We start from the raw sequence: 57671 nt of genomic DNA on the forward strand, positions 1-57671 counted from the left end.
AAATAAACACCGCTTGTCAAGGCTGTAGTCGAAGCTATGCTGTTTCCTCCTGTTAAGGCATCATACCAAACGATATTTGCTTGGTTAAATTGAACGCTTGCAAATGTTGGTGCATTCACTAAACAGAAGTTTTGAGTTCCAGCATTTACCAATGTTGGCGTACCTGGATCTGTTACACTAATCGTAACTTGTAATCTTGCCGCGCTTTCACAATTTGTGCTAGGATCTTTTATAGCAGCAAAATAAACACCGCTGGTCAAGGCTGTAGTTGAAGCTATGCTGTTTCCTCCTGTTAAGGCATCATACCAAACGATATTTGCCTGGTTAAATTGAACACTTGCAAATGTTGGTGCATTCACTAAACAGAAGTTTTGAGTTCCAGCATTTACCAATGTTGGCGTACCTGGATCTGTTACACTAATTGTTACTTGTAATCTTGCAGCACTTTCACAAGTTGTTGCTGGATCTTTTATTGCAGCAAAATAAACACCGCTTGTCAAGGCTGTAGTTGATGCAATGCTGTTTCCTCCTGTTAAAGCATCATACCAAACGATATTTGCTTGGTTAAATTGAACACTCGCAAATGTTGGTGCATTCACTAAACAGAAGTTTTGAGTTCCAGCATTTACTAATGTTGGCGTACCTGGATCAGTAATCGTTACTGTAACTAATAAACGAACTGAACTCTCACAACCCGTTAAAGCATCTTTTAATGCTGCAAAATACTGGCCGTTTGTCAATGATGTTGTTGGATTTAACGCAGTTCCACCTGCAGATAAAGTATACCAAACTACATTGGTTTCATTCGTTTGAAGATTAGCCACTGTCGGATTATTTACCAGACAGAATTCTTGTGTATTATCAATTGTTGTTGGCGTTAAAGGGTCTGTAATAGTTACTGTTACAGCTAATCTTACGGAACTTTCACAACCTGTTATATCTTTTATTGCTGCATAATAAATTCCGTTTGCTAATGCAGTTGTTGGGTCTAATGCAGTTCCACCTGCAGATAGAGTATACCAAACAACATTGGTTTCATTTGTTTGAAGATTAGCAACTGTCGGATTATTTACTAAACAGAAATCCTGTGTAGTATCATTTGTTGTTGGCGTTGCAGGATCTGTAATTGTAACTGTTACAACTGATCTTACAGAACTTTCACAACCCGTTGCGTCTTTTATTGCTCCATAATAAGTTCCATTTACTAATGCAGTAGTAGGATCTAGAGCTGTTCCGCCTGTTGCTGCAGTATACCAAACTACGTTGGCTTCATTTGCCTGTAAATTAGCCACTGTCGGATTATTTAAAAGACAGAAAACCTGATTGTTAAGTATTGATGTTGGCGTTGCCGGATCATTAACTATTACAGTCACGGCTTTTAATTCTCCGTTTTTATTCTGACAAGTAAAGTCGCTTGTTACTGCTACATAATAAGTAACAGGACTCATTGCTGTTGTTAAACCCGCAACGGTTAAAACTCCTGTAGTATTATTTACTGTATACGTTACAGCACCCACTGTACCTGTTGTAATAGGCTGAGTTTTATTAGCATCTAAGTACCAAAAGAAAACCGGATTTGCCAGTATGCTTGTTGGTGCCAATGTTGCAGCTGTATCATGACAAATAGAGGCATTATCTACTGTAATATCAGATTCAAGAGAACTTGGTAAAATAGTAAAGGTTACTTGTTTTCTATCTGCAGGTGCAGTTTCGCAATATTCAGTTGAACTAACTCCAACATAATAAGTGTAAGTTCCAGGAACTAATCCGTTTACATTTAATGTCGAAGCTGTTTCGCCAGGAATTAACTGACTTGTTGTACCATCAAAACTATACCAGGCATATACCGGGTTAGTAAGAGTTGGTGTAGCATTCAATACTGCATTTAAAGTTACCTGACCGTTTTCAGAACAAATTATTGTACCGTTTCCACCATTTATAGTTACGTTTGCGATAGCTGATGCCGGAGTGGTTGCTCTTACTGTAACAGTAACTTCACCTCTTTCCAAAGCTGGACAACCATAACGAATTGGCTGAATGTAATATTTATAAGTACCTGCTGCTAATGTTGCAGGAAGCGTGTATGTTTGACCTGTTGCAACTTGGTTTCCTCCTGATGGAGAATCGTACCATGCATAATCTGCACAATCTCTAACCGGAACGTCAAGTTTGATCTCGGCCCCGGGGCAGACTGTAACTGCATTTTTTGGATCTCCATCAGTAACTTTTGTATTGGTTACACGATCAATCGTATGAACTCTAAGCTGATCTAAAACATTTGCAGCTCCTCCCAAAGTAATAACAACTTTATCATATGGCTGTGTTTGAGGCGTAACAATTGTCACTGCCATAGTATCTCCAGAAAGCAGTTTTAATGTCAACAAATTACTATTACTTTGTATAGGTGTGCCTACTGGGATATTTCCAGAATACAGCTGAATAGTAAATCCGGTAAGTAAACCAACATTTAAAATTGTACCTGGTTTAGAAACTGTAATACGTAAACTATCTCCAACCATAGATGGTGTTCTAAAAGTAGCTGTTAGTTCTGCATTAGCAAGTACACCTACTCCATTAAACATGGTAGCATAAGTAGCAACATCTCCATCAGCAACATTGAAAGGATTAGAAACTCCAACAGTAGTTGTCAATGCTCCAACTCCTAAATCTTTTACCCCAGAGAAAACGTCTTCAATATCTCCCTGTCCACAAGCAATTTGTGTAACTTGTCTTTTATAATAAGCATCGTACACATTCACATTTTGTGCAACACTTAAAACAGATCCTAATTGTACTCTGATTCCGTCATAATCCTCAAGACCCGAAACATTAGAAGGAACAAATGTATATTCGAATGAATTTTGTCCTGGCAATAAGTTCAATAATGAACCCGATACGGTTTGTAAAGTTCCAATATCAATCGGATTATTAGCCCCGTCACGTTTAGTTCCAATTACAGAAAGACTTTGACCTACAGAAATTAAACTATTTTCTAAACCAAGTTTCACCGTTACAGCAGTTCCTTTAGGAATTGTTGTTGGCCATTGTAAATTTTGCCACGTTGTTCCAATACCCAAAAGTCCTAAACCTGTAGTTATGGTTGAATATGTACTTGGATTGCCATCCGCTCCTAAAGGTCCATTAGTAACCGTTCCGGTAACTACTGTTCCCGATAATTGAGAGTTAGCATAAACTCTTTCTAATAAAGAATCACAAGCAGCAGGATCAATAACACTAATGGTTACGGTTTGAGTCGTAGTACAGTTTCCGTTACTGGCAACGACTGTGTAAGTAAAAACTCCCACAGTATTAAGTGGTCCTGTACTGTTTGATGCCATTACATTTCCTTGTGGATTATACCAGGTAATAGTTCCGTTTGAAGTTGCACTTAATGTAACCGAATCGCCTTTTGCAACTGCAATTGAGCTTGTAACTCCTGTTAATGTTGGCAAAGGATTTACAGTTACTGCTACTGGAAGTCTAGACGATGGACAAGCTACACCAGTAGTTTGAGCCTGAATAAAATAGTTACCGTTAGCCAAAATATTTGAAGCAGCCACATCCGTAATTTGATTATTAGCTGAATCAAAGAAAGTATAAGTTGTATTTCCTGAAGTATCAAAATTTGTAATCGCATCTTGTAAGCTTGCTTTTGCACAGGCAGACAAATTAGGATTTACAGTTAATACCGAAGCGGCTGGATAATTTACAACAACTGCTTTTAAAGTTCCTGCAGTATTTTCACAAGTACCTCCATTTAGCACTGAAATATAATAAGTCGCAGCAGCAGTAAGTCCACTAACAGTTAATGCTCCAGTTGTAGCATCTATTGAATAAGTCACGCCTGAAACAGTTCCGTTTGTGATCGGCTGTACTTTATCAGAATCAAAATAATATCTAAATGTTGCTCCTGCTAAAGCAGATGTAGGAGCCAATACAACTTCTCCCGCACAAGATGCTGTTAAAGGGCTCGTAATTGTAATGTCTGCAGCCGTTGGAATTGGCAAGACAGTAATTGTTACTGGCTGACGAACACTGTTAATACAACCTCCACGAGTAGCTTGTAAATAATAAGTTGTTGTAACATTCAATGGACCGGTCGGATTAACACTAGGAACTAATGCTCCCCCAGTTGGCGAATCATACCAAGTATAAACTTCACCGCCTGTTGGAGTTGAAGTAGTTAGATTAGCAGTCCCTCCAGCACAAATTGGCGCTGTTGCCCCAGTAATTGTAGCATTTGGAAATCTGTATGATGCTTCATAAATATTTAAAGCAGTAAGTAATGTTGCACCTGCACCTCCTATACGAATTTCAATTCTATCAAATACAGCTGTGGCATTAAAAGTAGCTTTAAATTTATTTCCTGACAATAATTGCAAATTCAATAAATTACTAGTAAGAAATTGTCTGTCATTATTAAAAGTGCCACCATTATAAGTTGCTAAACTAATTCCGCCTCCTAGTGCAGAAACGTCTGCAAGTCCGTTTGGCAACTCTAGGTCAACTTCTATAATATCACCACTTTGTCCCAATGTAGGAAACAATAATTGTTGTTGTACATATGCTCCAATAGCAGCTACAGGAGTAAAAAGAGTTGTAGCGGTATTTATATCTCCATCAATAGAATTTAAAGGATTAGTTACTGTACATCCTACGCATAATGCAAATGGCGGTACTGCATCAAAAGCTGTTTGCTGTGTAATTGGCTTCAAACAACTACTCACAGTATTAATTACTATAACATTAATAGCAGCTCTTGTAGCGCTTGTACAATCTGAAGATGTCGCTCTAGCCTGTACATAAAATGTTGTGTTTGCTGTTAAAGGACTTGTTGTATAAGTACTTGCATTGGCTTGCAGAAGATTTCCTCCTGTTGGTGCATCATACCAATCATAAGCAATTCCTGCAGTAGTTGCAACTGATAAAGTAACAGTTTGACCTGACTGAATAATAACATTTGAAGCTGTAGGAACAGGTACTGAAGGTCTTGGATTAACAGTTACCGGAACCGCTGTACGAGTCGGACTTAAACAAGTTCCAATTACTGCTTCAACATAGTAAGTCGTAGGAGCTGTTAAACTTGGCGTTGTATAAGAAGTTCCAGTAGATAATAAGGTTCCACCAGTAGCTGCATCGTACCAATTATAAGTTGTGCCTGCAACTGGCGTTTGAATTGTTAATGTTGTTGATTCTCCACTACATAAATTTAGAGGAACAACATCAATCCCAACAGGAGCAACCGGATTGGATACCGTAATTGCAACAGGATTTCTTTCGCTGTTCACACATCCATTACGAGTAATTTCGGTATAATATGTTGTATTAGCAGTCAGTGAGGGAGTTGTATAAGCAGCAGTACTTGCTAATAACGTTCCTCCCGTTGCGGCGCTATACCAATTGATAGTTTCTCCAACTGCTAAATTTGCCAGCAAAGTGGTTGGTCCGGCACAAATATTTGTATTACCGGAAATGACAGGAGCTTTATATCTGTAAGTCGCCTGATAAATATCTAAACTTGTTAATACTGTTACTGTGGCTCCAAATCGAATTTCGACACGGTCAAAATTGGCTCCGGCAACAATACTGGCTCTAAATCTATTTCCACTAAGTAATTGTAAACTAACCAACGGATTATTAATAAAGACCCTGTCTCCATTATAGGTTGATCCATTATATGTTGCTAAGCTAACGCCTCCTAATAAAGAAACATCAGCAATTCCGCCTGGCAATGCTAATTCAACATCTACAATATCTCCCGCTTTTCCAGGATTATTAAATTGTAAAGTTTGCTGAATTGATCCGTTTAATAAACCAATTGGAAGAGTAAGTCTTGCAGATGTAGCGCTATTTCCGTCAACTGAATTATTTGGTGTTGTTGAAGAACAAAGTAAACAAAGTCCGTCTTGTGTAGTCACTTGACTGTTAGCTTCTAGGCAAGTTCCTAATGGATTTGCTAAAACAGTCACCGTCACAGGAGTCCTAGTCGTACTAACACATCCTCCCACACTGTTACGAGATTCTACATAATAGGTTTTACTTGCTGTTAAAATTGGAGTTGTAAAGGTATTAGAATCTCCTAATAATTTGACTCCTCCTGTTGGAACGTCATACCAGTCAAGAACAACACCAGCTTCCGATGTTGAAGCACTTAATGTTGCATTTTGTCCAGATAATATCGATACACTTTGCGTTAATATCGTTGCCGGTCCAGGAACTGGAGATGAAGTAACTGTAACCTGAGTACGCGCTGATCTACATGTACTAATTGCTGCATCTACGTAAAAAGTAGAAACACCAGTGGGTACAGTAGGCGTATATGTTGTACCTGTAGTTAAAGCTGTGCCCCCTGTTGCAACATTAAACCACGAATAAGTTGTTCCGGGAACCGGATTTACGACAGATAGTGTAGTTGCCTGAGTTGGTGTACTCGAACAAATCGCTGTTCCGCTACTACTAATTGTAGGCTGCACGGGATTGATAACATTAACAGTTACTGGCAAACGCTCGTCACTTTCGCAACCAACACTTCTTGAAGTGCTGACATAATAAGTAGTTGTGGTATTTAGCGCCGGAGTTGTAAAAGTACCAGTAGTTGAAAGCGCAGTTGTTGATGTTGGTGAATCATACCACGCAACAGTTGTACCTGTAGCTGCAGTTGCAGTAAGCGATGCAGTTTGACCTAAACATACTGACTGCGTTTGACCACCAGTAATAGTTGGTTGTGCAAATTGCAAACGTACATCATATATTCTCAAATTGGCGAGTAAACTAACAAGCCCTCCCACCTGAATCCGCACCTGGTTCGCATCAGCAGTCAGGGTGTATTTTACCACTGCCATTGTATCTCCTGCCAGTAATTGAATATTCAATAACGGACTGTTTAGTGCTACTGTAGGTCCGGTCGTTCCTGCAACACTGTTACGTGGCTGAATACTTGAATTAGATAATAAACCTACATCTAATAAAGAAGCGCTTGAACCGTAATACAGAACAATTTGGTCACCGGCTTTTGCCATTTGACCAAAAGTAACTGTTTCCTCAGCAAAACAAAGTACACCTAACGCATTCGTAAGTGTCGCGTACGTACTTGTACTCGCATCATATGCGAAAGTAGGATTATTGATTTCTGTAGAGCCAAGACAAACACCTCCTGAACTGGAAGTATGTGATGTAGGTCTACAAAAATTTTGTGCAAATGTATTATTGCAAAATAGCAATAAAAACAATAGTCCGAATAATCTCTTCTGATAGATGAGATCACAAAAAGTAAAAGTTTTTTTCATAATTTGGAAGATTAGAAAATGGACAATAAAATACCTGTTGCGATAAGCACGTATGCTTAGGCAATTTTAAAAAACGTTAATAATCAGCTACTTAAAATGAAATTTAAAAAACTAGTAACCTAAGACTTTAAACTACATTTCATTAAAAAAAATCATGTTGTATTGTGTACACCGAAGTATACAAAAGAGCACCATTTATTCTTCTTGAATAAAAAATGTCTCAAAACTTTTGGGGAATAGTGATCTGAATCAGCATTCCGAGTGGAGTGATTTGTTAGAGGCCTAATTTTCATAAAAGAAAATTTAAGTTAGCTAGAAATGGGGAATTCTAAAATATAGAGTATGTTTCAATATCTATAGAAAGTTGATTAGGCAATCTATGATTTTATCGTTTTAGAAAGTAATTCTAAAAATTGGAACATGAATTTTAAAAGATATTATTTAATACAAGAAAAATTAAACACAACAATACGTTTCATCAACCAACCACCAATCGGGGTCTGAAAATGAAAAGCTGACGTAATATTGCTTTTTTTGGAATACGTTAAAAGTTGAATGCAAATTAGATTCAAGAACCAATCTAATTTTATTTAATAATATAAATAATAAAGCTAAAATATTTTTAACACCTAATACAAAGTTGATAACGAGAGTAATTGTCAATTCCATAAGCAAACTAATTAAGTTATTTAAAAAATATTAAACTTCAATGTTGAAAAAAACATCTTACATTATTCGATTATCTTATTAAATATTTAAAGAAGAAATAGAACTCTGAAATTGTTTGTTTTTTAGAAAATCATCAAACATTTTGTTTAACCTTTCTTATTCTAAAATTAATTAAAATGAAATTATAAAACAAGCATAAAATTCTTATTTTTTCAATTCTAAAAAAATTAAAATGTTAAAATATAATTGGTCAACATCAGCAAATGCTAGAATTTTAACCTTAAAACGACTGTTAGAAATATCACAAAAAAAATTAATAAAATTTTAGTAAAATCTAATAATGTAACTATTAACCTACAAATACAACTAATAATTGACTTGAAAAAAGTTAAACAGAGAAAAAAAGGAAGGTAAGATGCTAATAATAAGGCAATAGTGCTAATTTTTTGCGTATTCGAAATAAATGCGTAGAATTACGGGGTAAAAAAAATTAAAAAGTTTAAACAAAAGTTAAAAACCTAAAAAAAGATAAACATTTTAACATCAATGACTTATCTTTTTTTAGGTTCATTTTTTCTAATTATGACTCGATAATTGTATTAATTTGTTTGAATAATTGTCCGTCACTTAAAAAAGCACCCTGCTGAATCAATTCAAAAATAGAAGTATTTCTGTCTTCAGTAAACACTTTCTTTCCTACTTTCATCTCTATCGTTTCAGTAAACATGTTATCACTTAGCCACTGCAAACCTTCTTTTGTCAAAAAGTCTGTTTCTGGAACCAACGATTTTAATACTATAGATTGTACATGACTTTCAAAACATTGAAATAAGAAAATATGATTCTTAGAGAAATGTTCTAAGAATTCTGCCCTAGATAAAACTCCTTCCCATATCAAATCAGAAAAAATATCAAGTTCTTGCTCAGCAACTTCTGGTTTGTTTATTTTAAGAGAATCCCATTCTGCTTTATCAATGGCTTGAGTAGCTAAAAAGCTTGCAAATTCTGCATGCAATTCATCAAATTGCTCTTTTGTTAATCTTGCGTATTTCATTTTTATTTGGCTTTATGCCTTACGCTATAAGCTACAGGCAAATAACTTTAATTTTATCTAATATTACTTTAAACAAAAAAATCCCGATTCGCATCGGGATTTTTATATAGTATTTCAAACTATTACTTTTCAGCGATAATTTCGTATGGTAAATCAACAATAACATCTCTGTGTAAACGGATGCTAGCAGAATATTTTCCAGTACGTTTTACGATACCACTAGTGATGAATTTTCTATCAATAGCGTTACCTGATTTTTCTAAAGCTTCAGCAATGTCGATGTTTGTGATAGAACCAAAAAGTTTCTCTCCACCAGCTTTTGCAGTAAGTTTAATTTCAAGAGCTTTTAAAGTTTCAGCTAATGCTTTAGCATCAGCAACAACTTTAGCTTCTTTATGTGCTCTTTGTTTTAGGTTTTCAGCTAAAACTTTTTTAGCAGAAGGAGTTGCTAATGCAGCAAAACCTTTAGGAATTAAAAAGTTACGACCGTAACCAGGTTTTACAGATACTACATCATCTTTAAATCCTAAGTTTTGTACGTCTTGTTTTAAAATAAGTTCCATGTTGTTGTCCTTATATTTTAGAAGTTAGGTTCTGCTCTAACAGAAACCAGCGACTAGAGTTTTTAATTATTTTAATAAATCGGCCACGTATGGCATTAAAGCTAAGTGACGAGCTCTTTTTACAGCTACAGAAACTTTTCTTTGGTATTTCAATGAAGTTCCAGTTAAACGACGAGGAAGAATTTTTCCTTGCTCGTTAACAAATTTCAATAAGAAATCAGCATCTTTATAATCGATGTATTTGATTCCTGATTTTTTGAAACGACAGTACTTTTTAGTTTTGTTAGTTTCAATGTTTAAAGGCGTTAAATATCTAATATCTCCGTCTTTTTTTCCTTTTGCAGATTGCTCTATTGTAGACATAATAATTAAGCTTTAGTAGATTTTAATTTTGCTCTTCTTCTTTCAGCCCAAGAGATAGCGTGTTTGTCTAAACTTACAGTTAAGAAACGCATAATTCTCTCATCACGTCTAAATTCAGTTTCAAAAGCGATTAGGACTTCTCCTGCTACTTTGTACTCAAATAAGTGATAAAAACCACTTTTTTTGTTTTGGATTTCGTAAGCCATTTTTTTCAGACCCCAATCCTCTTTCGATACCATTTCAGCTCCTCTGCTAGTAAGAAATTCTTCAAATTTCGTTACTGTTTCCTTCACCTGAACCTCAGATAAAACGGGATTTAAAATGAAAACAGTTTCATAATGATTCATAAATACAATATTTATTTGTTAAAATTGGGTGCAAAAGTAGTGAATAATTTTATATATACAACATAATTCTGCTTTTATTCGTCGTAAAGTAAAAAATACACGCTGACTTTAGTTTTTTTTGCAAAAAAATAATACATTTACTACTGCTATCCTGAATTTATTTTAAATTAAATGTTATGAAACTAAACTGTGTTGTTGTAGATGATAGTTCGATACAAAGGACAATTATTGCAAAATTAGTTAATAATCACCCAGGTTTGCACTTAATCGGGGACTTTTCTAATGCAATAGAAGCAAAAAGCTGTATATCTTTAAATAATATTGATTTAATATTTTTAGATATTGAAATGCCTGTTATTAACGGTTTCGACTTCCTTGACGGACTAAAATCTAAACCGCAGATTATATTTATTACTTCTAAAGCTGAATACGCTTTAAAAGCATTTGACTATGATGCTACAGATTACCTGCAAAAACCAATTGCTGTAGATCGTTTTAACGCTTCTGTTAAGAGAGCTATTGATATGCATTTGCTTAAAAAAGAAGTAAAAGAAGAAGAAGGCGAACATATCTTCATTAAAAGCAATCTTAAAAAACTTAAAATTTTCACAGCTAAAATCAAATGGATTGAAGCTTTTGGAGATTATGTAAGAGTAGTAACAGAAGATGACAGTAATTTGGTCCTTTCGACTATGAAATCTTTTGAAAATGATTTATCAAAAGAAAAATTTATTCGCGTACACAAGTCCTATATTATTAACATAGACAAAGTTGAACGCTTTAACAGTAAATTTGCCGAAATCGGAATCACTAAAATTCCGCTTAGCCGCAACAAAAAAGAAGATTTAGTCAAAGCATTGTCTACTTCATCTTAAATTATTAATAAAAATCGACATTCGCAATTACCTTTATAGCCCTATATTGAGCAACAGCTTCAAAACTATTCAACATTTTCTGAATAGTTTTTTTTGTATTTCCTAAATGAAGATTTTGAGGAATCTTAATCAAAATAGTTCTTATATATTCATTTCTTATTCTGCTGATCGCTGGTTCTTCCGGTCCTAAAACCGGCATATTCAAATTCTGGCTCAGTACCTGATACAGCCACATTGAACCTTCTTTTAATTTATCAAAATCGCGATGCTTTAATGTCAGTTTTATAATTCTGAAGTAAGGCGGATATTTATAGATTTGTCGGTCGTATAATTGCTCCTTATACATACCTATATAATTATGCGTTGTAACTTGCTGAATGGTATTATGATTTGGATTATAAGTTTGAATCACCACTTTTCCTTGTTTTTCTGATCTTCCAGCTCTTCCCGCCACTTGCGTCATCATTTGAAAACTGCGCTCAAATGCTCTAAAATCTGGATGATGCAGCATATTATCAGCATTCATAATTCCAACTAGACTTACATTATCAAAATCAAGACCTTTGGCCAGCATTTGCGTTCCCACCAAAATATCAATTTCTCTGTTTTTAAATGTATCTATAATTTTCTCAAATCCAAATTTGCCACGTGTGGTATCCTGATCCATTCTTCCTGTTTTAGCCTTTGGAAAAAGAGCGCTTAATTCTTGTTCTATTTGTTCAGTTCCAAAACCTTTCGTGGTTAAATCTATACTTGAACAACTATGGCAATGTGTTGGTTTTGCAATAGAATACCCGCAATAATGGCAACGCAGCTGATTTTTATGTTTATGAAAAGTCAGGCTCACATCGCACTGCTGACAATGCGGAACGTGTCCGCACGTTAAACATTCTATTATAGGCGAATATCCTCTTCTGTTTTGAAACAAAATAACCTGTTCGCCCAAAGACAAAGCTTCTGCAATTTCTTCAATTAAAAGATCACTAAAATGACCTGTCATTCTTTTCCTGAAATGTTTGTCTTTTAAATCAACTAAAACAACTTCAGGCATTCGAACATTATTATATCTTTCGGTAACGGTTACCAAACCATATTTATCAGTTTGTGTATTAAAGTAGGTTTCAATACTAGGTGTCGCAGATCCTAAAAGCACTTTTGCATTATGAAAATTAGCCAAAACAATTGCAGCATCTCGCGCGTGATATCTTGGCGCCGGATCTGTCTGCTTAAAAGTCTGCTCGTGTTCTTCATCGACAATAAGTAAACCTAAATCTTTAAAAGGCAAAAATAAAGCCGATCTTGCTCCTATTACAATTCGTGCTTTTTCTGAATTTTCAAGTGTTTGTCTCCACACTTCTACTCTTTCATTATTACTGTATTTAGAATGAAATACAGCAACCTTATCTCCAAAATGAAGTCGTAATCTTGAAACCAATTGTGTTGTAAGCGCGATTTCTGGCAACAGATACAAAACCTGTCTTCCTGTTGCTAAATATTCTTCAATTAACTTTATATAAATTTCAGTCTTACCGCTAGACGTAACACCATGAAGGAGACAAACTTCTTTTTCTGATAAGTTTTTTTTAATTTCATCAAAAGCTGTTTGCTGAGCCTCACTAAGTGTAAGTTTTTTTTCTGATTTTTCTCCATTAAATGAAACCCTATCATGCTGTAAATAATACTCTTCGAAAATTTCTTTTTCGATCAGAGCTTTCACAACTGTAGAAGTAGAATTCGAAACCTCAACCAATTTTTTAACCGTTATGGGCTTTTTTTCTGAAGCGCTTATTTGGAAATAAGCCATAACAATTTCCTTTTGTTTATTAGCGTTTTTAAGTACTTCCAGCAATTCTCCTAAACCTTGATCTGATTCGTATTTTGAATGTAATTTTACATAGCGAATCAGTTTTGGTTTATAGCTTTCTTTTATTTCTTCTTCTAAAACAATGATATCTTTTGCCATTAATTTTTGAAGAATAGGAAGGATATTTTTCTTGTTTAAAATCGAAATAATCTCCTGAACCTTAAGCGAACTTTGATGATGCAAAGCTTCAAAAATTAAGAACTCGTCATCAGAAAGCTCAGAATCATTTACAACAATTTCTGGCTTTCGCGAAATAATGGTTTCACTTTCTAATAATAATCCGGTCGGAAAAGCACCTCGATATACATCGCCAATACCACACATATAATAGTTTGCTACCCAAAGCCAATGTTTAATTTGAATTTCGGTAGCAATTGGTTTCTCGTCTAATATTTGATGAATCTCTTTGGCTTCATATAATTGTGGCGCATTTTCATGAATATCTAAAACAAGTCCTGTATAGATTTTATTTTTAATAGGCACCGCCACCCTCATTCCTTTTTTAATAAAATGAAATTCAGCCTCAGAAACACGATACGTAAGGGGTTTAACTAAGGAAAGCGGTAAAATAACTTCGACAAAAAACATGTAGATATTTTATAGGATTGGGAAAATTACTTTTTATTTGATGGTTTAGCCAAATATTCCTGAACCAATTTCAAAGTATGATGGAGAGATTCTGTATTTGTCCAATCTTCGTGACCCGGAATAATATATATGGGATTTTTAAATTTAGCCTGCACTTTTTTAATTGATTTCTCCCATTCTTTTACATCAGAATCAGCCAAATATCCTAAATCTTTCGCATCAGCGCTTTTTATAAAACAAGCTCCATAAAGTACTTTTTCTTTGTCAAACCAAACTATAATATTATCTGGAGCATGACCTTTTCCTGGATAATAAACCTGAAAAGTATATTGCCCCACAGTAAATGTCGTGTCATTTGGAATTACAAATTCGGCCCTTTTTTCGTTGTTCTTTTTAAGAATTTCATCTGTTAATTTTATAGTATAAGTTTTGATTCGTTTCTGTCGATAAAAATCCAATCCTCCGGCACGATCATCGTGAGAATGTGTAGCAAAACACATAACAACTTCTTTATTATGTTTTGCTTTAATACTGTCTAATAAAGGTTGAAACTGTGTTCGATCCCAGGGCGCATCAAACAGAACAACTCCTTTATCTGTAACTAAATACATGGCATTGGCAGAAATAAGCGTTCCATTATAATCATGAAACGTTTTATAAACATAAAAGTCACCTGTAAGATGACTTATTTGTAATGGCGAATTTTTAGATTGTCCAAAACTGGTTGAAAGCAGGACAAAGAATAAAATTATCGATGCTAATTTTCGCATGTGTATTTCAAAAAAATTAATTTTTCACTCTTGTCCAGTATTGTGTTCTTCCCATAATAGAAATTCCAACGTAACCGCGAAGTTTTAATTTATCAGCAGATTCTAATGAAATATAACATTTGTATTTTTTTCCGTTTGTAGGATCTAAAATACTTCCGTCATTATATTCGGATCCGTCCTTTTTAAGTCCGTTTATAATAATCATCCCTAAAATTGGTTTATTTTTATCTGCTCCATCACATTTAGAACACAAATCTTTTTTATGACTTTCACGAAGTATCTCTACCACTTTTCCATAAATTTTTCCTGACTTTTCGTAAATCTCTACTACTGATTTAGCCTCACCTGTTTCATCGTCAATTGTTTTCCATTTCCCAACAACACTTTGAGCCTGAGTACTCAAAGCAAAGAAAAAAACACCAATCGTTAACATCCAATTTTTCATATTATTTATTTTTTTTTTGTTTTAATTTTCTGATAGAAGCGTTCAATTCGAACCCTAAAAGCAGAATCATACAGTTAATCCAAATGTAAAACATTAGAATTAATAATGTGCCAATAGAACCATAAAGTTCGTTATATTTTGAGAATTTTATAACCCAAATCCCAAAAAAGAACGAAGATATAACAATTAAGATCGTTGTAAAAACAGATCCGATGCTGATAAAAGGTACTTTATTATACTGTTTTGTACCATAACGCAATAATATTGAAGATGTTATCAGAATCATTAAAATAACAAACAAATATCGGCCCAAAATTATCAGCGGTATACGATCACTTAATACATCCTGAATAATCGTCTTCTGAATAAAGACCTCAAATACCACAATCGTCGCCACTGTCACAAACAAAATAATGGTCATAAGAAGCGAAATTGCAAGTGCTACTAAATACTGGCTAAAAAAACCACGTTTATCAAATACATGTTTTGATGATTCAAAACCGCTCAGAATTCCGTTAATACCATTTGCCATCAAAAAAATCGAAAGCAAAAATCCAGATGATAATAATCCAGAGTGACTGTTATTTAAAATATCACTGATAATTTTACTGATTGCATCATATGTATTTGGCGGTACTCCTTGTTGTACAAACTGAAGAAAATCGGCCTGAAATCCTTCTATTGGAATAAAAGGAATTAAGTTTAAAATAAATAATGTAAAAGGAAACAGAGCCATAAAAAAGCTAAACGAAACGGCGCTGGCATGATACGAAAAGGCACCTTCGAGAATTCCGAGTGTGTACATTTCGAGTAAATCATACAACGAAAAACCCTCTAGCCAAGGCAATTTTATTTGCTTAAAAAAACGAGCTGCAGAACGTAATGCCGGAATTTTTTCAATCCGATCTTCTATTTCTTGAGACATATTTTTAGATTTTTAGACTTCTTAGAGGTTAGACTTCTTCGACTTTTAAATTAATAATTGATCATTTACAATTAACAATTTAAAACGCTTTTAAGCTCAAATCCATGTTATGAATTGAGTGCGTTAAAGCTCCAGATGAAACATAATTTACGCCACAAAGTCCATATTCACGAAGTGTTTTTTCATTGATATTTCCTGAAGATTCTGTCTGGCATTTTTTACCAATCAGCGCGACTGCTTTTTTAGTATCTTCATAATTAAAGTTATCAATCAAAATTCTGTGAACTCCGTCACTTAACAAAATTTCACGAATTTCATCTAAGTTTCTAGCTTCAACAATAATCTTTAAATCAAGATTATTGGCTTTCAAATATTCTTTGGTTTTCTTTATCGCTAATGTAATTCCTCCAGCAAAATCAATATGATTGTCTTTCAGCATCACCATATCATAAAGTGCATAACGGTGGTTCTCTCCTCCTCCTATTTTTACTGCCCATTTTTCAGCCGCTCTAAAATTTGGAGTTGTTTTACGTGTATCTAAAATTTTCGCACCAGTTCCTTCTAAAAGCTGTGCATATTGATTGGTTTTTGTTGCAATAGCCGACATTCTTTGCATGGTATTTAAAACCACTCTTTCCGCCTTTAAAATAGATTGCGAACTTCCTGAAACCTCAAAAACAACTTCGCCATATTCAACATGTGTTCCGTCTTGTATAAAGGTTTTTACCTTTAATTTTGGATCTACATATTCAAAAATCATTTTTGCAAGCTCTACACCTGCTATAATTCCTTGATCTTTTACTAATAATTTTGCTTGTCCGTGCGCCGTATCCGGAATACATGCCAGCGAACTATAATCGCCCGGGCCTACATCTTCGCGAATTGCATTACTGATTAATAGTTGTAATTCGGTTTGAAATTGTACTTCGCTAATCATTTTTCTTAATTTTTATAAGATGCTAAAGTAGGATTTATTTTGGGGATTTGAAAGTTTCCTTTCTGTGAAAAATTCCTTAAGAGTAAAAAAATGAATCCAAATTATAAGGAAAAGGTTTATTTTTTTAAACGTATAGCAACATAGGCCTTCAGTTCTGTGAAAAGGTGTTTCACTTGCGTTAATTCACATAGCAGATGTATATACCATCTATTAAAATTTCCTATACAATCTATAATTTTAATTAGAAACATTAAATACCTTTGAAGTTCATTCAAATAAAATCATGGGATTAATTAAAGATATTTACTCGGTTTCTTTTTACGAAAAATTGGGTCAGGCTGTCGCCGAAGTGCATCCTTCTTTCAATAAACAAAAATTTATTGAAGCCGTTTATGAAGGTGATTTTGCTCAAAAAGAATGGAAAGAACGAATGAAACATACAACAATTGTATTTCATCAATTTATGCCTGAAAACTTTACTGAGGCCATTTCTTTAATTGACAAAACCATTCAGAAACTTAAAAACAAGTTTACAGAAGGTAATTTGGCGTTCATATTCTTCGCTGATTATATCGAAATATACGGAATAGATGATTTTAAAACTTCGGCTAAAGCGTTTGTTTCAATTACTCAATTTATAAGTTGTGAATTTGCGGTTCGTCCATTCATATTAAAATATAAAGAAAAAATGATCGATGAAATGATTAAATGGTCGTTGCATGAAAATCATCATGTTCGAAGATTAGCCAGCGAAGGTTCACGTCCTAGATTACCTTGGGCAATGGCAATTCCGTTTTTGAAAAAAGATCCAGCTTCTATTTTGCCAATTTTAGAAAATCTAAAAAATGATCCTTCAGAATATGTGCGCAGAAGCGTTGCTAATAACTTAAATGATATCGCTAAAGATAATCCGCAGATTGTGTTAGAAATTGCCTCTAAATGGAAAGGCTGTAGCAAAGAAACAGATGCCATTATAAAACACGGCTCTCGAACTTTATTAAAACAAGGTCATCCAGAAATTTTAAGTCATTATGGTTTAGAGAGTACCAATATTGAGCTTTCATCTTTTGAAATTAAAACACCAATCGTGAAAATTGGAGATTATCTGCAGTTCCAATTTCATTTAAATAATAAAAACCCAGAACCAAAAAACATTCGTTTAGAATATGCGGTTCATTATAAAAAGGCAAAAGGACATTTGGCTAAAAAAGTTTTTAAAATCAGTGAGAAAAGCTATCAGCCAAATCAATTAATTAAGGTTGAAAGAAATCAATCTTTTAAATTGATTACAACGAGAGTTTTTCATATTGGAAATCATCAACTTTCGATTATTATTAATGGAAAGGAGAGCGAAGTTTTAGAGTTTGAATTGATTGATTGATTAAATGGAGCGAATTCTCATTTTTTTTCATTCCGATCCCGAAGCCTCGGGATCGGAATCACAAAACGACTATATAATAAAGTACTATTTGAATTATTCGACATTTTCCTTACTTTTATAGATAATACAAATAACAGCTTTTCTTAACCTAAATTAAGTTACAGATTACTATCGCAACTGTAATTTTGTTTTCAACTAAAATTATAATAACCATGTCAAATATCAGTTTAATTATCGAAGAGCGTGCAGCCAATATCGGCAACTTTATGGTAGGCCGTTTATTGCCTTTCCGTGAAAAAAGAGCTGTGGGTCCATTTGTATTTATTGATCATATGGGACCAGCACATTTAAGTGATCATGAAAATATGGACGTTCCTCCACATCCGCATATCGGACTTTCGACTCTTACTTTTTTGTTTGAAGGAAGTATCATGCACCGCGATAGTTTAGGAACTGAACTAGAAATAAAACCTGGCGCTGTAAACTGGATGACAGCCGGAAAAGGAATTGTTCACTCTGAAAGAACCCCTGAATATTTAAGACATTCAGACAAAATGCTACACGGATTGCAGATTTGGGTGGCCCTTCCTAAAGATTTGGAGCAAATGGATCCGAATTTTACACATGTAGAAGCAGATGATATTCCGGCTTGGGAAGAAGACGGCGTTTTGTATAAATTAATTGCGGGAGAAGCTTTTGGTAAAAAATCGCCAGTTCCTGTTTACAGTCCACTATATTTTATTGAAATTAAAAGTACTGAAGCCAAGAAAATCAATATCGGACACCACTTATTCGGCGAAAGCGGTTTATATATTTTAGAAGGAAGCATTAAAAGCGGTGAACACGTTTACGATCCGAAACAGATTTTAATTACAAATGACAGCACACTTTGTGAGTTTGAATTAGCTGCAAATTCTACCGTCTATATCTTTGGAGGAACGCCGTTTCCTGAAGAACATTTTATCTTTTGGAATTTTGTCTCCTCGGATAAAAACCTAATCGAAAAAGCCAAAAAAGACTGGACAGAACAAACTTTCCCGAAAGTTCCCGGCGAAACTGAATTTGTGCCTTTACCTGAACCAAGAATCAAATAAATATGGATACAATAGCAGCAAAAATCGATACACGTTTGTATCGAACGGAAATAGAATCAGCAAGCGGCAATATTTTAATTGCAGATGAACCTCAGGAAATTGGAGGGAAAAATTTAGGACTTAATCCGTCAGAACTTTTGGCAGCATCATTAGCTTCCTGCACCATAATCACTTTGCGAATGTACATCAATCGCAAACAATGGGAGGTGTCAGAAATTAACATCAAAATTGATTTTGAAAGAGATGCTGATCGAAATGTGGCCTTATTTAGCAGAAAAATAGAAGTTATCGGCGATATCAATGAAGAACAAAGACAACGTTTAGAGACCATTGCCAACAGCTGCCCAATACACAAAGTATTAGTGCATTCAATAGAAATTAAAACAACCTTATTATAAATCAACATGGAAGTAAAACAAATAAACGATATAAAAAAAGGCTATTTTGAAGCCATAGAAGAGGGAAAAGAAGCAGGTAAAATGACTTATACTTGGGCAGGAGATTCTAAATTTATCATCGACCATACCGAAGTAAATGAAGAGTTTAGCGGAAAAGGTGTTGGCAAAAAATTAGTTCTCGCAGCAGTAGATTACGCTAGAAGTAACAATTTAAAAATTATCCCGCTTTGTCCTTTTGCAAAAAGTGTTTTTGATAAGAATGAAGATATTAGGGATGTATTGTTTTCGTAAGACGCTAAGGTTCTAAGTTGCTAAGATTATAAGTTTTTTTACCGCAAAGCACACAAAGAATTACGCAAAGTTCGCAAAGTTTTTCAGGCAAAGCTTTGCGAACTTTTGCGTTTATATTAAGCTATGTCTGGGATAAAACCTTGCGTTCTTTGCGGTAAAAATCACCATAATCAAAATCAATTTTCAAATCTCCTCCAAAACTCTTACATTTGCATGTAATTTAAACTTAGAGTATGACGAGGATAATTACACTTTTCTGTTTTTTTATAGCACAAATCGGCTTTTCTCAAACAGCTGAAAATTATTTAGAAAAAATAAGAAATAATGAAGCTCTCTTAACAGCTTTTTTTCAACAAATGCCAAAAGGCGGCGATTTACATCACCATTTTTCAGGATCTATTTATGCAGAACCTCTTTTAGAAAGAGCAATTGCTGAAGATTTTTATCTTAATTTAGAAACTATGCAAGTTTCGAAAACTAAACCTGCAAAAGGCAACTGGCAAACATTCTCCTCTCTTAAAGAGGAAGGAAAACTGGCTTTTTACCAACAGCAAGTAATGCAGACGTGGTCAGTTAAAGATTATAACGGTTCTGTACCTTCAGATGATCAGTTTTTTGACTCTTTCCAGAAATTCGAGCCTACTATAAAAGGCCATTTTGCAGAAGGAATGCTCGAATTAAAAAAGCGTGCCATTGCAGAAAACGTCAGTTATATCGAAACGCAATTCTCTACAATTCCGTGTGATATGAATGTTTCAGATTTGAGTGATTTTAATACAAAATTACGCCAAGCTTCTGCAAAAAAAGATGAAAAAGCAGTACTTAAACTTTTAGACGAACTGTACAAATCTATTCAGCAAAAAGACGCTAAAAAATACGCTTTAGATTTCAATACTAACTTCATCGCAAAACTGCATAAAGACTTAAAGATTGATGACGAAAAATTCACTATGCGTTATCAAAATTTTGTACTTCGGTTTATGGATCCGGTTGATTTATTCAAAAACCTGACAATTGCTTTTATTTCTGCAAACGACAGCAAATTGGTTGCTGGCGTAAATATTGTTTCTCCGGAACATGGCGAAACTTCTATGAAAGATTATTGGCTTCATATGGTGATGTTTAAATATTGTCACTCGAAATTTCCAGATATAAAATATACGCTTCATGCCGGAGAACTGACTTTAGGTTTGGTACAGCCAGAAGATTTGACTTGGCACATTAATGACGCGATCTATATTGCAGGTGCTAAAAGAATTGGGCACGGAGTTGATATCGCATACGAAGCAAATTCGTATGATTTATTGAAATATATGTCAAAAAATAATATTCCGATTGAGATTAATTTAGCAAGCAACGAATTTATTTTGAAAGTAAAAGAAAACAGACATCCGTTTACGCTTTATAAAGAATTTAATGTTCCAATTGTCATTAGCACAGACGACGCCGGAATTTTAAGAAGCAATATGACAGAACAATATGTTTTATTAGCCAAAAGATATCCTGATGTTTCGTATGCCATTATTAAGCAATATGTTTATAACAGTATCAATTATAGTTTTATTCAGGATGAAGCGGTTAAAAAACAATTAATCAAAGATCTTGATAATCGTTTTAAAACTTTTGAAGCGAAATTTTCTAAAAATTAAACTCTAAGCCTAACAGGTTTTTATAACCTGTTAGGTTTGTCCATATCTATAAAAAATAAAATTTGTGTAATTAGTGGCAAAAAAATAAATATGAATATCAAACTCATCGCCATAGGCAAAACAGATAATAAATCGCTTCAAACTTTGATTGACGATTATACAAAGCGTTTGTCGTTTTACATTAAATTTGATTTAGAGATTATTCCAGATATTAAAAACGTCAAAAACCTATCTGAAAGTCAGCAAAAAGAAAAAGAAGGCGAATTGATTTTGTCGAAACTAACGCCAACAGATCAATTGATTTTATTAGATGAAAACGGAAAAAATTTCTCAAGCGTTGGTTTTTCTGAAGAATTACAAAAGAAAATGAATTCCGGAATCAAAACCTTGGTTTTCGTAATTGGCGGTCCATACGGATTCTCTGATACGGTTTACAGCAAAGCGCAAGGGAAAATTTCGCTTTCGCTGATGACGTTTTCGCATCAAATGGTTCGTTTATTTTTTATCGAACAATTGTATAGAGGATTTACCATTTTACGAAATGAACCTTATCATCATCAATAAAGATTTTGTTTCAGTTTTGAGAACTAAAAAATGAATTCTTTTGGAATTTCGTCATTATAAGAATCAAGTTTTTTAAATAATATTTTATTTTGAATATATTCCTGATAGCTCATATTTTTATCAAACAGCAAATACACTTTGGGTTTTACAAAAAAAGCGATACGGCTAATATGTTCTAAGGTTTCTTCTTTTTTAGTTTCTTCGTTATTCACCAAAACAATATTACTTCCTTTCTTAAAATAAATTACTAAATCGCCTGTTGTAGGTTTTTCCATTGCGTAATACACTTTCGTGAAAGGCAAAAAGGCTAAATTTTTTCCAACAGAATCAGCATACGAATAATAATTTTCGGCTTTTTCATTTTTGTGGGCACTTTCACCACGTTTTTTTTCCTGAAGTTTTATTATCTCAGGAATAACCAATCTCAAAGGCAAACGTTTGTCAATATTGAAAATCCAATTGGTTGAAATTATGCTGTTTTTGCGATTCACATCGGCGATTGTATCTTTTCCTTCAATTTTAAAAAAGATGTAAATTGGCGAAAGATCTTGTACATCTTTTACAATTGTGACATTTGATTTTGGAAGTAAAACGTCTTCTTTACTTGCACAGGAAAAAAGAAGGAAAGCGATAATCAAAGTAAAGTATTTCATTTTTTTTATTTTTTTATTTTTTTATTTTTTTATTTTATAACACAAAGTATGTCATTTCGACGAAGGAGAAATCACACTCGAAACTCGACAAGATTTGCGATTTTCATTGAGGAATTACGTGTGTAATCTCTCTCCCTAAGGCTCGGGATCCAAATGACAAACTGCACGAATTATTTATATTAAAAACTCATTTTATTAAACAAAGTAACACATTCCATCGCTTCTTTAACATCATGCACGCGAAGAATTTTCGCTCCTTTTGTTAAAGCTATTGTATTGAGAAACGTTGTTCCGTTTAATGCTTCTTGTGGCGTAACATTAAGTGTTTTATAAATCATCGATTTTCTAGAAATCCCAGCTAAAATAGGTAATTCTAAAAGATTAAAAAGTTCAATTTTTTGCATCACTTCATAATTTTGATCGGTTGTTTTGGCGAAACCAAACCCTGGATCTAATATTAAATCATTAATTCCTAAAGCTCTTGCTTTTTTAACTTTTTCAGAAAAGTAAAAAAGCATTTCTTTAATAATATCATCATATTGCGTCAAACTTTGCATTGTCTGCGGATTACCGCGCATGTGCATCATAATGTATGGAACGTTATATTTTGCAATAACCTCAAACATTTTGTCGTCTAATTCGCCCGAAGCAATATCGTTAATCATCGCAGCGCCGCTTTCTATACTCGCTTTTGCAACTTCGGCTCTAAAAGTATCTATCGACAATAAAGTTGCTGGAAAATGCTTTAAAATCAATTCAATTGCCGGAACAATTCGGTCGATTTCTTCTTGTTCTGATACAAATTCTGCACTTGGCTTACTTGAATAGGCGCCAATATCTATAAATGATGCGCCTTCAGAGAGCATTTTATCTACTTGTGAGATTATTTCGTCTTCGTTTTTATATTTTCCTCCGTCAAAGAAAGAATTTGGCGTAACATTCAAGATTCCCATTACTTTAGGAATCGATAAATCTATAAGCTCGCCTTTGCAGTTAATCAACATATGTTTTTATTTTTTGTTTCATGTTTCATGTTTCATGTTAATGTAGATTGCGAAAGCTCTTCAACTTGAAACTAAGAAAACCTGAAACCTGAAACTTTTTATTTTTGATTTCAAGTTGTGCATTAACACTTTGTTTAGAAAAAACTTGAAACAAAGAGAACCTGAAACTTGAAACTCTTAAAAAATTATCCTTATTTTTGAAGAAATTTTAGCAAATATACAGCAATAAATGAAGAATACTTCCCTTGAATTTGATAATGTAATTACGGTTTGCCGCACCTTATTTATCAATAAAATGAAAGATTACGGCAGTGCATGGAGAATATTAAGACTTCCGTCATTGACCGATCAAATATTCATAAAAGCACAAAGAATCAGAAGTCTGCAAGAAAATGATATCCGTAAAGTGGATGAGGATGAAAAAGGAGAATTTATCGGAATCATTAATTATTCTATCATGGCTTTGATTCAGTTAGAATTAGGTGTTGTTGACCAGCCTGATTTGGATGTCGAAAAAGCAACCCAATTATATGACGCTAAAGTAAAGTTAACTAAAGACTTAATGGAAGCCAAAAATCACGATTATGGAGAAGCTTGGCGCGATATGCGTGTAAGTTCACTAACAGATTTGATTCTTCAAAAACTGCTTCGCGTAAAACAAATAGAAGATAATAAAGGTAAAACTTTAGTTTCTGAAGGTATTGACGCTAATTATCAGGATATGATTAATTATTCTGTTTTTGCTTTAATTTTAAACCCCATCAATAAATAAAAATTCCAAAAAATAAATTCCAAATTCCAAAGTTTAATATTGGAATTTGAGATTTTAATAAATTGGAATTTAAATAAATCTTCCTATGAAAAACATTATTACTCAATTCTCCCGATTATTTGTCGGTGTATTATTTATCATTTCCGGATTAATAAAACTAAACGATCCTGTTGGTTTCTCTTATAAATTGGCCGAATATTTTAGCGAGCCGGTTTTTAATATGCCATTTTTAGAGCCATTGGCTTTAGGTTTAGCAATTTTCTTAGTTATTTTAGAAGTAATTTTAGGAGTAATGCTTTTGGTTGGTTATAAATCAAAATTAACGATTTGGGCTTTATTGGTATTAATCGTTTTCTTCACTTTCCTTACCTTCTACTCGGCTTATTTTGATGTTGTAAAAGATTGTGGCTGTTTTGGAGATGCCTTACATTTAACACCTTGGCAATCATTTACAAAAGATGTTGTATTGCTTTTCTTCATCTTGATTTTATTCTTCAATCAGAAATTAGTTAAGCCATTATTTTCAAATTCAATAACAAATCTAGTTGTTTTGATAAGCGTTGCCCTATCAGCATTTATGGCGTTTTGGGTATTAAACCATAATCCGTTAAAAGATTTTCGTCCTTACAAAGTAGGAACAAACATTGAGAAAGGAATGGAAATTCCGGAAGGCGCTCCAAAATCAGTTGTCGAAATGACTTTTATCTATAAAGTAAATGGCGTTGACAAAGAATTTACAGAAAAAGATTTAGCAAATATTCCTGAAGGCGCAACATTTGTAGATCGTAAAGACAAAGTAATTACTGAAGGTTACGTACCGCCAATTCATGATTTTACGATGACAAAAGACGATTCTGATTATAAAGAAGAATTATTGAAAGAACCAAAATTAGTAATTTTTGTTACATACGATTTAGCTTTCTCTAATCCAGAGGGAATGCAAAAGTTAGCCAAAGTTAATGCAGACGCAAAAGCAAAAGGATACAAAGTTGTTGCGATGACGGCTTCTGGAGCAGATGAAATTGCAAAAGCTAAAAAACAATACGGTTTAGATGTCGATTTCTACTTCTGCGATGCAACAGCTTTAAAAACAATTGAAAGAGCAAATCCAAGTATTGTAATATTGAATAACGGAACTATAATTCAAAAAGTACATTATAATGATGTTGATGATTTGAAATTGTAAAAATCTCGAATCAATACGATTTTAACTGCGTCAATTTTGCTATCAATTTAGCTGAATTGGCGTTTTTTTGTTATTAACATTACGTAAGAAAAATAGTAAATCAGAAATTTTGTTTTTTATATTTGTTTTGAAATTATTCTAAAAAACAAACCTTTCTATGAAACAATTACCAAAGTTGTTATTTACTTTTGTGCTTACTATTTTTTTAGTTGCTTCAGGCTATAGCAAATCAAAAACATCAAATAACGATCAACGATATATATTTTTTTTGCATAATAAATTCATTGAAGAAAATGATTTAAGCGTTCCTCATCCTGAATATGGGAAAGCAGAATACAATGAAATATTAACTTCATTTAGAGCAGATAATTTTATTGTTTACAGCGAAATAAGAAGCAAAAATACCAATGCTGCAAAGTATGCCAAAAAGATCGTCAAGCAAATCAAGGCGTTATTAAAAAAAGGCGTTTCGTCAAATAAAATCACCGTAATCGGAACTTCAAAAGGAGGTTATATTGCTCAATATGTTTCAACTTATTTAGCAAATCCGGATGTGAATTTTGTATTTATTGGATGTTTTAGAGATTCGGATATTGAAGAAATTCCAGATATTAATTTCTGCGGTAATATTTTAACCATTTATGAAAAATCAGATATCTATGGTGTATCAGCAATTAAAAGAAAAGAAACTTCAAAGCTTAAAATAAATCATTTTAAAGAAATCGAATTACATACCAATCTTAAACATGGCTTTTTGTACAAAGCTTTAGATGAATGGATTGCACCAAGCAAAAAATGGGCTAACGGCAATTATAATTAAAGTAGTTTAAAATTCCTTAAAATAGAAATTGTAGAAAATCTTATATTTACTTAAAATGATAAAAAGAGCTTTTTTTAATGCTCTTTTTTTATACTTCTGCTTCTTAAAAAAAGCTGATTTATGACGTTTTTTTATCTTCACAAAATAGCAGAAAATAAAAAATAACCCTTTTATTGATGGATCAAAAAATATATTTAAAAAAAAATCTGATTTTTAAGTCCAACTATTACGATTTCATTCTGTTTTTTCTAACCTAAATTTTATGTTTTGTTATAAAATAAACGAGTCTTCAAATTTTGTTAATCTCCATTTGGCTTTCAATTTGTTTGTTTAACTTTGTTGGGAAACTTTAAATTATGAAATGGCCACGATTCTAAAACCAAATACAATGGAAGAATGGCGTACCAATTACATTAAAAAATAAAATATTAATATGAAACAATTAGCTCTAGTCTTTATTGCATTTATTACATTTTCATGTTCACAAGCTCAAAAAACAAGTTTTTCTAAAGAAGCTTTGTCTGAAAAATTATTAACTCTTGATGGAGGTCAGACTTCTTTCAAAAACATTTTAAAAAAATATAAAGGAAAAACTTTAGTAATCGAAGTTTGGGCTTCTTGGTGTGGCGATTGCGTAAAAGCAATGCCAAAAGTAAAAGAACTTCAAGCTAACAATCCTAACGTTTCGTACTTATTTCTTTCTGCTGATAAAACGGCTGACAAATGGAAAATAGGAATTGAGAAACACGAATTAAAAGGCGATCATTTTATGATGAACGACGGAATGAAAGGTGTTTTTGGCAAAGCAATAGATTTAGATTGGATTCCGAGATATATTATTGTTGACAAAACAGGAAAAATCGTTTTATATCGTGCTATCGAAACTGATTTTGATAAAATCAATGTAACTTTAGCAAGCTTAAAATAATTTGCAATCGGAATTCACAACGGAAATATCATTAAATTAAAATTTCAATGATTAAGCTAAACTTCAAAAAAAAACAAAAATTAAAAGAATAATAAAAACTACCAAAATGAGAAAAAAGATTGTTGCAGGAAACTGGAAAATGCATAAAAACGCTGGACAAACTGAAGAATTATTAAACGAATTAATTGCTAAAATACCAGCACAAACTACTGCGCAAGTAATTGTTGCCCCAACATTTGTAAATTTACAAGCTGCTGTTGCAAAAGTAAAAAATACAACTATTGGAGTTGCTGCACAAAATGTTCACCAAGCTGAAGGCGGAGCTTTTACAGGAGAAATTTCTGCAGACATGCTAACTAGCATTGGTGTAAAAACAGTAATTCTTGGTCACTCTGAGCGTAGAGCTATTTTTCACGAAACAGATGCATTAATCGCAGACAAAGTTGATACTGCTTTGAAACATGAAATGACTGTAATTTTCTGTTTTGGAGAAGAACTAAAAGATCGTCAATCAGGAAATCATTTTAATATTGTTGAAAACCAATTGCGTGATGGAATCTTTCATATTGCAAAAGAATCTTGGGCAAATGTTGTTTTAGCATATGAGCCAGTTTGGGCAATTGGAACCGGAGAAACGGCTTCGCCAGAACAAGCTCAGGAAATGCACGAATTTATTAGAGAAACTATCCGTAAAGCTTTTGGAGCTGACATCGCTGATGAAGTTTCTATTTTATACGGCGGATCTGTAAAACCAGACAATGCAAAAGAAATCTTTGGTAAACCAGATGTTGATGGTGGTTTAATTGGAGGTGCTGCTTTAAAAGCAGATGACTTTTTAGCAATTGTTACTGCTATCTAATTTTAGATTTTAGATTTTAGATTTTAGATTTTAGATTTTAGATTTTAGATTTTAGATTTTAGATTTTAGATTTTAGATTTTAGATTTTATACTTACAAAAACCATTCGCGATGCGAATGGTTTTTTCGTATTGGGATTTGGAATTTGGTTTTTTTAAATTGAAATTTATAATTTAAGAATTACCTTTGCAAAAAAAATTATTTATGTCGAATATATATTTAGGATATCATTTTACGATTGAACCGAAAGAACCAGGATCAGAAATTTTAATTGCTGAGTTGGGCGAAAAAGCTTTTGAAACTTTTACAGAAACAGAAAACGGAATTTCGGCTTATGTAAAGAAAGATTTATGGGATGAAAACATTCTAGATGACATTTATATTTTGCAGTCAGAGGAATTTAAAATCGAATATACCGTCGAAGAAATCGATCAGGTTAACTGGAATGAAGAATGGGAAAAGAATTTTGAAGCTATTGATGTTGATGGAAAATGCCACGTTCGCGCTCCTTTTCACCCAAAAACTAATGCCGAATTTGATATTGTAATAGAGCCAAAAATGAGTTTTGGAACTGGTCATCACGAAACAACGCATATGATGATCCAGCATTTGCTTGAAATGGATGTTGAAGGCTTAAAAACTTTAGATATGGGTTGTGGAACAGCAATTTTAGCCATTTTAGCTGAAATGAAAGGTGCTCAGCCAATTGACGCCATCGACATTGACAACTGGTGTTATTTGAATTCGATTGAAAATGCAGAACGCAATAACTGCAAACACATTACCGTTTACGAAGGCGATGCTGCGTTATTAGCAGGCAAAAAATATGATTTTATCATCGCAAATATCAACAGAAATATTTTGTTGAATGATATGCAGGCTTATGTAAATTCTTTAAACCCAAAAGGAATTATTTTATTCAGTGGTTTTTACGAAGAAGATATTCCTTTTATTGATGCTTCATGCACGGAAAAAGGATTGACATATGTTAAAAAATTTCAAAGAAACAACTGGGTTTCATTAAAATACGTAAATTAGTTTAGTAATTACTACAGTACAAAAACTTAAAAACATGAGTACTAAAGAAAAAGTAAGAGAAAGAGTCCGAGAAAAGGAAGCGACGGGTTTCAACAACGAAATCATTGTTTACAACGACGATGTAAACACTTTTGATCACGTAATTGATACTTTAATGCGTGTTTGCAATCATACACCGGAGCAAGCAGAACAATGTTCTTTAATTGTACATTATAACGGTAAATGCACTGTAAAAACTGGCCCGATGGATAAGTTAAAACCTCAATGCACACAACTTTTAGAAGCAGGTTTAAGCGCTGAAATTGTTTAATTGCAAAAAATAATCTAACACAGAAGCATTCTATTTATTCTATATTTGAATAAAATAGAATGCTTTTTTATTTTAAGCCGATTCATTTGATTTTTTACTTATAATTTACGAAAATTAAAATCATGAAATACCTCAAATTTCTTCTATTTTTATTCCCTTTAATCTCTTTAAGCCAGCAAAAATTTGATAATCTTCGTGAGCAATTGATAAAAGATAAAACACTGGGATATGAATACGTATATGCTTACGAAAACAATTATGCAGTTTTTAGAACTTTTAAAGGAAAAATGGGATTAATAGACACTCTTGCAAATGTCATTATCAAACCTACTTATGATTATATCGATAATAAAAAAGAACTTAAAAATATATTTGAAGTTGTAAAAACGATTAATAAAAAATTCAAACGCGGTTATATTGATTTAAAAGGAAGCGTTAGAATTCCACTAGAATATGATGATATTTATTATTTACAAAAAGGCCTCATTAGAGTTTCTAATAATAACAAAACAGGTGTTTTAGATACCCTAAACAAAACAATTCTTCCTATAAAGTTTGAAAGCATAATGAGTCAAGACGGCATTTTGTTTGTTGAAAATAATAATTCGATCGACCTTTTTGATTCCAAAGGAAAGCAATTAACAAACTTTCAGGCAAAAGATATTGAATATTTTACCAATAAAAAATCTATTGCTACGCTGCAAAACAATACTACATTAATTCTCAATAATGAAGGTGCTGTTGTATTGAATACTATTAAAAATCATAAATTTGAAAAAATAATTGGTTCAGATTCGTATATCATTCGCAACACCATTAATAATAAAAAAGGTGTTCTAAATTCATCCGGGAAGTATGAAATTGAATGTAAATATGACGACATTTTACCATCAAACTCCATTTATATCGTTAAGGAAAAGGATAAATATGGTTTTGTAACTAAAAATGATTCCACTTTAAAACGATTAATTTACAATTCAATTTATACTGTAAATTACAAAGATACTTCTCAATTCAAAAATCAATATCTCGCACAGAAAGGCGATTTAAAAGCTATAATAAATCCTTTTATAGAGAAAGAAGTAATTCCATTTCAATATCAAAACATACAAGCTTTTTCAAACTATTATATCACAACCAATTTAGACAATAAAAATAGTTTGTTTTCCGAAAATGGAGAATTGATTGTTCCTGAAGGTTATGAGTTTTATAATGGTTTCCAGAATAAAATTTTCGCAGTAAAAAATTCCAAAAATTATCTTCTCACAATAAATAATCTAAATTATTCTGAAGTAGAAATTCCCGTTAATGAATTTGTAAAAAAACAATATTTTTCAAACGGAATTTCTGAAAGCAAGTATCAGATATTTAAAAACGAAAATAAATTTGGCGTGATCAGCAATGAAAATAAAATTGTTATTCCATGCGAATTTAGTTCGATCGAACAGATTTATTCTACTGGAGAATTTATTGTTCAGAAAAATAAAAAATATGGAGTTGTAAATGCCAAAAATGAGGAACTTTTAGAAATAAAGTATGATACTTTTCAACCAGTAAAGGAAGTGATCAAATTTGAAATTAAAAATCAAAAAACACCAAAAATTTATTTTATTAATTTTTACCAAAATCTAGATTACTAGTATTTTATTAATTTGATTCTTTAAATAATTTACAAAACATTCTATTTTATTTTATATTTGAAATAAAATAGAATGTTTTTTTTATGGAAGAATACGGAAAGATATTGATTATCGCAACGCCTATTTTTTTAGCATTAATTGTAATCGAAAAAATATATGGCATTTATAAGAAGGACGATACCGCTCCCTTAATAGACAGCGTATCGAGTATAAGTTCCGGAATTACAAATTCTGTAAAAGACGTTTTAGGACTTAGCCTTACTTTTATTTCTTATGAATGGCTGGTTTCTAAAATTGCCATCTATCATTTAGAACCTAATGTTCTCTCCTACTGTATTGCTTTTTTTGTGATTGATTTCTATGGATATTGGAGTCACAGATTAGCACATCAAATTAATTTTCTCTGGAACAAACACGCTATTCACCACAGCAGTGAAGAGTTTAATCTGGCCTGCGCTTTGCGTCAGCCAATTGCCAGTTTAGTCAATTTATTTACTTTTTTATTGATTCCGGCCGCATTGCTTGGAGTTCCTGCATCTGTAATTACAATCACTTTGCCTCTGCACTTATTTTTGCAATTTTGGTATCATACCAAACATATTAAAAAAATGGGATTTATAGAAAATATTTTGGTCACGCCTTCACATCATCGTGTGCATCATGCTATAAATCCAGAATATTTAGATAAAAATCATTCTCAGATTTTTATTTTTTGGGATAAGCTTTTCGGTACTTTTCAGGCCGAATTAGAAGATGTTCCTCCGGTTTTCGGTATTACAAGACCCGCCAATACATGGAATCCAATCAAAATTAATTTTCAGCATTTGAGTTTGTTAATTTCTGATGCATGGCGCGCTGAAAATTGGAAAGACAAATTAACGATTTGGTTTAAACCAACTGGCTGGCGTCCTGAAAATTTTGAAGAAAAATATCCCGTAAACAAAATAGAAAATGTTTTTGATTTTGAGAAATACGGGACAAAAAACTCGAAAAAACTGATTTATTGGTCAGTAGCACAGGTTCTTATAACACTTTTGTTTGTTACTTATCTGTTTGATAATATTGCTAAAATTGGTCTTCCAAATATCTTTATTTATGGTTTATTTATTTTGGCAACCATTTACAGCTATACTGAATTGATGGATAAAAGCAAATATGCCATTTTTTGGGAAGGTCTGCGTTTTGCTATTGCAATCGGAATCATTTTGTTTTACAGCGATTGGTTTGGATTAAATCTTATTTTTTCAGCGAGTAATTATATCATTTTAACTTATTTAACCCTATCTTTTCTAACTGCGATTTATTTTGTAAAAATCGATTTCAAAACTAACTAAATAACCAACAAATTCATAACCCCCATTATGAGAAACGCAATGTACTTTAGAATTTTTAGTGCTTTAAGCCTATTTTATCTTATTATTTTACTAGTAGGATATGAAAATTTAGACCTCTTTATAAAACCAATTTTGATTCCGCTTTTAGCTTTTGGAGTTTATTTTTATCCAAAATTCCCCTCAAAAAAGACACTTTTAGTTGCTTTGTTCTTTTCTTGGGTAGGCGACGTAATTCTGCTTTTTGCAGATATTGCCGAGATCTATTTTATTCTTGGATTGGTAGCTTTCCTTATTTCGCATATTATGTACTGTGCGCTTTTCAACAAACAAATCAAAGGAAAATTCAAACGAAATACAATTGTTTTTGGAATAGGAAGTATTCTGATTGCTTTGTATTTAGTCGGAATGCTTTGTCTTTTACTGCCTAGTTTAGGCGAATTGCGAATTCCAGTAATTGTATATGCGACCGTAATTTCAATCATGCTTATTTTTGCTTTTAATGGGTTTTTAATCTGGGAAAAACCTGGTAATTTCTATATTTTCCTTGGCGCAATTGTATTTGTTGTTTCCGACAGTATTTTAGCAATTAACAAATTTTATTCACCAATCGAGAAAAGTTCTTTTTTTATTATGCTGACGTATCTTGTGGCACAATATCTGATTGTGAATGGTATATTAAAATTGAATTTAAAAAAAACGGAATAGCCACGCACTAAACAGATTCAAACTGATTTTTATTAATCTCTAAATAAATTAAATTGTGGAAATTTGTGGCATAAAAACCTTTTACATTTGTATGACCAATACCATTTAACCATGAAAAAAATAATTCTGTTTATTATTGTACTCATTACTGCAACTTCATGTGTGAGCACTAAATCGACTCTGAAAAATGTCGATGACAATGCTCCCGATTTAATTTTGAAGAAAGACAATACTTTTGCTATTACAGTATTCAGCAAAGACAAAAAATACGGTTATGACCCTGATTATCCCGTAAACATTTTTTACAGAAATACTAAAGACGAAGCTGTAAACGAAAGCCGTTTTTTAAATGCTTTAGCTGGGCCAAATGGCGAGAAAATCACGTATAAACGTCTAGAAACATGCTGTCCATTCCCTACTAAAAGAAGCGATATGGGCGCTGGCTTTTTAAATGTTTATGAATTAAGATGGGCAGGCCAAAAGAAACCTATTACGCTCTATTTGAATATTTATGAAAAAGGTATTTTAATGGTTCCGATGGGATTGAGCTTGAAAAAGGGGTAATTCTAAACAAATAATTTTAAAAATTAAATATATGTTCGGAATAATTCCTTTGATTCTACTCATTTTACCACTGCTCTTTCAATTGATATTTGGCAATAAAGCTATTCGAGATAAATTTTCAATAACCTTTAGTAATGTATCTTTTATCAGTATAATTTCACAAGTCGTTTTATCAATCGCATCATACAAGATTGCCATATATAATTTTGACCAATATTTCGAACAGCATCCAAATCAAACCAAATGCGGAATGGGATTTTTAGGTCTTATTGGGTTTGCTGGATTTCTTACTACTCTTCTAATACTCGCTATAATCATTCAGTATTTTATAAATAGATATAGAAAAAATAGTGCTGAAAATAGTTAATTCATGGTAATTAAAACTAAGAAAGCTTTTATAATTTTCGCCATTTTATCTGCTTTTACTTTTCCATATTTATATCTGCCTCTGATTTTAAGTTATGATTTCTTTTCATCTTTAATTCCAGGCTGGCATACTGCAATCTATCCTTATCCGTTACTTCCTGCGCTAATTAAATTTTTACTTCTGATTCTAGTTAGTCTTTTTTATTGGAAGCTTGCTAAATTTAAAAATGAAATAAATTTTAAAAAATTTATAATCCATTTTTTACTTACTGTTCCCGGAATTATATTTTCTAAAGTTAATCTTTACCAATTGCTTTATTCTGATTCTGCAGAACCTAAAAATTTTATGTTTGAAATTCAGACTGTAGTTTATATTCGGGTTTTAGCAAATATTTTATTTTTTCTTGGATTAATTTTGTTTGGCATCTATTATAAAAAATTAAGAAAATGAAGAGCTATCCAATTTGATTTTTTACATTTTTTAGTAAAGTATATTTCAGCGTTTACAGTGATAAAATTCCTTTAAAAGACTAAAAAGCCGAATTCAAACGTAGCGATTTTGTAACTTTACTACAAAGCAAACATCTTGTTTATGTGTTTCTATCTAAGATTCAGATAGAAAAGAATTAAAAATAATAAAATGGAACAATCAAAAAACAATAATAAAATTGAAGCCACAAACTTTAATTTACAGGAGTATTTAAACAGAATTAATTTTTCAGGAGAAATTGATTTGAATGTACAAGGCATAAAAAAATTGATGCAAAGCCAGCTATTTAGTGTGCCATTTGAAAATATTGATGTTCAGGCAGGGAAAACAATATCCTTAATTGGAGACGATATTGTAAATCAAATTGTAGATAAAAAACGTGGCGGATATTGCTATCAAATTAACGGCATATTTTCGTTAGCCCTTCAAGAAATTGGAGTTCCTCATTATTATATTGCGGTTCGTCCGTTAGTTAATCCAGGTCAGAATCCTAAAACGCATCTGGCAATAATTGCTGAAATCGAAAATGAGGAATATTTAATTGATCTGGGATTTGGAGGCAACAGCATTAGAGAACCTTTAAAACTAAGTGACATTGGAACTGAAATTCAGCAGGATTTTGATACTTTTACTTTAGTAAAAACAGAAGAAAACGAATATTTGCTGCAAATGCAAATCGGAAAAGAATGGTCTAATTTATATTCTTTTGATTTGACTCCTCAAAGGTGGATCGATTTTAAACCTGCCAATCATTATAATTACTCCCATCCAGATTCTTTTTTTACTCAAAACTTAATTGTTGTTTTGCCAAATCTCTTTGGCAAAAAAATCTTGTTTAAAAACGCAATAAAATCAGTAAACAACGGCATTACAGAAATTATTTCTTTTGAAGATGATCAATTGAATACTATCTTGGAAACAGAATTTAATTTAAAAGTAAGTTTTATTAAGTAATTGTCTTAGAAAACGCGAATATCTAGCCCTTATAGTTACTAGGCTTCGGGGAAAAAGGATTACTTCGCAAATAATTTATTTTAATGGGAGTTGAGCAGACATTGTTTGAAGCAGATAGCAGAAACAGCTTCTTAAAAAAAACTTAAATCTACATCTGCTATTCATAAATCATAACTACCTTTGCACTGTCAAAAAATCATATTATGAACATACAACATATTCCACAAATTAAGCATACTGAAAGTGGTAATTTCTTTTTATTGGCGGGACCTTGCGCTATTGAAGGAGAAGAAATGGCTCTCAGAATTGCTGAAAAATTAGTTGGTATTACCGACAAACTTCAGATTCCTTATGTATTTAAAGGATCATTTAAAAAAGCCAACCGTTCTAGAATCGATAGTTTTTCTGGAATTGGCGACGAAAAAGCATTAAAAATTTTAAGAAAAGTTTCAGAGACTTTTCACATTCCAACTGTAACAGACATTCATACAAATGAAGATGCTGCTATGGCTGCAGAATATGTAGATGTTTTACAAATTCCTGCGTTCTTAGTTCGCCAGACTGATCTTGTTGTAGCTGCTGCCAATACTGGAAAAGTGGTAAACTTGAAAAAAGGACAATTTATGAGTCCAGAAAGCATGAAACATGCTGTGCAAAAAGTATTAGATTGTCATAACGAAAATGTTATGGTTACAGATCGTGGTACAATGTTTGGCTACCAAGACATGATTGTAGATTATAGAGGTATCCCAACGATGCAGCAATATGCTACAACAGTTCTTGATGTTACACATTCTTTGCAACAGCCTAACCAAACTGCTGGTGTTACTGGCGGAAGACCTGATATGATCGAAACTGTTGCCAAAGCGGGTATTGCTGTGGGTGTTGACGGTATTTTTATCGAAACTCATTTTGATCCTGCTAATGCAAAAAGCGATGGTGCTAATATGCTTCATTTAGACTATTTTGAAGGTTTAATGACCAAATTGGTTGCCATTAGAAAAACAGTTAATTCATTCTAATTTTTAATACTAATTAATTGAAAACAAAAATTTTATTTTTCTTCTTGGTATGTTTTTCATTAAACATATTTGCTCAGGAAGAAATAGCAATAGAAAGATACACAGCGCATAATAAAGGTAAATTTTTCGTTTCCTGGGGAGGAAACAGAGACAGTTATACTAAATCTGATGTAAATTTCAGAGGTAAGGATTACAACTTTACAGTTGCGGATATGAAGGCTCATGATAAACCAAAAGGCTATCACATTGACTACATTAATCCTGCAAATATGACAATCCCACAAACTAATTTTAGAATGGGATATTTCATTAACGATCATTACAGTGTTTCTATCGGCTGGGATCACATGAAATATGTGATGACACAGAATCAAACGGCGAATGTTACCGGTTATATTAATTTACCTGCTGATGAAGCTGGATCTTTTTACAACGGAGTTTATAATAATACACCTGTAGATATGTCTCAAAATGGCGCTAAGGAAGGCGGTTATGATCAAGGTGTTGTTCAGGGAAATCCTCCTGCTTTTTTAATGTACGAACATACAGATGGTTTAAACTATATTAATAGTGAAGTTTCTAGACATGACGATATTTCGAAATGGTTTGGCTTGCCCAATACTGATAAAGTTCAGATTAACTTAACTGAAGGCGTAGGTGCTGGAGTTTTGTATCCTAAAACAAATACAACCCTTTTAGGAAAAGAACGTCATGACGATTTTCATGTTTCTGGTTTTGGAGTTTCTGCAAAAGCGGGAATTAACTTTACTTTCTTCAAGTATTTTTACTTGCAAGGTGAGTTAAAAGGCGGTTATATCGATATGAAAGATATTAGAACTACTGTTAGTAATGATGATAAAGCGACTCAGCATTTTTTATTCTTTCAGAGAATTATTGCTGTAGGTGGTATTTTTAGAATTTAAACATTGGTAAAATATATTTAAAAATAGCTGTCATTTATTTGGCAGCTATTTTTTTTATTATTTACTTTGTAATTCAAAGTTCTTTTTGAATGTGTTGATATAAAGAAATAAAGTAACTTTGAATTTTTAAATAAAAAAGATGAAAAAACAAAAACATTGGTTTCTCGGAATTACATTCCTCTTAAGTTTTGGACTTGCTTTGTATGTAGCAATGTCTGTTTTCCCGAACAATCCTTTTTCTAAAAAAACAGAAAATAGCAGTTTTAATAAAATTCAAGATGGAGATATTATTTTTCAAACATCAGAATCAAAACAATGCGAAGCGGTTAGAATTGCAACGAATTCTAAATTTTCCCATTGTGGCATTATATTCTTTGTAAACGGAGGCGAGTTTGTTTTAGAAGCGGTTCAGCCCGTAAAAATAACGCCTCTTCAGGAATGGATCGCGCGCGGAAAAGATCATAAGTATGTAGTAAAGCGATTAAAAAATGCTGAAAAAATTCTCACTGACGAAACTCTTGAAAAAATGAAAGCGTATGGAAAACAGCTTTTAGGCAAAGAATATGACGCCTATTTTGAGTGGACAGACACAAGAATCTATTGTTCTGAATTGATCTGGAAAATTTATAAAAATGGTGCCGGCATCGAATTATCTAAACTAAAAGAACTTAAAGATTTTAATTTACATGATGAAAGAGTTCAGAAAATAGTAAAAGAAAGATATGGAACTGATATTCCCACGGAAGAAAAAGTAGTCGCTCCTTCTGATTTGGTCGATTCTGATTTGTTAAAGACAGTAATTGATACGTATTAAAAACATAAAGCTAATTCAACAAATCAATTAGCTTTTTTATTTATTAATTAACTTTGAATTTCAAAGAACTTTTAAAATATAAATATGAAAGATCATTTATTCGAAAAAATGTACGAATGTACCAAAAAGCCATATCAAAAATATTTCAAAAGAAATAAGCCTTGGGAAATCAAAAAGGGAGATTTGTTAGATTATCCAGTAGATACATTAGGATTTAGCCTAGGAACTTTTCTTTATAAAAATCATTTTGATATACAGGAAAAACTCGAAGATCATGACATTATTCATGTCTTGACAAATACTGGGATTTCTGTTCCTGAAGAAATTGGAATGCAGTATTATCTTTTAGGAAATGGCAAAACAAGTCTGTATTTGTTTTTAGTCCTTCTATCAGGAACGTTTTTTTATCCTAAACACATTAAGTATTTCTTTCAGCAATATATAAAAGGAAAACGAGCACATTCTTTTTACTATTTGAACTTTTCGAAAATGTTAGATATGCCCATTCAGGCGATTCAAAAAACCTTTAATATATAAAATCATGAAAACAATAACAGAAAAATCTTTTGAAGAAAAACAATCTGCAGAACTCGCAATTGGAACTTTTATAATTAGTTCGTTTTTGTTCGTCCTTTACATTATTTCGAACGAAAGCCCAAATGTTTTGGTTATTGCCTGGCCATTTGCAGCTTCAGCGATAATCTTAAATACAATAATGATGGTTCATTTAATTGACAGGTTTATTAATCTTCGAGAATGCAGAAAGGATATCGCTGTCAAAATCTTGATTTTGCTTTCTAATATTCCGATTACTTTTTTGTACTATGTAGTTGTGATGAAGTAACAAGTTTTATACCAAACAAAAAAAAGCTACAAGTATAAACTCATAGCTTTTAGAAATTATTTTTTAGAATTTTAATTTGCCGTTGGAAGAATAATTCCAGTTTGATCAATTAAATAAATCAATGAAGTCATTGTTGCTGCTCCAAGTTCTAATTCTCTTTTGTTAATTGCATCAAATTTATCGTTTGCAGCGTGGTGATAATCAAAATAGCGTTGAGAATCTGGCTGTAAACCTGCTTTAACGATCGTTTTAGAGGTTAAGTGCTCAATATCTGAACCACTATGCCCTTTTGTAAAACTATGGATAAAATAAGGTTCAAAAAGATCTTTGAAACCTTGAATTTTTTTCAAGTTAGCATCATCAGCTTCAATTGAGAATCCTCTTGGTGTAAATCCGCCTGAATCACTTTCTAAAGCAAAAATATGATTTTCGTTCTTTTGTTTTGAAACTTCTTCATATTTGGCGCCGCCTTTTCCGCCATTTTCTTCATTCATAAACAATACCACACGAATGGTATTTTTAGGCTTGTAGTTTAGGTTTTTCAAAATACGGACAACTTCCATACTTTGCACCACTCCTGCTCCATCATCATGAGAACCATCTGCAAGATCCCAAGAATCTAAGTGGCCTCCAACAACCATAATATTTTCTGGAGTTACAGTTCCTGTCAATTCTCCAATTACATTATATGACAATACATCTGGCAACGTCTCACAAGATTGTTTGAAATAGAACTTTAGTGTTGGATTATTTTTCAATAATTTACTTAATAATTCTGCTCCATTTGTGCTGATTGCTGCAGCCGGAATATATTGTTCTTTTGGCAAATCGCCATAACTCTGCGCTCCTGCATGTGGAAAATCATCTAAACGCAAATTTAATGAACGAACAATTGTTCCTACCGCTCCTAATTTTGCAGCTTCTTTTGCGCCACTTCGTCTTTGATCTCCAGCACCTGAATACGCATCAAAAGTTCCGATATTTTCAGGATTCATTGGTCTGTTAAAAAACACAATTTTACCTTTTACTTTATCGCCTAAAGCTTTTAATTCATCTAAACCTTGTACTTCAATAACTTCAGCTGTAATTCCAGTTTTCGGAGTTGCTACTGATCCGCCAAGAGCACAAATTGGCACTGCAGTTTTTATTTTATTATCTAAAATATAAGCGGTTTCTTTTTCACCGCGAACCCAGTGAGGAACCATAACTTCTTGAAGATATACTTTATCAAGGCCTAAAGTTTCTAATTGCGATTTTGTGTATTGAACTGCTGCTGCAGCACTTGGAGAACCTGACAGACGGCTTCCGATATCATTAGATAAATACTCTAGCCAAGTGTAACATTTTGCCTCGGTTAAAGCTTTTTTATAAAATAATTTAATGTTTTTTTCATCGTTTGACTGTGCAAAAGATGTCAATCCGTTTAAAACTAAAACAGTTAAAAGAATCGTTTTTTTCATAGGTTATATTTCATTTTTGGGTTGTTTCACAAAGGAACAAAATTCTTTAGACCTTATGCCGATTTCTTCTCAACTTTTATAAAATTATTTTACCTCAATTGACTTGTTTTGAACTCCAATTCCGTTTTCATTAAAAGCTTCTATCGTAAAATAATATTTCGTGCCTTTATCTAAGCCTCTAAAGTCATATGAGTTTTGATCATAAACCATAATACTATTGTATAATTTATCAGGAGTGATTCCGTAGTAAATATTATATCCCACTGCATCTGGCTGTTTTTTCCAGCTGATCATCGCATTGCGGGAATCTTTTGAATTTCTGTCTACTTTAAAATCCGAAACTGCTTTTGGTTTAGCTGCCAGCCCATTTCCGAAAACTCTGAAATCTGAAACAGCAAACAATCCTGACGCATTATGAATATTAATCATTTTAATGTAGCGTGCCTTAATTGATTTTGTCAGCTCAACATAATCATGCGGAACGTCTTTTGCGTTTTGAGACTTATCAACAACTAATGTCCAATTTTGAGCATCATCAGACATGAAGATTTTATATTGATAATAGATATCCATTGCCTTATTGTACTGCGTTGCTTTATGATCGGCATAATTAATTTGTAAAGCATTGATTTGCATTTCTCTGCCTAGGTCGAGCTGCAGCCATTCGCCAAAATTATCTGTTTTTGCAGACCAATATGTCTGGATATTTTCATCGGTTAAATTAGCTGCTCCATAGCAAAATTTTTCATATACTTTTTTTCCGCCATTATCTACTCTATGTGTTTCTACTTCCATGCATTCTTCTGAAGAAGAAACTGTAACTGGCTTTTTATAAGATAATAACATCCAGCCTGCAGATGCTCCTTTTTCCTGATTTCTTTGAGCTGTTGGAAGAACAATTGGAAAATCTCCATAAGCAGTTATAGAATACATTACATCATCTTTATCGAATCCTGCAGGAAACATATCAATGCGACGCTCAAAACGGTCTTTTATCGAAATTTTGCACGTTCCAGTGTTCCAATAATTTCCATAATTATCTGCAAACGTATTTCCGTGTCCAGCTCCAATCACAAAACCTCCAGGTTTGTATGACATCGGATTGTGTTTTTGATAAACAAATGGCCCTAACGGATTATCCCCCACGTGTACACCATTTGCATATCCTTTGTATTCAGTTGCCGGCGCACCATATTGCATGTAATATTTCCCGTTGTGTTTGGTCATCCAAGCACCTTCAATAAAATTTCCCCAAGGTGCGGGTTCCATATCATTGTTAGGTCCAAAACGTTCCCAGCCATGATTTGACGGATCTAAAATAGCTACTTCTTTTATTTGACCGTACGGACGCTGAATGTCTTCAACTTCAGTTGCTGTGTATAATTTTTCATAATCTGCCTGATTTCCTTTTGGAAGCCAAGTATTATAATCTACTTCAACACCAACGAGCGGCAGTTTTCCGCTTGAGCCATAATACATGTATACTTTTTTATCGTCATCTTGAAAAATTGCAGGATCCCAAGTTGGCAGCATTGCTTTATCAATATGTCTTAACCATTGACCTGATTTTGGATCAGCAGTTTTCCAAATTGGATGATCTCTTTTCCAAGTTGAGCCCACATAAAACAAAGTATCATTAACTACCCAAGCAGCAGGTGCACATTGATCATCATCACCAGGTTTTCTTTGAAAGCTTCCATAAACAAATTTCCAATCCGACATGTCTTTACTCCAGAAAAATCCAGCCTGATTTGTTGCAAATAAATAATATTCACCTTTAAAAGTGATAATAACAGGATCTGCACTCGAACGGCGTGATTCTGGAATACCATTATGATTTGCGGTAGTGTAATTATAACCAATATTAATTGGGTTACAATACGTTGTCGCTGGTTTACTTGGATCAAACCACGCTGTTTTTTGTGCCCATATGTTGGTTGTAAAACCACTTATTAAAAGCAAAACTAGCAGTAAATAAAGTTTTTTCATTTTCATTTCCATTTCCATTTCCATTTTAGTATTATTTCTATCTCTTCTTAAATTGTTTTTCTTCGAAACTTAGCGTTATAAAAAAAGCCCTTCGTTAACCAATACGAAGGGCTAATTACAATCAATAAACCAACTATTTAGTTAACTCAAAACTAACTTTCTTATCAGCAGCTGAATTTCCTCCAACGAAAATATCGAACTGTCCAGGTTCTGCTACAAATTGTAAATCAGAATTATAAAATTTTAAATCTTCAACTGTGATATCAAAAGTCACCGTTTGTTTTTCACCTTTTTTAAGTGTTATTTTTTGGAAATTTTTCAATTCTCTAACGGGTCTTGTTACCGATCCAACTAAATCTCTGATATATAATTGAACAGTTTCTTTTCCGTCATAATTTCCTGTGTTTGCAACATCAACTGTTACTTTTAATTTTCCGCTGAAATTGATTTTATCAGAAGAAATTTTCAAGTTTGAATATTCAAAATTGGTATAACTTAATCCGAATCCAAAAGGAAATAATGGCTCGTTTCTTTCGTCAATATAGTTCGATCTGAATTTTTCAAACTTCCCTTCTGTATTAGAAAGTGGTCTTCCTGTATTTTTATGTGCATAATAAATTGGCACTTGACCTACGCTTCTTGGAAAAGTTGTTGTCAATTTTCCTGAGGGGTTAACATCTCCAAATAATACATCAGCGATTGCATAACCTGCTTCTGTCCCTGCAAACCAAACATTTAAAATAGCTGGAACTGTAGCATTCTCATCATTAATCACCAACGGACGACCATCAAATAAAACTAAAACAACTGGTTTTCCTGTTTTTAATAATGCGTTTAATAAATCTTTTTGTGCTTGTGGAATTTCTAAGTTTGTACGGCTGCTAGATTCTCCACTCATTTCAGCAGATTCTCCTAAAGTTGCAACAATTACATCAGATTGATTAGCTACTTTTAGAGCTTCAGCTAATAACTCTTCTTTAGAACGCGCATCACGGTGCAATGTTTTTCCAAACATTGTAGCGTTTGTTTCGAAAGTTTCATCGTAATCTAAATTGCTTCCTTTTGCATATAATACTTTTGCAGATGCTCCTGCTACTTCTTTGATTCCGGCTAATAATGAAATGGCATTTTCCATTTTAGTGGCTACACTCCAAGTTCCGGGCATATTTTCTTTTGCATCTGCCAATGGTCCGATAATTGCAATAGTACCTGATTTTTTAAGAGGCAGCACTTGATTTTGATTTTTTAATAAAACCAACGATTGAGACGCAATCTGACGTGCTTCTTTTCTGCTTGCTGCTGTAAAGATTTCTGTTTTAGCTCTCTTTTCATCACAATATTTATATGGATCTTGGAATAATCCTAAATCATATTTTGCTTCTAAAATAAGTTTAACTGCATTATCAATAGTCTCAATTGTTACTTTTTTCTCGTCTAAAGATTTTTTCAGAGTAGTTAAAAAACCTTCTCCAACCATATCCATTTCAACACCTGCATTCAATGATAAAGCAGAAGCTGCTTGTAAATCTCCCATACCGTGCTCGATCATTTCGTTGATTCCTGTAAAATCAGTCACTACAAAACCTTTAAAGCCCCATTGTTTTCTTAAAACATCAGTCATCAACCACTTATTTCCAGTTGCAGGAACACCGTCTACTTCATTAAAAGAAGCCATTACAGAACCTACTCCAGCATCAACAGCGGCTTTGTAAGGAGGAAAATAATCGTTAAACATTCTGATATGGCTCATATCAACCGTGTTGTAATCACGTCCAGCTTCTGGCGCACCATATAATGCAAAGTGTTTTACACATGCCATTATCGAATTATTTTTAGAAAGATCGTGTTGCTGATAACCGTTAACCATTGCTTTTGCAATTTGGCTTCCCAAGTAAGGATCTTCTCCTGAACCTTCAGAAATTCTTCCCCAGCGAGGATCACGAGAGATGTCTACCATTGGAGAAAACGTCCAGTTAATACCGTCTGCACTAGCCTCTTGAGCTGCAATCTGCGCACTTCTTTCGATTAAGTTCATATCCCAAGTACAAGATAACCCTAACGGAATTGGAAATGTAGTTTCATAACCGTGAATAACATCCATACCAAAAATCAATGGAATTTTTAAACGGCTTTTTTCTACAGCAATCTTTTGTACTTCTTTAATTTTCTGAACAGACTTAATATTGAATAAACCTCCAACTTTACCTTCAGCAATTTTTTTAGCCACATCAGAACTGTTTGCCTGTCCTGTAGTTATATCTCCAGACGTTGGTAAATTAAGCTGTCCTAATTTTTCGTCTAATGTCATTTTCGACAAAAGCTCAGCTACAAACTCTGATTTTGGTTTAATTGTTACTGTACTTTTAGTGTTCTTTTTTTGAGCGTAACCCAAAACAGCACATCCTAAAAAAAGTAAGACTAATTTGTTTTTCATGTGTATTTAATATTTATTTTAATGGAAAATGCAATCGTTTTTGTTCATTCTGATTATAAAATCGGAATAAAAGCGATTTCATTCTATTGTATTTATTTATTGGTATTTGTTTTAATCTGTTTAAACATCCAGTCATAAATTTCTGGATTATCGTAAACTCGTGTCCAGCTGTCATGACCCGCATCATCAAAAATGGTCAATTGAACATCTTTGGCATTACACTTTTTTAATTCTTTGTAAATGGTTATAGCGTAATCTACTTTTACTACATCATCTAATAATCCGTGAAAAATTCTTGTTGGAATATTTGCAATTTTACAAGCGCTCTCTAATTCAATCAAGTCAACAAAACCGGAAATAGGCACAATTGCTGCAAACTTATCTGGGTATGTAAGCGCTAAATTCCATGCTGCCCAGCCACCTGAACTTAAACCTGTAACATATATTCTGTTTTGGTCTATTTTGTTTTCTTTTTGAATTTTTAAAATCAATTCATTAATTGATTCAATATCCCAATTTTCATCTTCTTTGCATTGAGGAGCAATAACATAAGCATCTAATTGATGTGTTTTTAGATATTTTAAAGGTCCATGAATTTTTACTTTTCCAATGTCTGTTCCTTTTTCGCCATCACCTGAAATAAAAACTATTAATGGCTTTTTTTCTTTTGGATTATCAGGTTTATGCAAAGCATATCCTAATTCGTGTTTTATTACAGAAACTGTATTTATTTTTCCAGTAATTTCGGTTTGTGCAAAGCCTATTACTGAAAAAAGCAACATTAATAACGCTATTTTGTTTCTCATGATAAAACGTATTAGAACTTGTACTTTTCAGATTTAAAGCCAAGCTTTACTAAACCTTGTTTTACTTCTGGAGCGTTCATAAACAATTTCCATAATAATCCGGAACGGTAATTCTCGATCATAACTACTTCTGGTCCTTGATCAATTGCTAAATATCTTTTTGCTGTCCATTTATTTTGCAAGCTAACTGCATCATAAAAACCAGCTTTTCCCCAAGTTTCTTTTTTGTGATTTTTATATAAATTTCTAATTACAGCCATCGATTCTTTTGGGGTATAAACAATAGAACTAATTGCTGCAGTTGGCGAAATAACACCTTTATCATTGCTTGGCATGTGTGCATCGTAGCCTACTGAACCATCAGGATTTCTTGAATATGATGCTGTTAACCCCCAATAATCAGCTCCATAACCTTCAAACTTTTTAGGATTTTCGATACAATATTGGTAGTCAATTTTTACTTGATTTGAATTTAAATCCCAATAATTAGCATATTTGTCGCTTAATTGATTCGGATCTAAGCCCAAATAAGAATAATGTGCCCAAAATAAAGGTCCACCGAATTCCTCAGCTCCATTATGTTTTAAGATTAATGGCAGATTATATTTCGTTTTAGAAGAAACAATTCCACCGTTTCTAGCCCATCCTTCGTGATACACTTTAGCATCAATAGTATGCGTTGGCGAAGATGCTGCCATAACGTAAGTAATCAGACATTCATTATAACCTTCAAGCGGAAAATTCATTTGCCAGTCATAGCTTGGAGACCAATGCCAATACAAAACATTTTTATTATTTGTGAACCATTTCCAGTCTACGCCTTTCCAAAGTGCGTCATATTTTTGAGCTACAGCTTTTTCTTTTTCAGAACCTTCTTTTAGATATTCTCTCACTGTAATCATTCCAGCAACCAAAAATGAAGTTTCGACTAAATCTCCTCCGTTATCTTTTATTCCAAATGGTTTTACTTTTCCTGTATTTCCATCAATCCAATGTGGCCAGGCACCGTGAAAACGATCGGCTTTTGCAAGAAAATCAGCAATCTTATTTAGTCTTTCTACACCTTTTTCTTTTGTAACATAACCACGTGACATTCCTGAAACAATCGCCATCAGTCCAAAACCAGAACCTCCGGTAGTAACGATATGTGCATCATTATCAGGATAATTCCCATCAGGATGAAAACGCTCTCTAGCTAAACCTGAATTTGGTTCTGCGTAATCCCAGAAATAAGCAAAAGTTTGTTTTTGTACTACATCTAAAAGCTGTTCATCTGTCAATTGTTTTTCAGAAACAGTTTCAGCAGTATTATCTTTCGGTTTATTCTCTTGTTTACCACATCCTAAAAGAGTAATAAGACTAACTAGAATTGAAAATCTAATCATTTCAAAAATTTTATAAATTATATTTTAAAAATCCTTCACTTCCCTAAGAGAAGTGAAGGATGGTATTATTTAATTAATAACCAGGATTTTGAGCGGATAAGCCGTTTGCCTGTAATATGAATGCTGCCGGAATTGGAAACAATTCATTTTTATTTTCTGTAAAGACTTTTCCATCAGTCGCAAAAGCCGTTTTTGCTTGTCCAGTTCTTACAAGATCGAAGAATCTATCAAACTCAAATGCTAACTCAACTCTTCTTTCTTTCCAAATTGCCGTTCTTACTGCAGCTTGAGAAGTTGCAGGAGTATCTCCTAAACCAGCTCTGTGTCTAATTTCATTCAATAAAGGAATAGCATTAGAGGTTTGTCCAAGCTCATTCAACGCTTCAGCTTTCATTAGCAACACTTCACCATATCTTAAACATTTGATGTTAGCATCTGTTTCCCATGCATCTGTGTATGAAGAAGAATATGCCTTAAAATTATACATTGGATTCTCAACAGTTGATGGAATAACTCTTCCATCGTATAAAGTTGAATTTCTAAAAATAATGGTAGCATCTTTTCTAACATCACCAGCTTCATAAGCATTTAATAAACTTTGTGATGGAACATTGAAACCCCATCCCCATCCACCGGCGCCACGAACACCTTGTGTATTAGAATAACCTTGGATTCCTCTTGCTGGAATTGAACCAACTCCGTTAATTTCAAAAAGAGATTCAATATCATTTTCTCCTTCTAATCTAAACATTTTAGCATAGCTAGGATTTAAACCGTAACCTGTAATCAAATTAGCGTTATCTACTACTTGCTGCCATTTCTTTTGGTACAAACTAACTTTTGCTAATAATGCGTAAGCAGCACCTTTTGAAGCTCTTGCTTTTTCATCTGCAGCATAAGCAGATTTAAGTGGCAACACAGCGATAGCATCTGCTAAATCTTTCTCTATAAAAGCGTATACTTCAGCAGCAGTTTTACGAGTCAATTGCATTTTTTTATCATCCTCAGAAACTGGATTTGGCAAATGATCTACAATTGGAACACCACCATAACATTTTACCAAAGTGAAATACATATATGCTCTTAAAAATTTAGCTTCTCCCATTAGCCTTTCTCTTAAAGCTGGATTGGCTTTATCTAGTTTAGGGATAATATTTAAGGCTTGATTACATCTGTTGATTCCATCATACTGAGCATTAAAAGTACTTTCAGCAGAAGGATTTGATGAATTATAAGTCAAAGCATCCAGAACATCTTTATCTGTACCAGTATCTCCAGGCGATGAACCTTTATCAGCATCATCACTAGTAATACTTGCCAATCCTATCCAACCAAATGAACTCATATCCCAATCAAGGAACTTACTGTAAATTGAAGTCACAAATGTTGTTGCTCCACTGTCATTATTGAATAATTCGATGTCTTTTGTAGAGATAGACTCTGTTTGATTTACATCTAAAAAATCGTCTGCACATCCAGTAAAAAAGAATGCTGAAAGCGCAAACATTGATATATATATCTTTTTCATAATATTAAAATTTTAAATTAGCACCAATAACGAAAGATCTTAATGTAGGGTAAGCATCAAGCTCAACTCCTTGAGTTCCGTAAGGATTACCATCACCATTTAATTCTGGAGAGAAACCAGAGTACTTTTGTGTTATAAATGGATTAATTGCATTTACATACAATCTGCAAGACTCAATAAAATTACCTGTAATTGGAAGTTTGTATCCTAAAGTAATGTTGTTGATTCTGAAGAAATCACCTGACTCCATATAATAAGTAGAAGCAACTGGCACTTGATTAAATGGTGCTGGATTTGATGCATTTGTATTAGAAGCTGTCCAATAATCATTTGCTAGAGATGCCTCAATATTTTCACCAGTAAAACGTTGTGCTTTTTTACCATTATAAACTTTAGCTCCGCTGGTTCCATATCCGTCAACAGATAAATCAAAGTTTTTATAGTTTAATCCTAATGTTACGCCATAATTGTTTTTAGGTAAAATTGAACCAACATATTTTCTGTCTTTATTAGCGTCTAAAGCATCTTGAGTAACTTTTGCTCCTGCTGCATTGTAATATAACATTCTACCGTTTGCAGCATCGATTCCGGCATATTCATATAAGTAAAAACTACCTAAAGGCTGACCAATTGAAGTTTTATCTAATAATTTTGTGTTTTGGCCATTTCCTAAATTTCCTCCAATAACTGGTGAAATATCAAAATCTTTTAAGCCAGCAAGCTCATTTTTATTGCTAGAGAAGTTTCCTCCAACCCAGTAGCTTAAGTTATCTGATATTTTGTCATCCCAACGTAAAGCAATTTCGTAACCTTTGTTTGAAACTTCACCAACGTGTGCAGGAGTTGCCAACGTAATACCAGAAGTTACATAAGGTTTAGTATTTAAAATTACATTGCTTGTATTTTTATCATAAACATCAAAAGATCCTTTTAATCTGCTATTTAAAAATTCGAAATCAACACCAGCAGAAGTTTCTTCTGTAATTTCCCATGATAGGCTTGGGTCAATTTGAGATGAAATAGTAGTTCCTTCATATAAAATTGAACCGCCTAAATAACTATTCAATCCAGAAGCATACGCTTGATTATTTAAAGGAACATTTTGATTTCCTAATTTACCCCAGCTACCTCTTAATTTAATTAAATCAACTCCTTTAATATCAGACAAGAAACTTTCTTTTGTCATAATCCATCCGATACCAAAAGATGGAAAAGTTCCCCAACGGTAATCTTTTGCGAAATTTGAAGATCCGTCACGTCTAACAGTACCCGTTAATAAATACCTGTCCATTAATTTATACTGGAAACGACCAAAATAGGAAGCTAATCTGCTTTCGTTAAAAACTACATCATATAAGCTTGTTACAGTTCCTACATAATCAACGCCGTGACCCAGATTAGTATCATTTAAAGCCCAATAGTTAGAATTTGGATTAACATTTTTTCTGGCAATTGTCAATTTTTCTCTTGGTCCTTTTACAGAAGCTTCCATACCTGCAGTTAATTCAATATCATGAATGTTTGAGAAAACTTTGTTGTAAGTTAAGTAGTTAGAAAGGTTCCAGTTAAAATATTGTTCTCTTCCTTTTGTCAGCAAATTAATGTTGTTAGTAGCAGGATAATTTGCTTCAACACGCGTAGGATCTGCTGCTAACCAAATATTTTTACTGTCTTCGTAGTTGTACTGTTTCCATGAATAGTACTCTCCATTAAATTGTGAAGTAAACTTTAAACCATCAATAATTTCATAGTCTAATTTTAAGCCACCTTGAAGCGTAACACTTCTTTGCTGCTCATCATAAAAGTTTAATTGTGCAACTGGATTTCCAACATTATTAAATGAAGAACCGCTAGTATTTGCAACTCCATTTGCATCTACAAAAGAAACACCGTATTGCCCATTCGGGAAATAAACTGGTACAATTGGAGATTGTTTGTAAGCATTAGTAAAAGCACCTAATGGTTTTGGAGCTGAATTTGCTGAAGTAAAACTAAAGTTCTGATTTAAAGTAACTCTTTTAGAAATTTTATATTCATTGTTATTTCTAAAGCTTGTACGTCCGTAGTTTAATCCGTTCAAAACTGCTTTTTCTTCGTAGTTTCCTGCACTGAAAAAGTATTTAATGTTTTCTGAAGCTCCAGAAACAGAAACGTTGTTTTGTGTATAAGATCCTGTTCTCGTAATTTCGTCGAACCAATCTGTATTAACTGGCTGATTTGCAGCAAAAGTATTTGTTCCTAATGCAGCATTAGAATATGCCGCATATTGGTTTCCATTTGCCATTTTTACTTTTTTCAAAGGCTGTCTGAAACCGGCAAAACTCTCAACTTCTACAGTTACCTTATCTCCTTTACCTTTTTTGGTAGTAATAATGATAACTCCATTTGCCGCTCTTGTACCGTAAATAGCTAAAGAAGAAGCATCTTTAAGAATTTCATACGAAGTAATATCATTAGTATTAATATTATTGATATTTTCCGTTGGCATTCCGTCTACAATATATAGAGGAGATCTTCCTCCTAATGCAGTACCCAATCCTCTAATCACAACAGAAGGTGTACTTCCTGGCAAATCTGATGAAATAACCTGAACACCAGCAGCTTTACCTTGAATCGCCTGAGATGCATTCAAAACTTTCGTTTTGGTAATATCTTCAGCCTTTATAGAGGTAATCGCCGAAGTATTATCAATTTTCTTTCTTGTTCCATATCCAATAACAACTACTTCTTTTAAAGCAGTATCACCTGATTCTTTCATAGTGATTGTCATTGGAGCTATAGTTGCTGGTACAGAAACGGGATCAAAACCCAGCATTGAGATCTTTAAAATCTCACCTTCTTTAGCGGTAATTGTAAAATTTCCGTCGAAATCAGCATCAGCAGATGTTCTAGAATTAGAAGCACTTATTACTGCTCCCGGAATTCCCATTCCGCTGCTGTCTACTACTTTTCCTTTAATTGCTTGTCCAGACATATAAGCTGGAAGCAGCAAGAGCGCTAAAAAGCTAAAAATAAAATTTTTCATACAGTTCGTAATCGTTTAAGTTAGTAGAGCCAAATTAAACAATTACAACGTTGTAGTACATCAAACAGCACTACTACATAGCTACATCATTATGTTAAAATATAAATATATAGTACTATAAATCAAATATTTAAATGTTAAATTTATTTTATTAACATAACCTTATGATGTAGTAATGATGTATTGGAATTATATAAAAAATGATATGCAAAAATATAATATCCTCAAAAAACAAATCCAAATCTTACACAGTTAATAAAAATTTGGAGAGATTATCCTCCTGAGAGAGATTAAGTTTCTTTCTAAGTCGGTATCTGTGTAATTCTACCCCTCTAAAAGAGATATTCATCATTGGTGCAATTTCCTTCGAAGAAAGATTCATTTTAAGATAAACACAGAGTTTTATATCTTTTGGAGTTAGATTTGGAAATTTCTTAGAGAGACTAATAATAAACTCATTGTGAATTTGATTTAGATTGGTCTCGAATATTTCCCATTCGTGTTTGTTAACTTCATTTATTTTGATTGCCTTTTTAATTTCACTTTTAAGCTTATTAAAATCTTTTTCAGAATCCAAAATATGCTGAATATTATCAATCATCTCGCTTTGTTTCGCAATTGATAAAGATTTTCCGGCTACTTCAGAGGATTTGGTTTGCAATTCAAGTTCTAAAATATGCTTTTCATATTCCTGAATATTTAATTCGTTCTCGGCTTTTAATTCCATCTCCAGAATTTCACGCTGATGTTTTAGCTCTTCGGCTTGTAATTTTAACTTTTGAGTATAGCGGAGTTTATTCCATTTATAATAAAAAAACAACACTGCTCCAATTATTAATAAATAAAGCAAAATCATCCAAAAAGAAAAATACCATGGCTGAGCAACTCTAAAGTCAAAAGCTGAAACTTTATCGTAATTTGCACCATCGTGCTTAAAAATTAAAATTGAATGGGAACCGCTGCTTAAATTATTTAAAACTATTGCGCCATTTGAAATCGGAATAAAATTGTTTCCTTTATTAATCTGATAAAATAAATTTGGTTTACTGGCTCCGTAAATTCCAGATATTACATTGATTCGAAGTTCTGTATTGTGTTTAATTTTCCCATCATTAGGAAGTAATTCCTTACCATTATAAGCTTCTACCTTTACACCTTTATTTTGTTTGTTTTCATATCCCAGCTGAAGCGAAATAAAGCCGTCATCGAGATTCATCAAATAATGGTTCTGACTTCTAAAAATTCTTAAGTTTTCATTAATCAATTTCCCCTTATAATATTTCTCCTGAATAATATTCCATACAAATTTGTTATTATGGGAGTATATATGATACAAAATACCATCTTGAAGTACAATAAAATGATCTTCATCAATCGCTACTACGTCAGAAATATTTTTGAAATTAGTATTAAACAATTCATTTTCTTCTAATTTATTAGAAATAGAATTGAAGGTATACCACATATTATTAATTAGAAAAAGTATTTCATTTCTAAATTCAAAAATCTTAACTCCAAAATCATTTTTGATTTTACTTTGCTGTGTAATATTTTCGACTTTTTTGGTTTTGAAATTATCATCAAAGAAAACTCTATATAGGCCTCGATAATTGTCAGCAGCCCAAATCTCATTTTTTTTGTTTTGAGCTACATACTTTATAGGTTTTGAAAGATCATTAATTTTCGTATTTTCTGTAAGTTTTAAAAGATCATTATATACTAAAATACCACTATAAGTTGATTGAAAATAAGTATCATTAATAGTACTTTTAGATAAATTCCAGCCTCCGCTGACATTATTTATTTTTGTTAATGCTCCATTTTCGTAACAAAAAGTACCATCATTATGACCTATAATATATTTGTTTCCAATTTTAGTAATATTCCAACCCTGCCCTTGAGTGTTTGGCAACATTTTAAAATTACCAGAATCAAATTCGAAAATACCATGATTAGAAGCTATCAAATACCCTTTACTAGTTGTTGCAACAGAATAAACAGAACCTAAGATACCCGAATTATCATAAAAAAATGAAATTGGAGAATTGATTTCAACATGGGCAATTCCGTTGTCAAGCCCAAGCCATAAATCTTCTTCTTTATCAAAACCAATACTCAAAACTGAGTTGTTCATTAAAACATTGTTTCGATCTATATTTTTAAAGGTATTGGTATTAAAATCGTATATAAAAACACCTTTATTTCCAGTACCTACAACAAGTTTGTTGTTTTTGATAAACTTTGCAATATTAATTCCATTAGACTTTAAAGTTTCATTTAATGGATTATTCCAAGGTTTTAAACCGGTATGATCAACAATAAAAATTCCTTTTTTTTGAGTAAAAATATAAGTCTTCCCCTTGTATTTTTCAATAGCATGAACAACAGTATTTTTTAAAATATTCCAGCCTTTCGGATTCGCAATTTTTGATCCATTCATTCTGTACACTCCTTTCTCTACAGAAGCCACGTAAAGATTATTATCTACGACAAAACAGTAAGATGTTAAAAATGGAAATTTAATTTTTTGGATATGTTTTCCATCGTAAATAAAGACATCATTAAAGGATTGAAAATATAAAGAACCATTAAATCTGAAAATTTTCCAGATTTCTTCATTATCCTTTTCATCAAATAAGCGAAGATTTTTGGTAATGGAGACGTACTCCATTTTACCCTCTTTTCTATACCAATAGCCAAACTCTTTATAGGAACCAGAATAAATTCGATTGCCTACAACTAAAATCGAACGGATAATTGTTTTATTAGGCAATGTATATTTTTCCCAAATTACGCCATCATAACGTAATAGATAGTGATTGTTTGCAAAATACATAGCATTATCATTTCCCTGAACAACATTCCAAATTTGATTGTCGCCCTGGTAATCTGATTTATTATAATTTTCTACGAAAGGAAGTAATTCTTGTGCCTGAGCTTGAAAAGCAATGAAAAAGAAGAATAATGTTTTTAAAAGTATCGATTTCAAGATATTGAGATTTATAGTCAAAGATACTGACAAATATTTAATTTTTTAGAAGTAAAAAAGCTTCTCATATGAGAAGCCTTCTTATAATTAAAATATGATTTTTTAATTTTCCAGCAAGTGATAAACCTGATTTGCAATTTCATACTCTTCATCAGTTGGAACCACTAAAACTTTTGCTTTTGAATTTGGCTTACTGATTTCTCTAATTGATTTAGAACGATTTTGATTTTTTTCCTCGTCTAATTCGATTCCGAAATATTCCATATCAGTACAAACAAGTTTGCGCATATATGATGAGTTTTCTCCAATTCCTGCTGTAAAAATAATCGCATCCAGACCATTTAATGCAGCAGTATAAGAACCAATTGTTTTCTTAATTCTGTAAGCATTCATTAATAATGCTAATTGACAATCTTTATTTCCTTTTTCTGCTTCAGATTCGATATCTCTCAAATCACTATATCCTGTAAGGCCAAGCATACCGCTTTGTTTTAGCAAAATTGCATTTACTTCGTCTGCAGTATAATTTAAATTTTTTATCAGATAAAAAATTACAGACTGATCAATATCTCCGGCACGAGTTCCCATTATTAATCCATTTGAAGGTGAAAAACCCATCGATGTGTCGATACATTTTCCGTCTTTAATAGCTGCCATACTGCAACCGTTGCCTAAATGAATGGTTATTATTTTAGAATTCTTATCTAAAAAATCAATAGCTTTTTCAGAAACATATTTATGACTTGTTCCATGAAAACCATAAACGCGGACTTTATTTTCTGTTAAAAGGTAATTCGGAATTGCATATTTAAATGCCGTTTCTGGCATGGTTTGATGAAAAGCGGTATCAAAAACAGCAATTTGCTCTGCCGAATCAAAAATTTCTTCAGCCACATTTATTCCTTCTAAATTTGCAGGATTATGCAATGGCGCTAATTCAAAAAGCTGTTTGATTTTCAATTTTACTTTTTCATCAATTTTAACAGTATCCGTAAAATCGCTTCCGCCATGAACGACGCGATGACCTACAGCCGAAATTTCTGAAGTCGATTTTATAACTCCTTTTTCTGAATCTAACAGCATTTCGGCTACTTTTTGCAAACCTACTTTGTGATTGGGAATTGGAAGTAATTCTTCTACCGAATTTGATGCGGTCTTAAAAGTAATATTCGAAATTTCTAAACCAATTCTATCGATCATTCCTGAACAAATAACCTCGTTTTCAGGCATAACCATTAATTGATATTTTATTGAAGAACTTCCTGAGTTTATAATTAATATTTTCATTTCTTAAGTTGCTAAGGTACTGAGTATCTAAGTTCATAAGTATTCGTACTGATACTCAAATTTTTAATTTTTAATTCCAGATTTTTAATTGATTACAATCCTTGCGCCTGAATCGCTGTAATTACGACCGTATTTATAATATCGTCAACTGTACATCCACGGCTTAAATCGTTTACAGGCTTATTTAAACCTTGCAGCATTGGTCCGATTGCAAGAGCTCCGGTTTCTCTTTGGACAGCTTTGTAAGTGTTATTTCCGGTGTTTAAATCAGGAAAAATAAGCACACTCGCCTGCCCCGCTACTTCAGAATCTGGCATTTTGCTTTTACCCACAGCGCGATCGACTGCTGCGTCGTACTGAATTGGTCCTTCAATTTTTAAGTCTGGACGTTTTCGTTTTACAATTTCGGTCGCAGTTCTTACTTTATCTACTTCATCTCCTTTTCCTGACGCGCCAGAAGAATACGAAAGCATTGCAATTTTTGGTTCAATTCCGAAAGCAGCACTTGATTCTGCCGATGAAATCGCAATTTCTGCTAATTGTTCAGCAGTTGGATTTGGATTAATAGCACAATCGCCAAAAACCGAAACTCGATCTTCTAGACACATAAAGAAAACAGAAGAAACTACAGATGAATTGGGCTTGGTTTTAATGAATTGCAAAGCCGGTAAAATCGTATGCTGTGTTGTGTGTGCCGCTCCAGAAACCATTCCGTCAGCATGGCCTTTATAGACCATCATTGTTCCGAAATATGAAACATCTTCCATTAAATCTCTTGCCATTGTAATACTTACGTTTTTTGCTTTTCGAAGCTCATAATAGGTATTGGCATAATCTTCATAAAGTTCAGATTCAATTGGGTTTATGATATTTACTTTCGAAAAGTCAAAAGAAATTCCAAGTTCTGCAACTTTACTTTCAATTTGTTTTTTATCGCCAATTATTGAAATATCAACTACATCCATAGCCAATAATCGTGAAGCTGCGATAATAATTCTTTCGTCATTTCCTTCTGGCAAAACGATATGTTTACGATGTTGTCTTGCTCTTTTAACCATGTTGTATTGAAACATTTTTGGCGTCATGCCTTCTGCTTCAAAAGTGATTAATCTTTCTGATAAAGCATCATTATCAACGTATTTTTCGAAGGTTATAATTGAGGTTTCAATCTTATGTGTATTGTTGGCATAAATTTCAGATCTAATAGCTCCAATTCTGTTGGTAATGTGATACGTTCCTCCATCAACCGCAATAATTGGAACGATGGCTGAAAGTCCTTCGATGAGCTTTAAAATGCTTTCTTCAGGAACAATATTTCCAGTTAGAATAATTCCAGAAATGGTTGGATAATTAACGGATTCATTGGCTTGCAAAGCGCCTAATATAATATCCGAACGATCTCCAGGCGTAATAACCAAAGCATTATCATGCAAATGAACCAAGTAATTATGCAATTGCATGGCGCCGACACTAAAGTGGC

General features: G+C 32.9%; 48 protein-coding genes (2 of these 48 running past the window's edge). 26 read left to right on the forward strand and 22 right to left on the reverse strand.

Translation table 11 applies throughout. From position 1 onward, the window contains the following. From IRZ83_RS02625 to rpsF, 5 genes are all read right to left on the reverse strand, one after another. Positions 1 to 7286 carry the 5' portion of a gliding motility-associated C-terminal domain-containing protein gene (locus IRZ83_RS02625; protein ID WP_194566653.1) on the reverse strand. 2398 nt of this gene lie to the left of the window's left edge, so only the first 7286 of its 9684 coding nucleotides appear in the window; the start codon lies at positions 7284 to 7286; the stop codon falls past the left edge of the window. Positions 7287 to 8535: 1249 nt separating this feature from the next. Next, positions 8536 to 9009 (reverse strand): DUF6495 family protein, encoded by a 474-nt coding sequence (locus IRZ83_RS02630; RefSeq protein WP_194566655.1) that lies wholly within the window; start codon positions 9007 to 9009, stop codon positions 8536 to 8538. Between the two features lie 122 nt (positions 9010 to 9131). After that, a complete protein-coding gene (gene rplI, locus IRZ83_RS02635) occupies positions 9132 to 9572 on the reverse strand; it encodes a 50S ribosomal protein L9 (protein ID WP_194566657.1) in 441 nt (146 codons plus the stop codon). Between the two features lie 66 nt (positions 9573 to 9638). Continuing rightward, entirely contained in the window at positions 9639 to 9935 is a 297-nt protein-coding gene (gene rpsR, locus IRZ83_RS02640; RefSeq protein ID WP_002987043.1) for a 30S ribosomal protein S18, read from the reverse strand. Positions 9936 to 9940: 5 nt separating this feature from the next. Beyond that, the gene (gene rpsF, locus IRZ83_RS02645; protein ID WP_029269562.1) at positions 9941 to 10282 is read right to left on the reverse strand and encodes a 30S ribosomal protein S6; all 342 of its coding nucleotides are present in this window, start codon (positions 10280 to 10282) and stop codon (positions 9941 to 9943) included. 176 nt (positions 10283 to 10458) lie between these two features. Here rpsF and IRZ83_RS02650 point away from each other — a divergent pair, with 176 nt between their 5' ends. Continuing rightward, positions 10459 to 11157 (forward strand): LytR/AlgR family response regulator transcription factor, encoded by a 699-nt coding sequence (locus IRZ83_RS02650; RefSeq protein WP_029269560.1) that lies wholly within the window; start codon positions 10459 to 10461, stop codon positions 11155 to 11157. Between the two features lie 4 nt (positions 11158 to 11161). Here the strand turns inward: IRZ83_RS02650 and priA are convergent, their stop codons facing one another. From priA to nadC, 5 genes are all read right to left on the reverse strand, one after another. Continuing rightward, positions 11162 to 13609: a primosomal protein N' gene (gene priA, locus IRZ83_RS02655; protein ID WP_194566659.1), complete on the reverse strand. Its 2448-nt coding sequence runs from the start codon at positions 13607 to 13609 to the stop codon at positions 11162 to 11164. 26 nt (positions 13610 to 13635) lie between these two features. Further along, the gene (bla-B1-FLAV, locus tag IRZ83_RS02660; RefSeq protein ID WP_194566661.1) at positions 13636 to 14379 is read right to left on the reverse strand and encodes a subclass B1 metallo-beta-lactamase; all 744 of its coding nucleotides are present in this window, start codon (positions 14377 to 14379) and stop codon (positions 13636 to 13638) included. A 16-nt stretch (positions 14380 to 14395) separates the two neighbouring features. After that, on the reverse strand, positions 14396 to 14824 hold the full coding sequence (locus IRZ83_RS02665) for a DUF2147 domain-containing protein (RefSeq protein WP_194566663.1): 429 nt from the start codon (positions 14822 to 14824) through the stop codon (positions 14396 to 14398). A gap of 1 nt (position 14825) precedes the next feature. Continuing rightward, positions 14826 to 15749, reverse strand: coding sequence for a YihY/virulence factor BrkB family protein (locus IRZ83_RS02670; RefSeq protein WP_194566665.1), 924 nt, complete (start codon positions 15747 to 15749; stop codon positions 14826 to 14828). A gap of 79 nt (positions 15750 to 15828) precedes the next feature. Continuing rightward, complete coding sequence (gene nadC / locus IRZ83_RS02675; RefSeq protein ID WP_194566667.1) at positions 15829 to 16686, reverse strand: carboxylating nicotinate-nucleotide diphosphorylase; 858 nt, start codon at positions 16684 to 16686, stop codon at positions 15829 to 15831. 283 nt (positions 16687 to 16969) lie between these two features. On the opposite strand from nadC, the gene IRZ83_RS02680 reads away from it, so the two are divergent. The 6 genes from IRZ83_RS02680 to rlmH all read left to right on the forward strand — a co-directional run bounded on the left by IRZ83_RS02680 (position 16970) and on the right by rlmH (position 22063). Further along, positions 16970 to 18067 carry a DNA alkylation repair protein gene (locus tag IRZ83_RS02680; RefSeq protein WP_194566670.1) on the forward strand — a complete coding sequence of 366 codons (1098 nt, stop codon included), beginning with the start codon at positions 16970 to 16972 and terminating at the stop codon, positions 18065 to 18067. A gap of 212 nt (positions 18068 to 18279) precedes the next feature. After that, entirely contained in the window at positions 18280 to 19161 is an 882-nt protein-coding gene (locus IRZ83_RS02685) for a pirin family protein (protein ID WP_194566671.1), read from the forward strand. A gap of 2 nt (positions 19162 to 19163) precedes the next feature. Continuing rightward, on the forward strand, positions 19164 to 19559 hold the full coding sequence (locus IRZ83_RS02690; RefSeq protein ID WP_194566673.1) for an OsmC family protein: 396 nt from the start codon (positions 19164 to 19166) through the stop codon (positions 19557 to 19559). A gap of 6 nt (positions 19560 to 19565) precedes the next feature. After that, complete coding sequence (locus tag IRZ83_RS02695; protein WP_194566675.1) at positions 19566 to 19850, forward strand: GNAT family N-acetyltransferase; 285 nt, start codon at positions 19566 to 19568, stop codon at positions 19848 to 19850. Between the two features lie 233 nt (positions 19851 to 20083). Continuing rightward, the gene (locus IRZ83_RS02700; protein ID WP_194566677.1) at positions 20084 to 21499 is read left to right on the forward strand and encodes an adenosine deaminase; all 1416 of its coding nucleotides are present in this window, start codon (positions 20084 to 20086) and stop codon (positions 21497 to 21499) included. A gap of 90 nt (positions 21500 to 21589) precedes the next feature. Next, positions 21590 to 22063 (forward strand): 23S rRNA (pseudouridine(1915)-N(3))-methyltransferase RlmH, encoded by a 474-nt coding sequence (rlmH, locus tag IRZ83_RS02705; protein ID WP_029269532.1) that lies wholly within the window; start codon positions 21590 to 21592, stop codon positions 22061 to 22063. Positions 22064 to 22086: 23 nt separating this feature from the next. On the opposite strand, the gene IRZ83_RS02710 is transcribed toward rlmH, so the two are convergent. Continuing rightward, complete coding sequence (locus IRZ83_RS02710; RefSeq protein WP_194566679.1) at positions 22087 to 22716, reverse strand: hypothetical protein; 630 nt, start codon at positions 22714 to 22716, stop codon at positions 22087 to 22089. Positions 22717 to 22895: 179 nt separating this feature from the next. Continuing rightward, positions 22896 to 23720 (reverse strand): dihydropteroate synthase, encoded by an 825-nt coding sequence (gene folP, locus IRZ83_RS02715; RefSeq protein ID WP_194566681.1) that lies wholly within the window; start codon positions 23718 to 23720, stop codon positions 22896 to 22898. Positions 23721 to 23949: 229 nt separating this feature from the next. Here folP and IRZ83_RS02720 point away from each other — a divergent pair, with 229 nt between their 5' ends. The 19 genes from IRZ83_RS02720 to IRZ83_RS02810 all read left to right on the forward strand — a co-directional run bounded on the left by IRZ83_RS02720 (position 23950) and on the right by IRZ83_RS02810 (position 39288). Continuing rightward, entirely contained in the window at positions 23950 to 24492 is a 543-nt protein-coding gene (locus IRZ83_RS02720; RefSeq protein WP_029269526.1) for a DUF1599 domain-containing protein, read from the forward strand. Between the two features lie 85 nt (positions 24493 to 24577). Then, complete coding sequence (locus tag IRZ83_RS02725) at positions 24578 to 25678, forward strand: BT_3928 family protein (protein WP_194566683.1); 1101 nt, start codon at positions 24578 to 24580, stop codon at positions 25676 to 25678. A gap of 157 nt (positions 25679 to 25835) precedes the next feature. Next, the gene (locus IRZ83_RS02730; RefSeq protein ID WP_194566685.1) at positions 25836 to 26498 is read left to right on the forward strand and encodes a dienelactone hydrolase family protein; all 663 of its coding nucleotides are present in this window, start codon (positions 25836 to 25838) and stop codon (positions 26496 to 26498) included. 433 nt (positions 26499 to 26931) lie between these two features. After that, entirely contained in the window at positions 26932 to 27426 is a 495-nt protein-coding gene (locus tag IRZ83_RS02735) for a TlpA family protein disulfide reductase (protein ID WP_194566687.1), read from the forward strand. A gap of 106 nt (positions 27427 to 27532) precedes the next feature. Next, complete coding sequence (gene tpiA / locus IRZ83_RS02740) at positions 27533 to 28285, forward strand: triose-phosphate isomerase (RefSeq protein ID WP_194566689.1); 753 nt, start codon at positions 27533 to 27535, stop codon at positions 28283 to 28285. 203 nt (positions 28286 to 28488) lie between these two features. Then, the gene (gene prmA, locus IRZ83_RS02745; protein ID WP_194566691.1) at positions 28489 to 29322 is read left to right on the forward strand and encodes a 50S ribosomal protein L11 methyltransferase; all 834 of its coding nucleotides are present in this window, start codon (positions 28489 to 28491) and stop codon (positions 29320 to 29322) included. Between the two features lie 34 nt (positions 29323 to 29356). Further along, positions 29357 to 29632 (forward strand): ATP-dependent Clp protease adaptor ClpS, encoded by a 276-nt coding sequence (locus IRZ83_RS02750; RefSeq protein ID WP_029269514.1) that lies wholly within the window; start codon positions 29357 to 29359, stop codon positions 29630 to 29632. A 122-nt stretch (positions 29633 to 29754) separates the two neighbouring features. After that, positions 29755 to 31272 (forward strand): WG repeat-containing protein, encoded by a 1518-nt coding sequence (locus IRZ83_RS02755; protein ID WP_194566693.1) that lies wholly within the window; start codon positions 29755 to 29757, stop codon positions 31270 to 31272. A gap of 83 nt (positions 31273 to 31355) precedes the next feature. Next, a complete protein-coding gene (locus tag IRZ83_RS02760; RefSeq protein WP_194566695.1) occupies positions 31356 to 32606 on the forward strand; it encodes a sterol desaturase family protein in 1251 nt (416 codons plus the stop codon). Positions 32607 to 32633: 27 nt separating this feature from the next. Then, positions 32634 to 33311, forward strand: coding sequence for a lysoplasmalogenase (locus tag IRZ83_RS02765; RefSeq protein WP_194566697.1), 678 nt, complete (start codon positions 32634 to 32636; stop codon positions 33309 to 33311). Positions 33312 to 33422: 111 nt separating this feature from the next. Further along, positions 33423 to 33875 carry a 2-dehydro-3-deoxyphosphooctonate aldolase gene (locus IRZ83_RS02770; protein ID WP_194566699.1) on the forward strand — a complete coding sequence of 151 codons (453 nt, stop codon included), beginning with the start codon at positions 33423 to 33425 and terminating at the stop codon, positions 33873 to 33875. A gap of 31 nt (positions 33876 to 33906) precedes the next feature. After that, a complete protein-coding gene (locus IRZ83_RS02775; RefSeq protein ID WP_194566701.1) occupies positions 33907 to 34242 on the forward strand; it encodes a hypothetical protein in 336 nt (111 codons plus the stop codon). A gap of 3 nt (positions 34243 to 34245) precedes the next feature. Then, the gene (locus tag IRZ83_RS02780) at positions 34246 to 34692 is read left to right on the forward strand and encodes a hypothetical protein (RefSeq protein ID WP_194566703.1); all 447 of its coding nucleotides are present in this window, start codon (positions 34246 to 34248) and stop codon (positions 34690 to 34692) included. A gap of 189 nt (positions 34693 to 34881) precedes the next feature. After that, positions 34882 to 35685: an arylamine N-acetyltransferase family protein gene (locus tag IRZ83_RS02785; RefSeq protein ID WP_194566704.1), complete on the forward strand. Its 804-nt coding sequence runs from the start codon at positions 34882 to 34884 to the stop codon at positions 35683 to 35685. A gap of 203 nt (positions 35686 to 35888) precedes the next feature. After that, a complete protein-coding gene (kdsA, locus tag IRZ83_RS02790; protein WP_029269496.1) occupies positions 35889 to 36707 on the forward strand; it encodes a 3-deoxy-8-phosphooctulonate synthase in 819 nt (272 codons plus the stop codon). A 17-nt stretch (positions 36708 to 36724) separates the two neighbouring features. Then, complete coding sequence (locus tag IRZ83_RS02795) at positions 36725 to 37630, forward strand: hypothetical protein (protein ID WP_194566705.1); 906 nt, start codon at positions 36725 to 36727, stop codon at positions 37628 to 37630. Between the two features lie 139 nt (positions 37631 to 37769). Further along, a complete protein-coding gene (locus IRZ83_RS02800) occupies positions 37770 to 38444 on the forward strand; it encodes a YiiX family permuted papain-like enzyme (protein ID WP_194566706.1) in 675 nt (224 codons plus the stop codon). Between the two features lie 84 nt (positions 38445 to 38528). Next, positions 38529 to 38981: a Coq4 family protein gene (locus tag IRZ83_RS02805; RefSeq protein ID WP_194566707.1), complete on the forward strand. Its 453-nt coding sequence runs from the start codon at positions 38529 to 38531 to the stop codon at positions 38979 to 38981. A 4-nt stretch (positions 38982 to 38985) separates the two neighbouring features. Further along, positions 38986 to 39288 (forward strand): hypothetical protein, encoded by a 303-nt coding sequence (locus IRZ83_RS02810; protein ID WP_194566708.1) that lies wholly within the window; start codon positions 38986 to 38988, stop codon positions 39286 to 39288. Between the two features lie 71 nt (positions 39289 to 39359). Here the strand turns inward: IRZ83_RS02810 and IRZ83_RS02815 are convergent, their stop codons facing one another. The 10 genes from IRZ83_RS02815 to pta form a co-directional block, all read right to left on the reverse strand. Continuing rightward, a complete protein-coding gene (locus IRZ83_RS02815) occupies positions 39360 to 40748 on the reverse strand; it encodes a M20/M25/M40 family metallo-hydrolase (RefSeq protein ID WP_194566709.1) in 1389 nt (462 codons plus the stop codon). Between the two features lie 84 nt (positions 40749 to 40832). Then, the gene (locus tag IRZ83_RS02820; protein WP_228520652.1) at positions 40833 to 42761 is read right to left on the reverse strand and encodes a discoidin domain-containing protein; all 1929 of its coding nucleotides are present in this window, start codon (positions 42759 to 42761) and stop codon (positions 40833 to 40835) included. A 109-nt stretch (positions 42762 to 42870) separates the two neighbouring features. Next, on the reverse strand, positions 42871 to 45171 hold the full coding sequence (gene bglX / locus IRZ83_RS02825; RefSeq protein ID WP_194566710.1) for a beta-glucosidase BglX: 2301 nt from the start codon (positions 45169 to 45171) through the stop codon (positions 42871 to 42873). 92 nt (positions 45172 to 45263) lie between these two features. Then, a complete protein-coding gene (locus tag IRZ83_RS02830; protein ID WP_194566712.1) occupies positions 45264 to 45977 on the reverse strand; it encodes a prolyl oligopeptidase family serine peptidase in 714 nt (237 codons plus the stop codon). An 11-nt stretch (positions 45978 to 45988) separates the two neighbouring features. Next, positions 45989 to 47362, reverse strand: a complete 1374-nt coding sequence (locus IRZ83_RS02835) for a glucoamylase family protein (RefSeq protein ID WP_194566715.1) — start codon at positions 47360 to 47362, stop codon at positions 45989 to 45991. 73 nt (positions 47363 to 47435) lie between these two features. After that, the gene (locus IRZ83_RS02840) at positions 47436 to 48890 is read right to left on the reverse strand and encodes a RagB/SusD family nutrient uptake outer membrane protein (RefSeq protein ID WP_194566717.1); all 1455 of its coding nucleotides are present in this window, start codon (positions 48888 to 48890) and stop codon (positions 47436 to 47438) included. A gap of 4 nt (positions 48891 to 48894) precedes the next feature. Beyond that, on the reverse strand, positions 48895 to 51915 hold the full coding sequence (locus tag IRZ83_RS02845; RefSeq protein ID WP_194566719.1) for a SusC/RagA family TonB-linked outer membrane protein: 3021 nt from the start codon (positions 51913 to 51915) through the stop codon (positions 48895 to 48897). Between the two features lie 244 nt (positions 51916 to 52159). Beyond that, positions 52160 to 54904: a LuxR C-terminal-related transcriptional regulator gene (locus IRZ83_RS02850; RefSeq protein ID WP_194566721.1), complete on the reverse strand. Its 2745-nt coding sequence runs from the start codon at positions 54902 to 54904 to the stop codon at positions 52160 to 52162. Positions 54905 to 55006: 102 nt separating this feature from the next. Next, complete coding sequence (locus tag IRZ83_RS02855; protein WP_194566723.1) at positions 55007 to 56191, reverse strand: acetate/propionate family kinase; 1185 nt, start codon at positions 56189 to 56191, stop codon at positions 55007 to 55009. 92 nt (positions 56192 to 56283) lie between these two features. After that, positions 56284 to 57671, reverse strand: the 3' portion of a protein-coding gene (pta, locus tag IRZ83_RS02860; RefSeq protein WP_194566725.1) for a phosphate acetyltransferase. 706 nt of this gene lie beyond the right edge of the window; only the last 1388 of its 2094 coding nucleotides appear in the window; the start codon falls outside the window, past its right edge; it ends in the stop codon at positions 56284 to 56286.

Origin of the sequence: Flavobacterium sp. JLP (assembly GCF_015350755.1) — a bacterium.
GTDB lineage: Bacteria > Bacteroidota > Bacteroidia > Flavobacteriales > Flavobacteriaceae > Flavobacterium.

What these genes read in the sequence shown, in the direction of transcription:
- bglX (WP_194566710.1), bottom strand. Translation starts at nt 45,171, where the DNA reads ATGAAAAACAAATTAGTCTTACTTTTTTTAGGATGTGCTGTTTTGGGT.
- IRZ83_RS02710 (WP_194566679.1), bottom strand. Translation starts at nt 22,716, where the DNA reads ATGAAATACTTTACTTTGATTATCGCTTTCCTTCTTTTTTCCTGTGCA.
- kdsA (WP_029269496.1), top strand. Translation starts at nt 35,889, where the DNA reads ATGAACATACAACATATTCCACAAATTAAGCATACTGAAAGTGGTAAT.
- rlmH (WP_029269532.1), top strand. Translation starts at nt 21,590, where the DNA reads ATGAATATCAAACTCATCGCCATAGGCAAAACAGATAATAAATCGCTT.
- IRZ83_RS02765 (WP_194566697.1), top strand. Translation starts at nt 32,634, where the DNA reads ATGAGAAACGCAATGTACTTTAGAATTTTTAGTGCTTTAAGCCTATTT.
- IRZ83_RS02780 (WP_194566703.1), top strand. Translation starts at nt 34,246, where the DNA reads ATGGTAATTAAAACTAAGAAAGCTTTTATAATTTTCGCCATTTTATCT.
- bla-B1-FLAV (WP_194566661.1), bottom strand. Translation starts at nt 14,379, where the DNA reads ATGCGAAAATTAGCATCGATAATTTTATTCTTTGTCCTGCTTTCAACC.
- IRZ83_RS02810 (WP_194566708.1), top strand. Translation starts at nt 38,986, where the DNA reads ATGAAAACAATAACAGAAAAATCTTTTGAAGAAAAACAATCTGCAGAA.
- prmA (WP_194566691.1), top strand. Translation starts at nt 28,489, where the DNA reads ATGTCGAATATATATTTAGGATATCATTTTACGATTGAACCGAAAGAA.
- priA (WP_194566659.1), bottom strand. Translation starts at nt 13,609, where the DNA reads ATGTTTTTTGTCGAAGTTATTTTACCGCTTTCCTTAGTTAAACCCCTT.
- IRZ83_RS02695 (WP_194566675.1), top strand. Translation starts at nt 19,566, where the DNA reads ATGGAAGTAAAACAAATAAACGATATAAAAAAAGGCTATTTTGAAGCC.
- IRZ83_RS02735 (WP_194566687.1), top strand. Translation starts at nt 26,932, where the DNA reads ATGAAACAATTAGCTCTAGTCTTTATTGCATTTATTACATTTTCATGT.
- tpiA (WP_194566689.1), top strand. Translation starts at nt 27,533, where the DNA reads ATGAGAAAAAAGATTGTTGCAGGAAACTGGAAAATGCATAAAAACGCT.
- IRZ83_RS02680 (WP_194566670.1), top strand. Translation starts at nt 16,970, where the DNA reads ATGGGATTAATTAAAGATATTTACTCGGTTTCTTTTTACGAAAAATTG.
- IRZ83_RS02730 (WP_194566685.1), top strand. Translation starts at nt 25,836, where the DNA reads ATGAAACAATTACCAAAGTTGTTATTTACTTTTGTGCTTACTATTTTT.
- IRZ83_RS02725 (WP_194566683.1), top strand. Translation starts at nt 24,578, where the DNA reads ATGAAAAACATTATTACTCAATTCTCCCGATTATTTGTCGGTGTATTA.
- IRZ83_RS02720 (WP_029269526.1), top strand. Translation starts at nt 23,950, where the DNA reads ATGAAGAATACTTCCCTTGAATTTGATAATGTAATTACGGTTTGCCGC.
- IRZ83_RS02820 (WP_228520652.1), bottom strand. Translation starts at nt 42,761, where the DNA reads ATGGAAATGGAAATGGAAATGAAAATGAAAAAACTTTATTTACTGCTA.
- IRZ83_RS02800 (WP_194566706.1), top strand. Translation starts at nt 37,770, where the DNA reads ATGAAAAAACAAAAACATTGGTTTCTCGGAATTACATTCCTCTTAAGT.
- IRZ83_RS02755 (WP_194566693.1), top strand. Translation starts at nt 29,755, where the DNA reads ATGAAATACCTCAAATTTCTTCTATTTTTATTCCCTTTAATCTCTTTA.
- IRZ83_RS02630 (WP_194566655.1), bottom strand. Translation starts at nt 9,009, where the DNA reads ATGAAATACGCAAGATTAACAAAAGAGCAATTTGATGAATTGCATGCA.
- rpsR (WP_002987043.1), bottom strand. Translation starts at nt 9,935, where the DNA reads ATGTCTACAATAGAGCAATCTGCAAAAGGAAAAAAAGACGGAGATATT.
- IRZ83_RS02830 (WP_194566712.1), bottom strand. Translation starts at nt 45,977, where the DNA reads ATGAGAAACAAAATAGCGTTATTAATGTTGCTTTTTTCAGTAATAGGC.
- IRZ83_RS02690 (WP_194566673.1), top strand. Translation starts at nt 19,164, where the DNA reads ATGGATACAATAGCAGCAAAAATCGATACACGTTTGTATCGAACGGAA.
- IRZ83_RS02670 (WP_194566665.1), bottom strand. Translation starts at nt 15,749, where the DNA reads ATGTCTCAAGAAATAGAAGATCGGATTGAAAAAATTCCGGCATTACGT.
- IRZ83_RS02805 (WP_194566707.1), top strand. Translation starts at nt 38,529, where the DNA reads ATGAAAGATCATTTATTCGAAAAAATGTACGAATGTACCAAAAAGCCA.
- IRZ83_RS02685 (WP_194566671.1), top strand. Translation starts at nt 18,280, where the DNA reads ATGTCAAATATCAGTTTAATTATCGAAGAGCGTGCAGCCAATATCGGC.
- IRZ83_RS02650 (WP_029269560.1), top strand. Translation starts at nt 10,459, where the DNA reads ATGAAACTAAACTGTGTTGTTGTAGATGATAGTTCGATACAAAGGACA.
- folP (WP_194566681.1), bottom strand. Translation starts at nt 23,720, where the DNA reads ATGTTGATTAACTGCAAAGGCGAGCTTATAGATTTATCGATTCCTAAA.
- IRZ83_RS02840 (WP_194566717.1), bottom strand. Translation starts at nt 48,890, where the DNA reads ATGAAAAAGATATATATATCAATGTTTGCGCTTTCAGCATTCTTTTTT.
- IRZ83_RS02760 (WP_194566695.1), top strand. Translation starts at nt 31,356, where the DNA reads ATGGAAGAATACGGAAAGATATTGATTATCGCAACGCCTATTTTTTTA.
- IRZ83_RS02770 (WP_194566699.1), top strand. Translation starts at nt 33,423, where the DNA reads ATGAAAAAAATAATTCTGTTTATTATTGTACTCATTACTGCAACTTCA.
- nadC (WP_194566667.1), bottom strand. Translation starts at nt 16,686, where the DNA reads ATGATTAGCGAAGTACAATTTCAAACCGAATTACAACTATTAATCAGT.
- IRZ83_RS02785 (WP_194566704.1), top strand. Translation starts at nt 34,882, where the DNA reads ATGGAACAATCAAAAAACAATAATAAAATTGAAGCCACAAACTTTAAT.
- IRZ83_RS02835 (WP_194566715.1), bottom strand. Translation starts at nt 47,362, where the DNA reads ATGATTAGATTTTCAATTCTAGTTAGTCTTATTACTCTTTTAGGATGT.
- rpsF (WP_029269562.1), bottom strand. Translation starts at nt 10,282, where the DNA reads ATGAATCATTATGAAACTGTTTTCATTTTAAATCCCGTTTTATCTGAG.
- IRZ83_RS02665 (WP_194566663.1), bottom strand. Translation starts at nt 14,824, where the DNA reads ATGAAAAATTGGATGTTAACGATTGGTGTTTTTTTCTTTGCTTTGAGT.
- IRZ83_RS02775 (WP_194566701.1), top strand. Translation starts at nt 33,907, where the DNA reads ATGTTCGGAATAATTCCTTTGATTCTACTCATTTTACCACTGCTCTTT.
- rplI (WP_194566657.1), bottom strand. Translation starts at nt 9,572, where the DNA reads ATGGAACTTATTTTAAAACAAGACGTACAAAACTTAGGATTTAAAGAT.
- IRZ83_RS02815 (WP_194566709.1), bottom strand. Translation starts at nt 40,748, where the DNA reads ATGAAAAAAACGATTCTTTTAACTGTTTTAGTTTTAAACGGATTGACA.
- IRZ83_RS02855 (WP_194566723.1), bottom strand. Translation starts at nt 56,191, where the DNA reads ATGAAAATATTAATTATAAACTCAGGAAGTTCTTCAATAAAATATCAA.
- IRZ83_RS02700 (WP_194566677.1), top strand. Translation starts at nt 20,084, where the DNA reads ATGACGAGGATAATTACACTTTTCTGTTTTTTTATAGCACAAATCGGC.
- IRZ83_RS02845 (WP_194566719.1), bottom strand. Translation starts at nt 51,915, where the DNA reads ATGAAAAATTTTATTTTTAGCTTTTTAGCGCTCTTGCTGCTTCCAGCT.
- IRZ83_RS02750 (WP_029269514.1), top strand. Translation starts at nt 29,357, where the DNA reads ATGAGTACTAAAGAAAAAGTAAGAGAAAGAGTCCGAGAAAAGGAAGCG.